We start from the raw sequence: 40,420 nt of genomic DNA on the forward strand, positions 1-40,420 counted from the left end.
TCGGGTCGTGCTCCCAGCCCTTGCACTTGAGAATCCAGCCCGGCTGGCCGCCGCCCGATGCATTGCCCGCGCGCGGCACCGCCTCGCCGAACGTGCCGTTCGGATATTGCGGGTACTCCTTCATCACGCCCGTACGCTCCAGACGCTGCTGGTCGCGCAGCTTCACGCGGCACAGGTTCAGCACGCCGTCCTGCATCGCCGCGAGCACCTTCTGGCCGCGGCCCGTCATCGTGCGCTGGTAGAGCGCCGTGACGATGCCCAGCGCCAGATGCAAACCGGTGCCGCTGTCGCCGATCTGTGCGCCCGTCACCACGGGCGGGCCATCGTCGAAGCCGGTGGTCGACGCCGCGCCGCCCACGCACTGCGCGACGTTCTCGTACACCTTGCAGTCCTCGTACGGCCCCGGGCCGAAGCCCTTCACCGACGCGACGATCATCCGCGGATTGAGCTCCTGGATGCGCTCCCACGTGAAGCCCATGCGGTCCAGCGCGCCCGGCGCGAAGTTCTCCACCAGCACGTCGCATTTCTGGATCAGCGCTTCGAGCACGAGCTTGCCTTCGGGGTTCTTCGTGTCGATCGTCACCGAGCGCTTGTTGTGGTTGAGCATCGTGAAGTACAGGCTGTCGGCGCCGGGCACGTCGCGCAACTGCTCGCGCGTGATGTCACCTGCGCCCGCGCGCTCCACCTTGATCACGTCCGCGCCGAACCACGCCAGCAGCTGCGTGCAGGTCGGCCCCGACTGCACATGCGTGAAATCGAGAATGCGCACACCGTCGAGTGCTTTGCCCATGTTGTCCCCTCCGAGCAATTCGCCTGACTATCTTTTGCAAGTCTGGTTTTGTTCGTCCGTGTTCAATACGGTATGTGATATATCAAAACGCCGCAAGCGCTTTCAGCCTCGTAAGGATAATCCCGAGAAACGCCATAAGCCTTTAAAAATAAGGCTTCCGGCGCGAACAACAAAACCGGCGCGCGTCTCGTAAAGGGAAAACCCCGATCAAATTGCCCGCTTGAGAATATATGATATATCACATACCATATTTCCACCCTGAACCGACCGCCCACTTTTTGCGCCATCAGGCGTCGATTCAACCAGCGAGGAGACAGGTGAACATTCACGAATATCAGGCGAAAGAGCTGCTGAAGGGCTACGGCGTCGCCGTGCCCAACGGGCGCGTCGCGTTCACGCCGCAGGAAGCGGAAGACGCGGCGCTCGCGCTCGGCGGCGCGGTGTGGGTCGTCAAGTCGCAGATTCACGCCGGCGGGCGCGGTGCGGGCCGCTTCGCGAACGATCAGGGCGACAAGGGCGGCGTGCGCGTCGTCAAGACGGTCAGCGATGTCGGCCTGCACGCTTCGCAGATGCTGTCGCATGTGCTCGTCACGAAACAGACGGGGCCGGGGGGCCGCGAAGTGAAGCGCGTCTATGTCGAAGAAGGCTGTGCGATCGAACGTGAGCTGTATCTGGGCATGCTGATCGATCGCAGCACGTCGCGCATCACGGTGATGGCGTCGACGGAAGGCGGCATGGAGATCGAAGAAGTGGCCGCGCGCACGCCGGAGAAAATCCTCAAGGTTGCAATCGATCCCGCGACGGGCCTGCAACCCTTTCACGCGCGCCAGATCGCGTTCGGCCTCGGGCTGACGGGCAAGCAGATCAAGTCGGCGACGCAGTTCATCGCCAACGCGTATCGTGCGTTCGTCGAGCTGGATGCGTCGATCGTCGAGATCAATCCGCTCGTCGTCACGCAGCAAGGGGACGTGATCGCCCTCGATGCAAAGATCAATTTCGACGACAACGCGCTCTTCCGCCACCCCGTCATCGAGGCGCTGCGCGACGAGGCGGAAGAAGACGCGGCCGAGCTGGAAGCCGCGAAGCACGGCCTGAACTACGTGACGCTCGACGGCAGCATCGGCTGCATGGTGAACGGCGCGGGTCTCGCGATGGCGACGATGGACATCATCAAGCTCTATGGCGGCGAGCCGGCGAACTTTCTGGACGTGGGGGGCGGCGCGACCAAAGAGCGCGTCGCGACCGCATTCCGGCTGATCCTGCGTGATCCGAAAGTCGAAGGGATTCTGGTCAACATCTTCGGCGGCATCATGCGCTGCGATGTGATTGCGGACGGCGTCGTGAGCGCGGCGCGCGAAGTGGATCTGCGCGTGCCGCTCGTCGTGCGGCTCGAGGGCACGAACGTCGAACTCGGCAAGCAGATTCTGCGCGATTCGGGACTGCCCATCGTCTCCGCCGATCATCTCGCCGATGCGGCCAGCAAGGTCGTCGCGGCAGTCAACAACAAGGCCAAGGCGGCTGCAACGTCGGAGGCGAACTGACATGGCCGTTCTGATCGATCGCAATACCAAAGTGATCTGCCAGGGCTTCACGGGATCGCAAGGCACGTTTCACTCCGAGCAGGCGCTCGCCTACGGCACGCAGATGGTAGGCGGCGTGACGCCCGGCAAGGGCGGCGCGACGCATCTGGGACTGCCCGTCTTCGATACCGTCGCCAATGCCGTCGATGCGACGGGCGCGAACGCCTCGGTGATCTACGTGCCGCCGCCGATGGCTGCCGACGCGATTCTCGAAGCCGTCGATGCGGAAATTCCCCTCGTCGTCTGCATCACCGAGGGCATTCCCGTCATCGACATGGTTCGCGTCAAGCGCGCGCTGGCCAGCTCGGCGACGCGCCTGATCGGGCCGAACTGTCCCGGCGTCATCACGCCGGGGCAATGCAAGATCGGCATCATGCCGGGACACATTCACCGTCCGGGCAAGATCGGCGTCGTGTCGCGCTCGGGCACGCTGACGTATGAAGCCGTCGCGCAAACCACGGCGGCGGGCCTCGGCCAGACGACGTGCATCGGCATCGGCGGCGATCCCGTCAACGGAACGAACTTCATCGATTGCCTGGAAATGTTCCTCGCCGACGACGACACGGAAGGCATCATCATGATCGGCGAAATCGGCGGCTCGGCTGAGGAAGACGCGGCGCAGTTCCTCAAAGATTCACGCACGAACAAGCCGGTGGTCGGATTCATCGCCGGCACGAGCGCGCCGCCCGGACGGCGGATGGGTCACGCGGGCGCGATCATTTCGGGCGGCAAGGGAACGGCGGACGCGAAGATCGACGCGATGCGCTCGGCGGGGATTCATGTCGCGCAATCGCCGGCGGCGCTCGGCGAGACGATGCTCCACGCGATGCGCTGACGGTACGCGCCGGGCCATGAAAAAGGCCAGCGGACATTCAGGTCCGCTGGCCTTCCGGCTCAACGCATTTCGCCAGCGCTCAGCTCAGTCGAGAAAATCGCAATTCGCTTCGACAAACGCCGCAAGCCCCAGCGAGTGATCACGCACCAGGCGCTCGGCGAGTTCGGTGTCGCGCTTTTCCAGCGCCTCGATGATCCGCAAGTGGTCGACGATCGAGCGCGACGCGCGGTCGCTCTGCGAAATCGTCATCCGGCGGATCGCGCGCACGTGAATGAAGATGTTCTTGATCGTATCGAGAATGATCTTCGACTTCGACAGCTCGACGATCGCCTGATGGAACGCGATGTTCGCGTTCGAATACTCGGCGATATGCTCGGCGGGCGTCGAATCGCGGAACTGATCGAACATGTGACGCAGCCGCGCGATCTCTTCGTCCGTCGCGTGCAGCGTCGCGAGACGCGCGGCCATGCTTTCGAGCGCGGCCCACATCTGGATCATTTCGACGATCTCGCGCTTGCTCTTGCGCACGATATAGATGCCGCGGCGCGGCACCATGCGCAGAAAACCTTCCTGCTCCAGCAGCGTCATCGCCTCGCGCACGGGCGTGCGGCTCACGCCGAGCGTCTCGCTCAGCGCGCGCTCGTCGAGACGGATCTCTTCGCGCGACGCGTAAATGTCCGCATCCGCGATGGCCTGACGCAACATCGCGTAGGCCTGGTCGCGGAGGCTGGCGTTGTTGCCGATGGGCTGCAACGCCAGGGGCAGGTTCAACGCAGGTCTAGCCACAGCTTAGTTCGACGAGCCGACCGCGTTCATCGCCGCTTCGACACGCGCACGGTACGGCGTGGCTTCACGAACGGTAGCGGCTGCGAGACCGACATAACGGCCGTGCTTCGATGCGAGCTCGGCGACATGCTGCGGCACCCAGCGAGTCATCAGCACGGTTGCGGCCGAACCCAGGCCCACGACAGCGACGGCAAAGAAAGCAAGCGACACGAAATCCATTTGTTGCTCCGGTCATTGAGTGATTGGATGACTCAATCATATGCTGCGTCGCGACAAAAATCAAGTATATTGTATGTGATATACCAAATACTGTTGTTCAGAAGCAGCAATAGTGCAAACGTAGCACGGCGACTGCAAACCCACAGCGGATAAAGCTTCGGACGAATACTGTGCTTCGCGCGGCGTCGGCAAACTGAACTGGTGGAAGCGTTCTTCAAACAAAAAACGGCTACGCGACGACGGTTTGAAAAACCACGCGATCCTCCTTTCATGTGCATTCGCAGCAAGAATCATGTCGCTGGCTCATCTTCCGCATGGCCGATGCACGCAACCGGTGCGTCACGCCATCGCCTGCGGCCTCATGTCGCTTGGCGCCGCTGCATCCCGCTTCGCACAACGCTGCCAGCGATTTCTATATGCATTCAATTCTCATATTGCCAAGCCGCATCGGGCCGCCTATCGTCTCGCCAATTGCCGAATTCGCCTGACAAGCGGCACATTGTCAAATATGTTGCGGGCCAGAATATCCGTTTGAACAGGTGCCGCTCCAGTTTCGGCAATTGCAACCGATAACTACGTACGTTCAGCCTGATCGGAGACCGACCATGAGCAGCATTACTGAGCCGGGCGGCAACGCCTGCTCGCCGTCCTTCTTTTCAAAGCAGGCAACGATCGCCCAACCCGGCTTTTCCCGCTGGATGGTGCCGCCTGCCGCCCTCGCCGTGCATCTGTGCATCGGCCAGGCCTATGCGTTCTCCGTGTTCAACGGACCGCTGACCAAGGTGATCGGCATCAGCCAGTCCGCGCCCGACGACTGGTCGCTGACCACGCTCGGCTGGATCTTCTCGCTCGCCATTGTGTTTCTCGGCCTGTCGGCGGCGTTCGCCGGCAAGTGGCTCGAAAAAGTCGGCCCGCGCCGCACCATGTTCACGGCCGCGTGCTGCTTCGGCGGCGGCTTCATCGTGTCGGCGATCGGCGTGTGGACGCACCAGATCGTGTTGCTCTATCTCGGCTATGGCGTGATCGGCGGGATCGGCCTGGGGCTCGGCTACGTGTCGCCCGTGTCGACGCTGATCCGCTGGTTCCCCGACCGCCGCGGCATGGCGACGGGCATGGCGATCATGGGCTTCGGCGGCGGCGCGATGATCGCAGCGCCGCTGTCCGTCGCGCTGATGAACCACTTCAAGAGCTCAACGAGCGTCGGCGTGGCCGAGACGTTCGTCGTGCTCGGCATCGCGTATTTCATTTCGATGTCGATCGGCGCGCTCGCGATCCGCATTCCGCCCGCCGACTGGAAGCCGGCCGGCTGGACCCCGCCCGTCGAGACGAAGCAGAAGATGATCACGCGCAATCACGTGCACATCGATCAGGCGCTGAAGACGCCCCAGTTCTATCTGATCTGGCTGGTGCTGTTCCTGAACGTGACGGCGGGCATCGGCATTCTGGGCCAGGCGTCGGTGATGATCCAGGAGAGCTTCAAGAACACGGTGAGCGCCGCTGCTGCCGCGGGCTTCGTCGGCCTGCTGTCGCTCTTCAACATGGGCGGCCGCTTCGTGTGGGCATCGGCATCGGATTACGTGGGCCGCAAGAACACCTACTACATCTTCTTCGCGCTGGGTGCCGTGCTGTACTGGCTCGTGCCGACGTTCGCATCGGCGGGCAACATCGCTCTCTTCGTACTGTGCTACTGCGTGATCCTGTCGATGTACGGCGGCGGCTTCTCGACCGTGCCCGCGTATCTCGCGGACATGTTCGGTACCGCATACGTCGGCGGCATTCACGGACGGCTGCTGACTGCATGGGCTGCGGCGGGCGTCGCGGGCCCCGTGCTCGTCAACTACATCCGCGCGTATCAGGTGGCGAACGGCGTCGCGAAAGCGGATGCGTACACGATGACGGTTCACATCATGACCGTGCTGCTCGTGATCGGCTTCATCTGCAATCTGCTGGTCAAGCACGTGCACGAGAAGCATCACATGACGGAAGCGCAGCTCGCGGCCGGCAACTGAAACCAGACAACGGAGAAACGCAATGTCGACCCAAACCGCTCATCCGACGAACAAGGGGCTGCTCGCCGTGTTTTGGCTGTATGTGCTGATTCCGCTGACGTGGGGCGTGGTGAACACGCTGCTGCAGGCGATCAAGCTGTTCAGCTAGACTCTTTAGCTGTTCGAGCCAGCACGGAAGGCCGAAACGAAAAGCCGGGCATTGCACATGCAATGCCCGGCTTTTTAACGCCCGCGCATCGCGCGTCAGCCAGGCTGGCCCCGGACGCAGTTGCAATGGAAACGTGATCTCGAAGGTCGTCCCGACGCAGGTCATGCAAGACGCCGCGCGTGATCTGGATGCGCGGCTCGTACAGTTGGCTGACGAGCCGTTGCCTGAGCACCAGTTCGTGATTTGCGCGCTTGCGAGCCGCCCGCGTATTCGTCGATCTCGCGACGAGCCGGTCACGACTTCGCAGATCGACGCGAGCGTTGCGAGGCTCATCGCCTGGCGCCTCGAAAGTACCGTGATGCGATATCGAACGGCCGGCCCGGCACACGCTGCATGCCAGGGCACGCCCATGTCGGCTTCCCGCCGACGGCATTCATCGCACTACGACTTCAGCCGATAGCCCGTTTTGAAGATCCACGCGATCACGGCAAGAAAGACGCACAGAAAGATCGCCGTCATGCCGAGGCTGATGCCGACGCTCACGTCCGCGAGCCCGTAGAAGCTCCAGCGAAAGCCGCTCACCAGATAGACGATCGGGTTCAGCAGCGTCACCACTTTCCATCCGGGCGGCAGCATCGCGACCGAATAGAAGCTGCCGCCAAGGAACGTCAGCGGCGTGATGATGAGCAGCGGCACAAGTTGCAGCTTCTCGAAGTTGTCGGCCCAGATGCCGATGATGAACCCGAGCAGACTGAACGTAACGGCCGTCAGCACGAGAAAGAGAACCATCCACAACGGATGCTGGACCTGCAACGGCACGAAGAGGCCCGCCGTCGCGAGAATGATGAGGCCGAGCACGATCGACTTGGTCGCGGCCGCGCCCACGTAGCTGATGACGATTTCCACATACGACACGGGCGCCGACAACAGTTCGTAAATCGTGCCCGTAAAGCGCGGGAAATAGATGCCGAACGACGCATTCGAAATGCTCTGCGACAGCAGCGACAACATGATGAGCCCCGGCACGATGAACGAGCCGTAGCTGATACCCTCCACTTCGCGGATGCGCGAACCGATCGCCGAGCCGAACACGATGAAATAGAGCGAAGTGGAAATGACGGGCGCGATCACGCTCTGCATCAGAGTGCGACCCGTGCGGGCCATTTCGAAGCGATAGATCGCGCGGATAGCATGGACGTTCATCACGCGTTCTCCTCCTGTTTGCGGTGCACGAGACTCACGAAGATGTCTTCGAGCGAGCTTTGCGTCGTGTGCAGGTCCTTGAAGCGGATGCCTGCTCCGCTCAGATCGTTGAGCAGCGCAACGAGGCTGTTGCTCTTTTCGCGCTCGGCGTCGTACGTATAGATGAGCTCGCTATTGTCGTTCGCGAGTTCCAGCCGGTACTGCGCGAGCACGGCCGGTACGCTCGCGAGCGGCGCTTCGAGTTGCAGCGCCAGTTGCTTCTTGCCGAGCTTGCGCATCAGCTCCGCTTTCTCTTCGACGAGCATGATCTGTCCGCCGTTGATCACGCCGATGCGGTCGGCCATCTCTTCGGCTTCGTCGATATAGTGCGTGGTCAGGATGATCGTCACGCCGCTCGCGCTCAGCGATCTGACGAGCTTCCACATGTCGCGGCGCAATTCGACGTCGACGCCCGCCGTCGGTTCGTCGAGAAACAGCACGCGCGGCTCGTGCGACAGCGCCTTCGCGATCAGCACGCGCCGCTTCATGCCGCCCGACAGTTGAATGATGCGGCTGTTGCGCTTTTCCCAGAGCGAGAGATCGCGCAAGACCTTTTCGATGTGCGCCGGGTTCTTCGGCTTGCCGAACAGGCCCCGGCTGAACGAGACCGTGGCCCAGACGGTTTCGAATGCATCCGTAGTCAACTCTTGCGGCACGAGGCCGATCAGCGAACGCGCGGCGCGATAGTCGCTGCGGATATCGTGACCGTCGACCGTCACGCTGCCTTCGCTCGCATTGACGATCCCGCAGATGATGCTGATGAGCGTGGTCTTGCCCGCGCCATTCGGCCCGAGCAACGCAAAGATTTCGCCCTTGCGAATGGAGAGATCGATACGCTTGAGGGCCTGAAAACCCGATGCGTATGTCTTGGACAGATTCGAAACGGAGATGATGGGTTGCATAGACGCGACGATAGCAGATGCCGCTGCGAAACGCCGTTACTCTGCTCAATCTGCCGCTCTTGCGCGGTAAATCGACGTTGAATTGTCAAACGACGTCGCTGTCGTGCGCATCTTCCTCGACGACCATGCGCGCTTCGATGCGCACGGCCACGCGCGTCAACGCGGCGCCGAGACATGGCCCGTCGACGCACATGCCGTCTTCGAAGCGGAACATCGCGCTGTGATGCGCGCACATCAGATGCTCGGCTTCGTATGTCCAGAACGTGTCGGCTTCGTAGTTGAGCGGTATCGAGAAATGCGGGCACACGTTGCGGTATGCCCATACGTCGTCGCCGCGCCGCAGCACGACGATCGCGGGCTTGCCCGCGCGTTCGTCGGCGCCGCTGCATGCGATTTCCTTGCCGCCGCCATCGGGAATTTCATCGAGCGGACACAACACCGTGGCCGTCATCATCGAGCCGTTCCCTGCGAGCGCACCAGCACGAAATCGCGCTGCACGTCGAAGAACGGGCGAGGCAAGTCCCACTCTTTCGCGTCGGCTGCGCTGTCGTTCTTCACGTAGTCGACGACCAACGAAGCCTTCACGCCGAACACCGCATCCGATTCGACGTAAGGATCGTCGGAGCTGAAGAGCGCCGTTGTGACGGTCTCGTAGCCCGGCGCCTGAATCAGGAAGTGCACGTGCGCGGGGCGCATCGGATGACGGCCGACGGCAAGCAGCATCTGCCCGACGGGACCATCCGTCGGAATCGGATACGGCGTCGGCTTGATCGAGCGGAATGCGTATTCGCCGTTCGGTCCCGAGCGGAAACGGCCGCGCAGATTGCTCTCCGGCTGGTCCGGGTCCTGGCCTTCGTACATGCCGTTGTTGGCCGTCTCCCATACTTCGATCAGCGCGTCCGGCACCGGCTTGCCCGTCTCGTCGATCAGCCGGCCGCGAAACAGCGCCGGCTCGCCTTCCGTGCGCGCGATGTTCGCGCCATACGCTTCGTCGTGCGCGCCTTCGCGGTAGAACGGACCGAGCAGGCTGTTCTCCGTCGCCGCCGACTCCGTCACATCCTGCTTGCGATGTATCGCATCGAGCATGATCGACAGGCCCAGCGTGTCCGACAACAGAATGAACTCCTGGCGAATGCCGTCGCACTTCTTGCCTGTGCGCGTGAGAAAGTCGATGCCGCGCCGCCATTCGTCGCCCGTCAGCTGCACTTCTTCGGCGAACGCGTGAACATGCCGGATCAGCGCTGCCATGATTTCCTTCAGGCGCGCATCGCCGCAACCGGAAAGCGTTGCCAGCACCGTTTCGGTGACGGGATGAACCGCGCGATCAGCCGCGCGCTGAATGGGTGTCTCGCTCATGATGTCCTCACGCTCTATGGGCGTTGGTCGAATGCGGATCGAGAGCCTGCGCGATCTCGTCCGGCAGTGGTTGCTGACGCGGCACGGCGGCATCGCGGAACACGACGCGCCGCCCGACGGGAAAGAGCTGCAGATGCAGGCGTTGCGACACGTAGCCCCACAGCCCTTGCGGAAAACATATCGTCACGACGATGGCCAGCGCGCCGAGACCGATCAGATACCAGGTGCCATAGTCCGACAAAAACTTGTTCAGCACAAAGAAAATCAGCGCGCCGACAATCGGCCCTTCGAGCGTGCCGAGCCCGCCGATCAGCACGATGAAGATGCCGAACGCCGTCCAGTTGACGGAGAACGCCGCATCCGGCGAGATGCGCAGATTGCCGACGAAGTACAGGCCGCCCGCGAGCGCCGCGCCGCACGCGGACACCAGATAGACGATGAGCCGCGCGCGCTTCACGTCGACGCCCTGGCTGCTCGCCGCCACCGCGTTGTCGCGCATCGCCGTCAGCGCGAGGCCCGCTCGCGAACGCAGAAACAGATACAGCAGGCCGATCGCCGCCACGACGATCGCAAGCGCGAGCCATAGCGTCAGCGATTCGCGCAGCGCGCGCGGAATGCCGCGCAGCGCAATGAGGCTCGTGCCCGAGCCGCCGCCGAGCGCGCTGATATTCGCAAACGTGAGCCTGAATACCTCCGCGATTACCCATGTGCCGATCGCGAAGTAGCCGCCTTCAAGACGAAACGCGATCATCGAAACGGGCACGGCGATCACCGTCGCGATCAGCGCGCCGAGCGGCACCGCGAGAAACGGCGACACGCCGCAGTAGTTTGCGAGCACGAGCATTGCATAGCCGCCCAGGCCGAAGAACGCCTGCTGCCCGATCGACACCATGCCGCCATAGCCCGCGAGCAGATTCCACATCATCGCGAACACGAGATACGCGGCGAGCTGCACGAAATCGTGCAACGCTTCGCGCCCCGCCCACCAAGGCGCGCTCGCGGCCGCAACGGCGAATGCCAGCAACGCGAACAGCGTCACCTTGCTCGCGCGCGTCGCGCGATGGACTTCGAATGCGCGCGCCTGATTCAGATGCATCGTCATGACAACCCTCTCATGCCGTTTTCGGCAACAGGCCTTGCGGCCGCACGACCAGCACGCACAGGAACACGATATGGCCGAACCAGATGCCCCAGCCCGGATCGAAGTAAAAGCCGATTTGCTGCGCGATGCCCAGCGCCATGCCGCCCGCGAACGTGCCCCAGAACGACCCCATGCCGCCGATGATCACGGCCTCGAATGCGAACAGCAGCAACGCGGGACCATCGGTCGGCGAGACGGCCGTGCGCATCGAATACAACGCCGCCGCCACCGCGATCAGCACGAACGCAATGCCCATCGCGAGCGCGTAAGTGCGCCGGTACGACACGCCCATCAGTTGAACGATCTCGCGGTCGTCGGAGGTCGCGCGAAATGCGCGGCCAAGCGGCGTGCGTCCGAAGAGCCACTGCATCGCGAACGCGAGCGCCACCGTCGCGCCAAGCGTCACGAGCGGCAGATAGCCGGCCGTGATGCCCGCGAACGTCACGCTCTGCGCTTCGAAACTGCCCGTCGCGATCGAGCGCGGATCGGCGGAGAACAGTTGCTGCAACACGTTCTGAATGACGATCGACAGCCCGAACGTGACGATCAGCGAAGGCAGCGGATCGCGGCTGCTCACGCGGTTGAGCACCGTGTATTGCACTGCGTATCCCGCGCCGAACGCGATCACGAGCAACAGCACGAGCGACAGCGCGAGCGGCACATGCAGCAGGCTCGTCAGCGCGAACAGCACGAACACGAGCAGCACGATGAAGTCGCCGTGCGCGGTATTCGTGAGACGCATCACGCCGAACACGAGCGACTGCCCCATCGCGAACAGACCATACAGCGCGCCGAGCAGCACGCCTTGCATGACGATATTGGCGAGCGTATTCATGCGGCCACTCCGAAATAGGCTTGCGTGATCGCTTCGTCGGAGACATCGGCGGACACGCCCGAGAGCAACACGCGCCCTTCCTGGAAGCAATAGAAACGCGATGACACGCGCCGCGCGAGCTGCACGTCCTGCTCGACGACGATCGCGCTCATGCCGTCCGACACGATGTCCGGCAACGCCGCATAAATCTCGCGGACGATCACGGGCGCGAGCCCCAGCGACAGCTCATCGCACATCAGCAGATCGGGATTGCTCATCAGCGCGCGGCCGATCGCGACCATCTGCTGCTGCCCGCCCGACAGCGCCGTGGCCGCATGATGCCGCCGCTCGCGCAGCGCCGGAAAGAGCGTGTAGACGGCTTCGAGATTCCAGCGTCCGGGCCGGCCGCTATACGCGCCGAGCAGCAGGTTCTCCTCGACGGAAAGACTCGCGAACAGCCTGCGCCCTTCCGGCACGAGCGCAATGCCCTTGCCGACGATGCTCGCCGCCGGCGTGCCGCCGATCGCTTCGCCGCGATAGACGATCTGCTCGCGCTTCGCTTTCGTCAGCCCCGCGAGCGCTTTCAGAAACGTCGATTTACCCGCGCCGTTCGAGCCGATCAGCGCAACGATTTCGCCAGGCTGCACGTCGATGTCGACGCCGAACAGCGCCTGAAAATCGCCGTAGAACGCAGTGAGCCCGTGCGTCTGCAGTAGTGCCGCCATGTCACGCCTCCAGTCCGAGATACACGCGCCGCACGTCGGGGTCGTCCATCACGGCAGCGGGCTGGCCCTCGGCCAGCTTGCGGCCGAAGTTGATGACGAGCAGCCGGTCCGCCACCGCGAGCAGCGCATGCACGACATGCTCGATCCACACGATCGTCACGCCGTGCTCCTTCACGCGGCGGATTTCGTCGACGAGTTCATGCGTCTCGCCCTGCGTGAGTCCACCCGCAATCTCGTCGAGCAGCAGCAATTGCGGCTGCGTCGCGAGCGCGCGAGCGAGTTCGAGCCGCTTGCGATCGAGCAGCGCGAGCGTGCCCGCAAGCTGGTTGGCGCGGCGCTTCAGGCCCGTGCGCTCCAGCACGTCGACGCACACGTCGCAGGCGGCGCGCTCGTCGAGCGCGCCGCCGAAACGCGCGCCGACCAGCAGGTTCTCGAAAACCGTCATGCCGCCGAACGGACGCGGCACCTGATACGAGCGTCCGATGCCCGCCACGCAGCGACGATGCGGCGCGAGATGCCCGACGTCGGCGCCGTCGAATTCGACCGTGCCCTCATCGGGCTTCGCGTCGCCGCTGACGAGATTGAACAGCGTCGTCTTGCCCGCGCCGTTCGGCCCGAGAATGCCGTACGTCTCGCCGCGCCCGACTTCGAAGCTGATCGCGTCCGTCACCGTGAGCGCGCCATAGCGCTTCGATACGTTCGTGAGTCTGAGCAATGCGCTCATCGCAACTCTCCTCGTGATGCCGCTGATGCGCTGTCACGCGATCAGCCTGAGCGGCCCGCTGACGGGCACGGCAGGCGCAAGCTGGTTGTTGACGATGGCGAGATCGAAGCGATGCTTCTGCCCCTTCACCCACTGCCCGCCGACGAGCGGCGTCTTCGCGACGTTCTTCACCGGCCCGTTGCCCCATGCCACGTGACCGACGAGCGTATCGAGCTTCGTCGACGCCACCGCATCGCGGATCGCTTCGTTCGAGTCGATGTCCTTCGCGCGCTTGAACGAATCGACGGCGATTTCAAAGAGCGCGTGCGCGAAGCCGATCGGCTGCGTCCATTGCTTCGACGTGACGCGTTCGTATTCGTCGGCGACCTGGCGCGCGTTCTGCCCCGTCAGCGACGATTTGAACGGATGCGACGGCGACCACCACACTTCCGTCGACAGCCCTTCGCCGAGATCGCCGAGCGCTTCGATCGACGTCGGAAAGAGCAGCGCCTTGCCGATCGAAATGACCTTGGGTTTCAGGCCCTGCTGACGCGCCTGCACGAGAAAGTTCTTCGCGTCGGGCGGAATCACGACGCCCGTCACGATCTGCGCATTCGACTGCCTGAACGCGGAGATCTGCGCGGAGAAGTCCTGTGTCATGCTCTGAAAGCGGCCCGGGTCTTTCAATGCGAAGCCCTTTTGCGCGAGCACGGGCGGAAAGCCGAGCTTCGCATCGCCCCACGCGTTGCCGTCGCCGTCGTTCGGAAAGAGGCCGCCGACGCTTTTGTTCGTCTGCACCGACTGCCACATGCCCGTGTACACGGCGATCACGTCTTCGAGGCCCCAGAAGAAGTGATACGTGTAGCTGAAGCCCTTCTTCGGATCGCCCTTGCGTCCGAAGAACCACGGCTGCCACGGCACCACCGTCGACACGCACGGCATCTCGTTCAGCTCGCACGCGTCGCTGACGGGGTTCGCCGTTTCGGGCGTGCCCGAGACGAGCATGATGTCGACCTTGTCCTTCAGGATCAGATCGTTCGCCACTTCGCTCGCGCGATTCGGATTCGACTGACTGTCCTTCACGACGATCGACACGGGGTACGTCTTGCCGCCTATCGTCACGCCGTTCTTCAGCGCGCCCTGCATCTGCTGGATCGTGAAGCGGTCCGCTTCGCCGAACGGCGCGAGCGGCCCCGTCTGCGGCGACACGTAGCCGATCTTCAGCGTGCGCGCGCCCGCCGCGAACACGAGCGGCGAGAACATCGGCGCCGCAGCGGCCAGCGCACCGCCCGCGGCGAGGCGCACGAAGCGGCGTCTTCCTCCGTCGATGAGATCTCCATCCATTGCTGTCTCCTGCTTTTGTACATGTGCTTATCGCTGTATGTATCGCCGCGCTATCCGGGCCTGCGCCCTTCGAATGCATCGCGCAGCAACGCGCGAAGCGGCTCGCGTTCCACCGGGCGCGGATTCCAGTAGGGACTCGTCAAGGCGAGATCCAGCGCGACGTCGATATCCGCCTCCTTGAGGCCGATGTCCTTCAGCGCGGTCGGCGCTCCGTGATCGCGCGCGAGATCGAATACGGCTTGCGCGGCATCGTCCGCATGCAGAGCGCGCGCGATCCGCTGCATCGCGTGAGGGGCCGCGTCGCGGTTGTACGCGAGCGCGTGCGGCAAGACGATCGTGTGCGTCTCCGCGTGCGGCAGGTTGAACGTGCCGCCGAGCGTATGGCAGAGCTTGTGATGCAGCGACATGCCGACGCTGCCCAGCACCGCGCCGCACAGCCACGCGCCATAGAGACACGCGGCGCGCGCATCGAGATCGTCCGGCTTGCGGATCACGCCCGGCAGCCCATCGCCCAACGCGCGGATGCCCTCTTCCGCCATCAGGCTCGTGATGGGATTCGCGTCTTGCGCATAGAGACCCTCGGCGGCGTGCGCGATCGCGTTGATGCCGCTCGTCAGCGAAAGCGCGGGAGGCAGCGATACGGTCAGCGACGGATCGTAGATCACCGTCTTCGGCAGCACGCGCATGTCGCGGCCCGTCTTCTTCACGCCGCCGTCCGTGAGGCCGTAGATCGGCGTCATTTCCGAACCGGCGTAGGTGGTGGGGATCGCGATGATGGGCAGCGCCGTTTCGAGCGCGATCGCCTTGCCGAGACCCGTCGTCGAGCCGCCGCCGATCGCGATCGCGCAATCGGCGCCGAGTCGCGCCGCGACATTGCGTGCCGCACGCGCGGTTTCGACGGGCACGTGCATCACGGCTTCCGCGTACACGCCCGCTGCGCGCGGCCCGATGCGCCCGGCAAGCCGCTCGGCCTGTGCGCGCTGTTGCGGCGTCGCGAGCACGAGCGCGCGTTTCGCGCCGAGCAGTTCGATCTCGCGATCCAGTTGATCCAGGCTGCCCACGCCGAACACGACGCGCGAAGGCAAGCCCTGATAGACGAACGGTTTCATGGCGTGTGCGTGCAAATGCGCTTTAGCGCGGAAAATAAGGGGGAATCTGCGCATCCACGTTGACCCACACCGACTTGGCCTGCGTGTATTCGCGCATCGCTTCGAAGCCCATCTCGCGTCCATAGCCGCTCGCGCCGACGCCGCCGAACGGCGAGCCCGGGCTCACGCGCTTGTAGCAGTTGACCCACACCATGCCGCTGTGAATTTCGCGCGCGACCCGATGCGCGCGTTGCAGGTCGCGCGTCCACAGGCCCGCGCCGAGGCCGTATTCGGTGCCGTTCGCAATCGCGAGCGCTTCTTCGTCGGTGCGGAACGTCGTCACCGTCATGAACGGGCCGAAGACTTCTTCCTGCGACACGCGGTCGGTCGGCTTCGCTTCGACGATGGTCGGCTCGACATAGCAGCCGTCCGCGAGCGCCGCGCTATCCGGCGACTTGCCGCCCGACAGAACGCGTCCGCCCTGCTCGCGCGCGACGTCCACATACGACAGCACGCGGTCGCGATGCTGGCGCGACGTGAGCGGGCCCATTTCCGTCGACGGATCGAGCGGATCGCCGATGCGGATCGTGCGAGCAAGGGCGACGAACTTTTCGAGCACTTCGTCCGCGATCGATTCGTGCACGATCATCCGCGACGCGGCGATGCACGCCTGGCCCTGGTTGTGGAAGATGCCGAACGCGGACCCCTGCACGACGGCATCGACATTTGCGTCGCCGAACACGATGTTGGCGCCCTTGCCGCCCAGTTCGAGCTGCACTTTCTTCAGGTTGCCGCTCGACGCCTGCACGATCTTGCGCCCCACGGCCGTCGAGCCCGTGAACGCGACCTTGCCGATCTCCGGATGCTCGGCGATGTACTGGCCCGCCACGTGCCCGAGCCCCGGCAGAATGTTGACGACGCCTGCGGGAAAGCCCACTTCGGCCATCAGTTCCGCAATCGCGAGACTCGACAGCGGCGTGAGTTCAGCGGGCTTCATGATCACGCAGTTGCCGGCGGCGAGCGCGGGCGCCATCTTCCAGCTCGTGAACATCAGCGGGAAATTCCACGGCACCACTTGTCCGACGATGCCGACGGGCTCGCGCGTCAGGTAGTTCAGAAAGCCCTGCTCGACGGGAATCACGGAGCCCTCGAACTTGTCGGCCATGCCGCCGAAATAGCGGAACGTGGCGGCCGTGCGCGGCACGTCGAGATAGCGCGTGTCGCGAATCGGATGACCCGTGTCGATCGATTCCAGATGCGCGAGCCTGTCGGCGTTCGCTTCGATCGCGTCGGCAAGCCTCAGCAGCAGACGGCCGCGCTCGGCAGCCGCGAGGTTGCTCCATTTCGGAAACGCCGCTTTCGCCGCGGCCACTGCGCGATCGATGTCGGCGTGATTCGCCATCGACACGTCGGCGATCACGGAGTTGTCGTGAGGGTTGAGCGTCGCGAGGGTTTCGCCGCTGAGCGATGGCACGAAGCGGCCGTCGATGAAGAGTTGCGTTTGCATGTCAGTCCTGCTCGATGAGACGTTTGGGCGTGAGCGTCCCCGCGGCGCCGGTTGTCTGGCGCCGTTCGCAGCACGATCGGGAACAGTCGGAAGTGTTTAGAACTGGATCGGGTAAGGCGGCAGTTCGCCGCTCTCATAGCGCTTCGGCAGATCGGGCGTTGCGTTCTCCCACACGAGCAGCATCGAACGCTTCTGCGAATAGCCCTTGTGACGGATGTCGGCGGGCATCGCGGCGATATCGCCGGCGTTCATCGTGATACGCGCGCGCGGCTCGCCCGTGTCCTTGTCGGCCACGTCCCAGACGATCTGATCCGACAGTTGCAGGAACCACTCGACGCGATCGTTGCCATGAAAAACGGGCAGCACGAATTCTTCCGTGGTCGGGCAGAAGAGGCTCTGCTTGCACACCGACGTGACGGACGGATTCCACGTGACATCCGAACGCGACAGGTACTTGAAGAGATTGAACGCGTGTAGTTCGTTTTCAAAGCCGGGCGCCGCGTGAATCTCGGGCTCGTCCTGCACGACGTCGGCGAACTGGCGGTTGACGGGGAAGTCGTCGCGCAGCGGCGAATCGCCTTCGAGTCCGGGCATGCGCTTCGTCGCGATGCGGGTGCGCTCGATCGCGGCCACATTGTCGCCATGCTTGGTACCGAATGCGGAGCCCGTTTCTTCGGGGGCCGCGAACGGATCGAAGCCTTCGTTGACCCAGTCCTTCAGGATCGCCTTGAAGGTCGCCATGATGACGGGCGTGTCGAACTGCTGCACATGATCGACGCCTGCCTCGCGGAAGCTCGCGTTATAGGCGCCCGCATACATGTCGACCTTGCCGTAGTGATTGCGCGTGCCGATCACTTCGTCGAAGTTGACCCAGCCGTAGAAGAAGCCCCATGCGACGTCGCGCATCATCGCGCGCAGAAAGTCGTCGGCATGCATCTGATGCGAGCGCTGCTGGCCTTTCGCGGGCCACTTGAGGGTAACGAAATACGCATCGCGCGAGAACTCGAAATCGCCGAGCTTGAACGTGCGATAACCCGTGACGGCATCCGGCTCGCTCGCGCAGATGTTTTGCAGTGTGTTGACGGTGCTCATGACCTGCTCCAGAAAAGAGAATGTGCGCGACGGGTTATCGAATGCAGATGTCTTGCCACTTCTCGACCGAGTAGCGGCCCAGAATGGTCTGCACGAGCAGCACGCCCTTTCCTGCCGTTTCGAAACGATACGCGGCGCCTGCGGGCAGCAGCGCCTGATGACCGCGGCGCAGCCTCACGAAGCCCATGCTCTTGCCGGGCGGCGTGCCTTCGAGGCGCACGCTGCCTTCCGTCTCTCCATCGACGAGGGGACCATCCGAAGGCTTGATGAAGTGCACGTCGATCTCGCCGTCCATCGCGACGCAGAATTCGTCGTGCGAAGCCGTGAACCACGGCGACGTGCCTTCGGCGCGCAGCGTCTCGATCACGTACTTGAGGTTCTTGCCGACGACGATCTTCTCGTACGGCGCGGCATGGCTCGCGACTTCGAACACGTTCGACATCGCATAGTGTTCGGGCTTGCCCTTGATGATTTCGATCGAGCCTTTACGGTAGCTGTCGAGACTCGCCAACCAGGTCTGCTGCATGATTGCCTCCTTGGATCTCCGTTGATCTTCGACACGTCGTGCGTGTTTCCATGGACGCAAGAGTAAGTGCCGGAAAGCTCAACAGCAATGATCCGAGGTTCGGCAAATCAGAACGCCGGGTGCGGACAAAGGACCCCAGGGGAAGTACCTGGGGCATCGGGCTACTGGTCGGCCAGCTCTTCGCCGACGCTCTTCATGTCGTCGTCATCGGGGACGATGCCGAGCGCCCTGTCCCATTGCGGCTCGCGCAGATAGCGGGCGCGCAGGAAGTCGACGAACGCCTTCACCTTCGCGGTCGAGCGATGCGACGCCGGGTACACGGCCGACAGCCACAGCGGCGGCGCCGCATAGTCGGGCAACACGCGTTCGAGCCGGCGCTCGAGCAGATCGGCGGCGGCGACCATCGTCGGCAGATAGACGACGCCCGCGCCCGCACGCGCGAACTCCAGCAGCAGATGCACGCTATTGGTCTTCAGCACCGGGTTTAGCGCGATCTCGAAGCATTCGTTGCCCTTCATCAGCGGCCACTTGTCGCCCCACGGATAGTACGAGTAGCGCGCGAAGTCGTGCCGCAGCAGATCGAGCGGCGTCTCGATCACGGGCTCTTCCTTCAGGTAGCCGGGCGCCGCGCACAGCACGCCACGCACGGGAAAAAGCCTTCTTTCGACGAGCAGGTTCGAGGCAGGCGGATAGATCTGCAACGCGAGATCGAAGCCTTCCTGCACGGGGTCGATCACACGGTCGTTGACAGTCACGACGAATTCGATGCGCGGATGCGCCTCGCGAAACTCGATCAACGCCTGCGAGAAATGCCCGAGCGCGAAGCCGGGCAGCACGTGGACATTGAGCGTGCCCGCGAGCGACTCGTGCTGCTGGATCGAGCGGCCCGACAGGTCGTGGACCTTGTTGACGAGCTCGGCGCACTCGCGATAGTACGTCTCGCCGATCTCCGACAGGCGCACGGCGCGCGTCGAGCGATGAAAGAGCGGCACGCCGAAGTGCTCTTCGAGCTGCTTCACGCGCGAAGTGACGACGGATTTCGCCACGCCGAGCTGGCGTGCGGCGCTGGCGAAACTTTGGGCCTCGGCGGCCCGCACGAACGCCTCCATCGACATGAAAAGATCCATGCTGTCTCCTGTGTCGATCGGAGTTGGCGCTTTAGTTGTCGGCTGGAGTTAGTGCTTTAGCACTTACTCCAGCCCCATGCAGAGCACTTACTCCGATCCCATGCAAAGCTGTCGATCGGAGTTGGCGCTTTAGCTGTCGGCTGGAGTTAGTGCTTTTGCACCTACTCCAGCCCCATGCAGAGCACTTGCTCCGATCCCATGCAGAACTGACCTTATAGGCAGACCGTCCCTTCATTGCTGCAATGCACGACGGACCGCCCCTTCTGATAGTCCAAGTGTACGTTTTTTTGCGCAATGGATCGCCTGAGGTGCCCGGTTAAAGGTGCCGCGTAAAAACGAGCACAGCGCTTGCACTTTGTACAGGCGCAGTGGCGCGCGCCATTCGGCACGCCGTGCCGCGCTGCCTTGCTGCAACGCAATCGCATGCGTCGCGCGCTTGTTGGAACAGGCGTTGCTACAAACGGCGAAAGCCATTGGCCTGTCGGGAGGCTGCATGCGTCTGTCGATCCTGATCAATACGTCCGACCCCACTGTCAACCACGACTACGCGGTGTTGTGGCTCGACACGCTCAGCCACGCGTGGACATCGCACGACCGGCGCGGCGTCGAATTGCCGTTGTCGGGCGAGATGCGCGAGGAAGGGCACATCGTCTCGCTGTGCGCGCGCGGCGCCGACGAGCCGCTCGTGACGCTGTACGGCGTGCGCTTCGACCGGCACGGCAACATGACGTCGGCGCAAGGCCAGGCGACGTGGATCTCACACTCGCGCGCCGATCCCGTCGCGGGCTTCTGGCGTTTGCAGGCCGTCGAGCGCGAAGGTTCGCGCACGACGCGACGATAGCACTCGCGCGCGCGTACGTTTGCCCGATACGCATACTGTTGGTTGAAAATCGAAGCGCCGTTGCTGCAACAGTCACAGCAACAGCGCTTTACTTCGAACGCGCGCTCAATCCGCACTGATGTCCCTCAAGCCGGCACCGACTCCGCCAACTTTCTGCGCGACCACACGCGATGCTGACCGACGGCATCGATGAACGGCTTGAGCACCGCATCGACGTCATCGCCCGTCGACAAGCCATCGGCCTTGTCGGGCAGATGCGCTGCGTTCAGCAGTTCCTTGCCCGCGCCGAGCGCCGCAATCGCCTTCAGATGCCGGAACGCTTCGAACACGAAGTGGCGCGCATCGCCCGATTGCACGAGAGTCTTCGCTCCCTGCTCGCCGCCGCAAATCACAACGCCATCGAACATGATCGACGGCATGCCGGCGATCGTCGCATCGGGGTTCATGCCGTCGATCGCGGCGAGCGTCGGCGCGATCAGCAGCGGCGTCGCGCCTTGCGCCTTCAACGCGGACTGCACGCTCTTGATGGCCGCGCCGTCGCTGCCCGGCGCGCCGACCACGGCAATCTTGCGCGTCTTGACGCCGGGCTTCACGCGATTGAGCAGGCTCAACGCGGGCGAAGGCGTCTGCTTGCCGGCCGCACACGCGCCCTTGCCCGGCTTCGGCAGGCCGAGACCTTCGGCCACCGTCGCCGCTTTTTGTGCATTCTAGCCATTGGTGTCAAAATAACGTCTCGGGCCATTTCACGACTGAGACTGAGGGAAAACATGGCAGGAGTTCGTCAATTCAACGAGGACGACGCGTTCGTGCACGCACTGGACGTCTTCTGGCGCAAGGGCTATCGCGCGACATCGATGCTCGATCTCGCCGAGGCCACGGGCGTGCAGCGCGGCTCGCTGTACAACGCATACGGCGACAAGGAAGAGATCTTCATGCGCGTATTCGAGCGCTACGCGGAGCGTTTCGTCGCCGATGCACGCAAGGCGCTCGACAAGCCCGATCTGCACGACGCGCTGACGTCGTTCTTCACGTTCGCGATCCGTTCGATCACGCAAGGCTCGCCGACGCGCGGCTGTCTGTCGACGAAGACGGCCGTCGAGATCGAGCCGGAGTCGCCGCGTCTGCGCGAGGCCTTGCAGACCATGCTCGACGCGCTGGAAGCGGCGCTGCTGGCCGTGCTCGACACAAAGGAAGCGCGCGCGCAACTGACGCTGCCGCCGCAGCAGGCGGCCAGCCTGATCGTCACGACGACGCGCGGCATCGCGGTGATGGAGCGCGTCTACGGCGATCCGAAGAAGCTCAGGCAGACGGCGGTCGCGCTCGTCGATGCGCTCGTGCGCAAGCACTAGGCAGCGCATTTCATCGCGTTTCGTTTCATCAGGCATCGCGTTTCGCGCCGCCCGCGTGCGCCTTTTCCGTCGATCGCGTCGTGGTCTACGCCTTCAGCCGAGCCCTTCAGTTAATCCGCGTCGCGCGACACGCATGGGTGACGTACGGCACCGTCACGACATCGCGCGACGCAAGCGAAGGCTCCGATGCGATCAGCGCGCGCACCTCGCGTTCCACTTCGGCCCATTCGCCGGGCGGCAACGCGAGAATGAAGCTCGTCGAGTGCACGCGCTTCACGACCACATCCTCGATGGAGCCCGTGTGCCCATGCGGCATGTGCCGCTCTTCGAGTTCCGTGAAGCCTTCGAACGGGAACGCGTTGCGCCACTTGCCCGTGTGATAGCGCGGCACATCGCCTTCGCGCACGCCGACGATCGCATCGAGCCGCGCAACCCAGTCGACGCGCGCATCGCGCACGTTCCATACGAGCCCGAGATGACCGCCGGGTTTCAGCACACGGCGAATCTCGGCGAGCGCCTCGCGCGTCGCGAACCAGTGGAACGACTGCGCACAAGGCACTGCATCGACGCAGGCATCGCTGAACGGCAACGATTGCGCCGTGCCTTCGCGCACGTCGGCTTGCGGCAACGCAGCGGCGAGCTGCGCGCGCATCTGCGCGACGGGTTCGACGGCCACCACCTGCGCGCCCGTCTCGATCAGGCGCGGCGTGAACTTGCCCGTGCCAGCGCCCAGATCGACAGCGATCTTGCCGGGCCCGAGCCCGAGATCGCCCGTCAGCCAGCCCGCCAGTTCGAACGGATAGTCGGGGCGGCCTTTCGCGTAGGTGTCCGCGCCCTTCGTATAGCCTTTCGCGGCGGCGTAGTGAACGTCATCCGTCTTGCTGTTGGTCATGTCGGCAACCCGGAATATCGAAGAGATTGATTGTGAACGATCCGCTCGCGCACGTGCAAATGCGCGTGCCGGCGGACACGGCGATGGATGACGCGCTGCGGCATCCGCTTGCGTGCATTGCGCGCATCAACTGCTGCACTGGGCATCGCTCTTGCCAGACTGTCGCGCCGGCGCACGCAGCGCGATAATGGTTGGCATCCGTCAGCGCAACGCGCAGGGAGTCGGCGATGCAAGGCAGCCAGCTAACCGTCTACGCGGCAACCACCGGCCCGTGCAAGCACTACAAGAATACCGTCGACTGGATACTCGACGAGGCGCAGCAAGCGGGCCTTCACGGCGCAACGGTCATCGAAATCAGCGAATGCATCGACATACACGGCAAATATCACGCCGCGCGTTTTCTCGAACTCGCCGACCAGCCGCGCGCCGTCACGCTCGCGGGCGACGACGGGCGCGTCGATGCGCTGCTCGATCGCTTGCGGCACGGCGGCGTGCCGCTCTTCTACACGCGCTGTCCAGTCGAATTCGAGGTGCTAGGCGGCGACGTTCCGTGAAAGCGCGTAATCTGCTTCACGCGGACGCACGGGCCCGGACGACGGCGTGCAAACAGGCGCGGTCACACAGAACAGAACACGCAAACGCTTTTCGACACGCGATGCAGCGCGACAGCAGTTTCGCGCAGCATGCCGATATCAGGAGAATCGCGATGAAAACAGTGCCAAGACTCTTGCACGATGTCGGACTGTTCGAAGCGGTGTTCGCATGCGTCCACGACAAGGACTCTTCCGTGCGCAAGGGCGCGATGTTCGGCTGCCCGGCCGTGTTCGTCGGCTCGCATCTGGCGTGTTGTGTGTACGGCAGCGGGATCGGCATCAAGCTGCCCGCCGAACGCGCCGCAATGCTCGTCGACGCCGGACGTGCATTCGCCTTCCAGCCGTATGGGCGCTCGGCGATGCGCGAATGGATCGAGATACGGATTCCGCGCGAACGGGTCGGCGAAATCGCACCTGTGCTGATCGAAGCGATCGAATACGCGCGGCATCACATCGGTCACGCGGACGGCAAGGCCTCGTCCGCATCGGCGTCGCGCGCATAGCGGACCATTGAGGCTTCATTCGCCGGAAATGCGCTGCACGAGACGCACGGCGCGGGCCATCAGACGATTCGAGAGTCGATCATCGACTTCATCGAAGCGGAATACCGTGCGGATTTCATCGCGCTAATGAACGGGACGGCTGCCTTCGCGCAGACTTTCCGGCAGACTTTCCGTCTGGCACGGATTTTTACTGCGACGCGCCCTTGGCTCTATTCGCCCCCTGATTCGCTGCCGCGTTCGCCGCCGCAGCCGCTGCAGCCACAGCCGATGCCGCAGACGCCGTCACAGCCGCGGAATTGTCGAGCTTGTACTCACGCTTTTCGGTGATCGAGTTGTACAGGATCGTCGCAATCAGCAACCACACGGCGACGACGATAAACACGGTGATTCCAAGCGTCTCGATTCGCTTCTCGCGCAGATCGTTCATGATGCACTCCGCCGGGCTCACGCCCTCATCGACGGGCGCGCCGCGGTGGGCGATGCCGCGCTGCCGGACCCAGCGCCCTTTCTCGACCACGGCAGCCCGCGGCGGCAACGCCGTCTAATGTTTGATCCATTACATCCGCGCAAAATCCTCAATGATGGGATGCCAGCATTCCATTCAAGCCGGTGCGCGCCGCGAGGCCGATGCCGCGAGCACAGCATCGCTGCGGGCGATCGCGTTATCCTGCGGGATCGCCACATCACCACATCACCCTATGCAGGAAGGAACCCGCATGCCGTCACTTTTCGACCTCGATGGACGCACTGCTCTCGTGACAGGCTCGACCCGCGGCATCGGCCTTGCACTCGCCGAAGGACTCGCGCAGGCGGGCGCGCGTGTGATCATCAACGGCACGCGCGAGCAGGCCGTCGCGGATGCCGTCGCCGCGCTCAATGCGAAACTGCACGATACGCAGCGCGCTAGCGGCCGTGCAAATAGCCGCACGGTCGAGCGTGTAATTGGCCGCGCATTCGATGTCACCGATGAAGCCGCCGTCAGCGCCGCATTCGGGCACTGGGACAGCGAGGGCATCCACGTCGACATTCTCGTCAACAACGCGGGCATCCAGTTCCGGCAGCCGCTCGTCGAATTGAAGCTCGCCGACTGGCAGCGCGTGATCGACACGAATCTCACGGCGGCGTTCATCGTCGCAAGAGAGGCGGCGCGCCGGATGATCGCGCGCGGCGCGGGCGGCAAAATCATCAACATCGGCTCGCTGACGAGCGAAGCGGCGCGCGCGACGGTGGGCGCATACACGGCGGCCAAGGGCGGCATCAAGATGCTCACGCGCGCGATGAGCGCCGAATGGGCCGCGCACGACATTCAGGCGAATGCGATCGGCCCCGGCTACATCCTCACCGATATGAACGCGCCCCTCGTCGCCAATGCATCGTTCGATGCGTGGGTGAAGAGCAGCAACCCCGCGCAGCGCTGGGGCAAGCCGGAAGAGCTGGTAGGCACAGCCGTCTATCTGGCGTCGGCGGCATCGAGCTATGTGAACGGGCAGATCATCTACGTCGACGGCGGCTGGCTTGCCGTGTTGTAAGCCGCACCGTTGCAGCCACAACGTCGTGGCGCTCGCGGGACGCGCTATGCAATAATCAGCGGTCACTTACATCGCTCGCTGCCCGTGCCGCTTGCCCTCAAGGCTTTTACCGCTCCCATCATCGTCGCCTGCGCGATGTTCATGGAGAGCGTCGATGCGAACGTCATCGTCACTGCGCTGCCGGAAATGGCGCGCGCGTTCGGCCGGGACCCCGTCACGCTGAAAATCGCCGTCACCAGCTACGTGCTCGGGCTCGGCGTGTTCATCCCCGTATGCGGATGGCTCGCCGACCGCTTCGGCGCACGCTCGGTGTTTCGCACGGCGATCGGCATCTTCGTGGTCGGCTCGCTGCTGTGCGCGGCGTCGACGTCGCTCGCGCCCTTCACGGTGGCGCGCTTCATTCAGGGCGTGGGCGGCGCGATGATGGTGCCCGTCGGGCGGATCATCATCTTCCGCGTCGTGGACCGCTCCGAGTACGTGCGCGCGATGAACTACCTGAGCGTGCCCGCGATGCTCGGGCCCGCGGCGGGGCCGCTGCTCGGCGGCTTCATCACGACGTATCTGCACTGGCGGCTGATTTTCTTCATCAATATTCCTGTCGGCATTCTCGGCATCTGGCTCACGAACAAATACATCAAGAACACGCGCGAGCCGCATCCCGGGCCGCTGGACTGGACGGGCTTCATTCTGTCGGCGGGCGGCGCGTCGCTGTTTTTGCTGGGGCTGTCGCTCACCGATGGCGAACTCGTGACGGGCACGACCGCCGTCATCATGACGCTCGTCGGCGCCGCGATGCTCGGCATCTATGTGTTGTATGCGCGGCGTGCCGAGCGTCCGCTGCTCGATCTGCGTTTTTTCCGCGTGCCGACGTTTCAGGCGAGCGTGCTGGGCGGATCGCTGTTTCGCATCGGTCTTGGCGCCGTGCCGTTTCTGCTGCCGCTCGTGTTGCAGGAGGGGCTCGGCATGAGCGCGTTCGAATCGGGGCTGATCACTTGCGCGTCGGCGTTCGGCGGCATATTCATGCGCACGCTCGCGGCCACCGTATTGCGCCGCTACGGCTTCCGCACGGTGCTGATGTACAACGCCGCCTGCTCGGGCATTGCGATTGCCGCGTGCGGCGTGTTCTTTCCGGGCACGCCGACGTGGCTCATCTGGCTTATCGTGCTGCTCGGCGGCTTCTTCCCGGCGCTGCAGTTTACGAGCCTCAATTCGATGACTTACGCCGAGATCGAAAGCCGCGACGTGGGCCGCGCGACGAGCCTCGGCAGTGTCGTGCAGCAGATTTCGCTGGGCCTCGGCGTGACGGTCGCGGGCATCGTGCTGCAGATCACGCGGGCGTTGCATGGTCATTCGGCGCTGCAATGGTCGGATTTCTGGCCTGCGTTTCTGGTGGTCGGGTTGTGTTCGTTCGCGTCGATTCCCGTTACCAGGCGGTTGTCGCCGAATGCCGGCGATGAGATCGTGCGGGGCAAGCGGGAAGTGACGACGAAGGCTTGAGTTGTTTGTTTGGTGCGCGACGGCTTTTTGCTTTTGCTTTTGCTTTTGCTTTTGCTTTTGCTTTTGCTTTTGCTTGCCGATGGCATCCGCGATGCGGTTTTTTTGCCTGCGATGGCGTTTGCTTGCTCCGCTCGTTGCGGGCATCCGCGAGGCGCATCGCGGCGGCGCGGGCGTTGTCCCTGTGCGGGGCGGCACTCACTTTCTTTGTCCCCCAAGGGGCCTTCCTTCGGGGCGCCGGCGCAAAGCAGGTAAGCAAAGAAAGCGGGCTCACACCGCCAGTGCTTGACCTTTACCCACGGGCTCTCAACGTCCCCATCCTTCATGCGGCAGCGTGATATCTCATGCGCGTTGCCAGCGCGTTTATTCGAGGCCTCACCTGCTTCATGCACCGCATTGCGGCCCGCGACAGCGAACATTCCCGCGCCCCTTTGCGGCAAACTGTGTGTAGACATTCGCACCACACAGGACACCCTGCATAGTGCGGGCGTTACCCTGTACGACACAACAACCCACATTCACTACCGACATTCGGCACTGAAACGTTCGATACGCTTGGCCGTGCCACACGTGCATGAAGTAGGTGAGGCGTTTAGCCAGCAAGTTGGCATCTAACATAAGCCGGCACACTGGTGTGCGAAGCGTGGGGACGTTGAGAGCCCGTGGGTAAAGGTCAAGCACTGGCGGTGTGAGCGGCTTTCTTCTGCCTACTCTTCTTTGCCGCGGCAAAGAAGAGTAGGTGCCGCCCCGCACAGGGGCAACGCCCGCGCCGCGAGGCGCATCGCGGATGCCAGCGGCAGCTGAAACAACGACGCAATCGCGGATGCCAACGGCAAGCAAAAGCAAAAAGCCGTCGCAGACACAAACCGCACACGCGAATGCCAGCGGCAAGCCAAAAAACACCGACAATAGAGCGTCGCAGACAGCAAAGAGCAAAGAGCAAACACCAGCGTCGCAGACAGAACAGAAAGGAGACACGCCATGACAACCCCACCCCCCATCAGCCGCTACCCGGTCCCCGCACCGGGCGAATGGCCCGACGACATCCGCGCGCGGATTCTCGAAGTCCAGGACAAGGCTGGCTTCGTGCCGAACGTGTTCCTGACGCTCGCGCACCGGCCCGACGAATTCCGCGCGTTCTTCGCCTATCACGATGCGTTGATGCTGAAGGAAGGCGGCCTCACGAAAGCCGAGCGCGAAATGATCGTCGTCGCGACGAGCGCCGTGAACGAGTGCCTGTATTGCGTCGTCGCGCACGGCGCCATTCTGCGCATCTACGAAAAAGCGCCGCTGCTTGCGGATCAGGTCGCAGTCAATTACCGCAAGGCCGACATCACGCCGCGCCAGAAAGCGATGCTCGATTTCGCAGTCAAGGTGTGCCGCGATTCGGCGTCGGTGAACGACGACGATTTCGCCACGCTGCGCGGCCACGGCTTCAGCGATGCCGACATCTGGGACATCGCCGCGATCACCGCATTCTTCGGCTTGTCGAACCGGATGGCGAACGTGATTTCGATGCGGCCCAACGACGAGTTCTATCTGATGGGCCGCGTCCCGCGCACATAAAACAGCGCTACGCTTCGAGCGCCTTCGAGCGCGGTGCAAGCGGCGACGACATCAGGTCTTCCAGCGACATCGGCCGCGCGAGGTGATAGCCCTGCCCATGCGCCGCGCCGATCGTGCGCAGCAGTTCGAGCGTCGGCTCGTCTTCGATGCCTTCGGCGACCACCGTCAGTTCGAGCGATTCCGCCATCCGCACGATCGCGCGCACGATCGCGCGGCTGCGCGTGCTCTGCGTCAGTTCGAGCACGAACGACTTGTCGATTTTCAGGCCGCTGAAGCGGTACTGGTGCACATAGCTCAACGACGAAAAGCCCGTGCCGAAGTCGTCGAGCACGACGCACATGCCGTTGTCCGCGAGACTTTGCATCGTGTTGCGCGCAAGGTCCGGTTCGGCGATCAGCGCGCCTTCCGTCAGTTCGAGCGAGATGCGCGACGGGTGCACGTCGTAGTGCTTGAGCAATTCGAGCAGTTCGTTCGCGAACTCGGGGCGCGTGATGCTATAGCTCGACAGATTGACCTGCACGAGCGGCCAGTCAATATGCTCGCGCTGCGCCAGAATCTCGGCCACGCGCGTGAGCATGTACATGTCGAGCCGGCCGATCAGCTTGAGCCCTTCCACGGCGGGCAAAAAGCGGCCCGGCGTCCAGACTTCGCCATTCGGCTGCCGCCAGCGGATCAGCGCCTCCAGCGCGACGAGTTCGCCCGTCGCGATATCGACGATCGGCTGGAAATACGGCACCAGTTCGTCGTCGCGCTTGAGCGCGTTGCGCAGCGCGCCTTCCGTTTCGATCTGATCCGACAGTTCGCGGCGCATCTGCTGGTTGAACACCGTGAAGCTGTCGCGGCCGCGATTCTTCACGCGATACATCGCGGCATCGGCGTCGCGCAACAGATCGGCGGGCTTCAGATGGAACGCGCTGTCGGCGCTCACGACGCCGACGCTGCACGATGTGAACACCGTCTGCTCGTCGATGTTGAACGGCACATCGAAAGCCACGAGGATCCGCTCCGCAAGCGACGTCACCGTTTGCAGGCTCGCGCCCGGCACGATGACGGCGAACTCGTCGCCGCCCAGCCGCGCCAGCAGATCGTCGCGCCGCAGGCATTTGCGCAGGCGCGCCGCCACTTCGACGAGCAATGCATCGCCGAACAGATGGCCGAGACTGTCGTTGATGACCTTGAAGCGGTCGAGATCGATGAACAGCACCGACAGCGGCTCGCCGCGCCGGCTGTAGCCATGCCACGCCGCTTCGAGCCGCTCGTACAGATGCGTGCGGTTCGGCAGACCCGTCAACGCGTCGTGATAGTTCTCGTGCATCAGCCGCGCGTTGGCCTCGTCGAGTTCCTGCGTGCGCGCGAGCACGCGCGCTTCGAGTTCGAGATTCGCCGCATGCTGCGCTTCCGCGACGCGCCGCCGCGACAGCGCGGTGTCGATGTGGCGCGAGACGAACGTCAGCAGCTCCTGATCGCGCCGGTCGTAGCGCACGCTCGACGAATAGCTCTGTACGACGAGCACGCCGCGCACGACATCGCCGTCGAACATCGGCACGCCGAGCCACGAGCGCAAGCGGATATTCTCGCTGTCGAGGCTGATCTCACCCGCTTCGACGAGGCGCACGGCGTCGTCGGTATCGAACAGGCACGGCACGCGCTCGCGGATCACGTATTCGGTGAGGCCGCGCTCGCCACGGCGCGGCGCGGGCACGTCGCGCAGCGTTTCGTCGATGTAATACGGAAACGACACTTCGGCCGTGGCGGGATCGAACAGCGCGATATAGAAGTTCTTCGCATACAGCAGCCCGCCGACGATCTCATGCAGGCTGCGAAAGAACTTGCCGATCTCGACGGATTGACTCGACAGTTCCGCGATTTCGAAGAGCGCCGCCTGCAAGTGCTGCGCGCGCTCTCGCTCGGCGATTTCGGCGCGCAGCGTATCGTTCAGACGCGAAAGCTCGGCCGTGCGTCGCGCCACTTCGGCTTCGAGTCCGACGCGATGCAGAATGCGGTCGAGCGCCATCGCCACATGCCGCGCGACGACGAGAAAGAGCGCACGGTCCTCCGCGCTGTAGATGCGCGACGCGTCGTAGACCTGCATCGTCAACATGCCGAACACTTCGTCCGATGCATTCTTCAGCGGCGCGCCCATCCAGAACTTCGGCCGATGCCCGACACAGTGAAAGCGCCCCGCCGCAGCCGCCTCGACGATGCCCTTCTCGTCGATCAGAAGCGGCTGGCCTGTGGTCAGCACGTAGCCCGTCAGCGACAGCCGCTCGGGGTCGACCATGTCCATATGGTTCGCGTCGACGGTCTCGGTGTCGATCAGGTCGACGTAGTACGGGTACGTGACGGCGCCCGTCTCGCGGTCGTATAGCGCGAGATAGAAGTTCTCCGCGTCGATCAGCGTGCCGAGTCGCTCGTGAATCGCCTGCAGGAATTCGGTGCGCTCGCTGATCGAGCTGGCGAGGTATGCGATGTCGTACAGCACGCGCTGCACGTTCTGCGCGCGCAGCAACGCATCCGTCTGCATCTGTTCGCCGATCGCGCGCGCGAGCGCGGCAAGCCGCGCATCGGATGCGAACGCGGCAGGCGCAAGCAGCCAGCCGAGCGCAAGCTCGCTGCGCCCCGTGGGCCACGCGACCCAGCCATACCCGGCGCACACATCGTGCAGCATCCCGGGCACGATCGTGCGCGGCCAGTCGAAACGCGTCGCGCCCTCGCGCACCAGTTCGAGCTGCTGGCCCGCGCGATACCACGCCCATGATGCGCTGAGCGCGTCGACGGCGCGCGCCGCGTCGTCGATCGATTGCGCCTGGGTTCCGCTTGCCGACAGACCGGCATTCCACATAAATCAGCCCTCGCGCCGTCCTGGATTATTTTTTGTTCGTTGGTATCGACGGGAGTTTGCTCTTCAGTGCTTTGTCCCCGTCCCATGCAAGCCTGTTATATCGACGAAAGCGAAAGCAAACTTGATGTATCTGACCCGCAAATAACATCGGTCTCATAGCCCGGAAACGTTTGCACGCAGGCTTTCGCGATTCGGTTTTGCCCTGATTGCTGCGGAACGGCACTTGCTGTTTAGCTAACGTCCGTGCCGCTCGGGCGACTCATCCTTTCCGTTCGCTTGCGCGGCGCACCGTTTCGAGGAGCAGACATGCAAGCACATTCGAGGGGCGCGGTGCACGCCGACGCATTCCGGCTCGGCCCGCGCGACTGGGTGCCGAACAACGGGCATCTACCCGTCATCCTGTATCGCGACGTGCGGGACGATCCGGGCGACGGCGACGAACTCGCCTCCGCGTTCGAAGCGATGTTCATGCGCAACGGCTGGCCGCCGAAATGGCGCAACGGCATCTTCGACTATCACCACTTTCATTCTTCGGCCCATGAGGTGCTCGGTATCGCAGGGGGCACCGCGGATGTGATCGTCGGCGGGCCGGGCGGGCGCGTCGTGCATCTGGAAACAGGCGACGTGATCCTGCTGCCTGCAGGCACGGGCCATTGCCTCGAATCGTCGAGCGGGCCGCTACTGGTCGTCGGCGCCTATCCGCCGGGACAGCAATGGGACATACGGCGCGAAGCGCTGACCGAAAAGGAACGCATCGCGATGGAAGCGCTGCCGTTTCCGCACAGCGATCCCGTGCTCGGCGCACAAGGGCCGCTGATGGAGAACTGGCTGAAGGCCGCGTGAATCCCGCGGCTATCGCTGCCGCCGAAAATGCTCGCAAGCGCATCAACGCGCTGCTATCGCGCTGAATGTTCGTTGCAGGCTGGCGGCGCTAGCATCGACGTCGATCAAGGCCGGCCCGTCTCGCGCGCTGCATTGCGCGCGCACGGCTGGCCGAAAAGCCCAGGCGCGGCCCGGCGCCCGCCTCGCGCGTGGCCGACGCGTGTCCGATGCGTGTCCGATGCGTGTCTGATGCGTGGCCGATGCACGGCCGATGCGTGGCCGATGCGTGGCCAACCCATCGCCGATACGCGAACGTGCGCAACGCCGCGCAACGATCGCTACCGTACAGACGTCGGCTGATGTTCGCTGACGTGCGCGACGGGTTCGGGCTAACATCCCGTAACGGCGTTCGCCGGTCAGGGTCTCGCGCCAGTGCCATGACAAAGGACTTCATCCATTCGCTTGCCGTACTGACCGCAGTGGGAACGGGGCTCTGCGCACTACCCGCGCACGCGCTCGAGCTCGATGAGCAACTCGTCTGCAAGACCGACGCGCACACTTTCATCCAGGCCCTGCTCGACGATCAATACATCGATCCCAATCCGATGCGCGTCGAAGCGAATTCCGTCAATGCATTTCGTCCGTTGCGCGGCCGCGATCTCACGGCATTCGGCTTTCACGTCTACGCAATACTCGGCTATCAGCGCGACGACGCGATCTTCCGCAAAGGCAACGGAAAAGCGGAAGCGGATTCGATTTATGGCGTCGTCGTGTCGGGTCCTTCCGAGTCGGTGCGCGTGCGCGTGCAGCAGGCGGGCAGCGGCGCGACCGTCAAGCAGGTGCTGCCTTTCGTCCTCACGGCAATCGTGTGCAGCGACGGCTGAGAGCCGACAGTCGAGACCGTTGTAATTCCCCACATGGTGCACGCTGCCATCAAACGGCCATCCCCCCGCCGCTAATCTTGCTCACGCAATTTCATGCGCTGCGGGTCAATCGCGTGCGGCTCTTCATCGCGATTGTTTCGATTTGATGACGCATTACCGCGTTGCCGTGCAAGGGTCTCCTACAGTCACACGGCGTTAAATCAAGTCCCGCATTTTCCTATACTCGCCAGGCTGTTTTTTCAATCACTGTCTGGACTAGCTGGAGCTCAACCATGAAAAGAATTCCCGCCGCAGTCGCGGTGCTCGGCCTGTTTGCCGCATCGGCTGCACACGCGCAAAGCTCGGTCACGCTGTATGGCCTCATCGACGCGGGTCTCATGTACACCAACAACGTGCAGAAGAGCGGCACGAGCGGCGCGCTGTGGCAGGCGACGAGCGGCACCATCAACGGCAGCCGCTTCGGCGTGCGCGGCGCAGAAGATCTGGGCGGCGGCTACAAGGCGCTCTTCGTGCTCGAAAACGGCTTCAACGTGCAGAACGGCGCGCTCGGCCAGCACAGCCGTCTGTTCGGCCGCCAGGCGTATGTCGGTCTCGGCAGCAGCACGTACGGCACGCTCACGCTCGGCCGCCAGTACGATTCGCTCGTCGACTACGTCGCGCCGCTGTCGGGCACGGCCGGCACGTTCGGCGACACGGGCTTCGCGCACCCGTTCGACAACGACAACCTGAACCACTCGGTGCGCATGAGCAACTCGGTGAAGTACGCGAGCAACAACTACGCGGGCTTCAAGTTCGGCGCGCTGTATGCGTTCTCGAACAGCACCGACTTCGCGATGAACCGCGCGTACAGCGCGGGCGCGAGCTACCAGTGGGGTCCGTTGAACATCGCGGCCGGCTATCTGCAGATCAACGGCTCGAACAGCACGACGAACACGGGCGGCGCGATCGATACGGCCGAATCGGCTGCGAACGGCACGGGCGGCTTCCAGGTCGGCGCGGGTGTCGAGCGCGTGTTCGGCGCGGGCATCAACTACGCGTTCGGTCCCGCCGTGGTCGGCTTCGTCTACACGAACAGCCACTATCAGCAGTCGTCCGCATTCGGCATGACGAACGGCTCGATGCACTTCGACAACTACGAACTGAACGCCAAGTACGCTTTCACGCCCGCCATCTCGTTCGGCTTGACGGACACGTACACCGACGGCCATACCAGTGGCTCGCGCACGTTCGGCTCCGATCCGAAGTTCAACCAGGTCAACGCGCAAGCCGTCTATTCGTTCTCGAAGCGCACGGACGTGTACGCGGAAGCGATGTATCAGCACGCGATCGGCCACGGCTATGTCGCGTTCATCAATACGTCGGGCGGCGCTTCGTCGACGGCGAATCAGGTTGTCGCCACCATCGGCATGCGCCATCGCTTCTGATCGCTCCGCTTTAGTCTGCTGCAAATCATCCGGACTTTGCTCTTCAAGGCCTGCCGCATTTTTGTGCGGCGGGCTTTTTTTCATGCTTCGTCGTGCATTGTTCGAATGATCCGCTGCATCGCCGCATTTCACGCGTAGCAGCGCGCTTTCCTTAACCGTTGTCTAACGTTTGACGCCGCGACGCCACCTGCCGTTGACGCCAAAACAACGATTAAACCGCCAGCTCGGCGCGCCTTTGTGCATCGCACCATGATTTTGACTATAGTGAGGGGTGTACATGTCTTTCGCGTTCGCGAAAGCTCTAACTATTGACGGAGAGTCCGCCGCGACGCGGACGCCAGCCCGCTGCAAGTCATCGTGCTTGCGGTGCTCAGGCGAGGAGAGATCACGATGTTCGATGCCGAAATCGCCGCGAAACTGTTGAACCGGTGGACGATCAAACCGCCCGCCGCGCAACACGATACTTCGCAGCACGACAGCTATCTGGATATGCTGCGCGAAGGGAATCTCGACTTCACTCATCAAATGGGACGCGTGACGCTGGGAGACGTCAGCGCAGATGGTCTGTTCGATCTCGAATCGCTCGTATTCGTCGATGGGTCGCGCGCGCTGCGCCTGAGAACGCCGGGCGCCGTGCCCGACTGGACGCAGTGGGCCGCATTCGAGCCGCCCGTCGCGCGCGGCGCGGAGAACGCGTCGCTCGACGCGTCCGACGAATCGTCATCATGCACGCTGGAGGCGCCCGAGCGCTGAGTCACTCGCCCGCGTTCTGCCTGATCCGCTCGATCAGTGCCATCGCGGCCGCGGGGTTGTGCGCCTTGTGGCCACTGATCACGTACAGATACACGTCGCGCGCTTTCTTTGCGGCGGGACGGCCGTAGCTGTCCAGATCGCCGGGCGCGCCGCCCGAGGCCCAGGCTTGCGCACGCTCGACCCATCGATCGAGCGCATCGTCCGCATAACCGAGTGGGTTCGCCTCTTCCGTGCCCATGATGCGTGCGTAGACAAACGAGGCCGTGGGATCGGCGATCTGCGGATACTTCGAGTCGCCCGCGACAATGATCGCGACATCACGCTTGCGCGCGAGCGCGACGAAGGCCTCGTCGCAAAAGCTCGCGTGCCGCACTTCGACGGCGTGCCGCAACGCGTGTCCGTTCACTTCCGCCGGCAGCAGCTCGAGAAAGTCGCCGAAGTCGTCGGCATCGAACTGCTTGGTGGGCGCGAATTGCCAGTTGATCGGGCCGAGCTTGTTCTTCAGCTCGAGCACGCCGCTCGCGAGAAAGCGTTCGACGGAATCACGCGCTTCCGCAAGCACGCGCCGATGCGTCGCGAAGCGTGGCGCCTTCAGCGAAAAGACGAAGTCATCAGGTGTTTCGTCGTGCCACTTCGCAAACGTCTCGGGCTTTTGCGAGCCGTAAAACGTGCCGTTGATTTCGATCGTCGTCAGTTGCCGGCTCGCGTATTCCAGTTCGCGTTTCTGCGTGAGCCCTTCCGGATAGAACACGCCGCGCCACGGCTCGAACGTCCAGCCGCCAATACCGACGCGAATGCGCGTTGCCGTCTTTTTTCGAGTGGCCATTGGTGACGCCTCTATGAATCAGAAAGCCGAGCGCACGACGCCGCCGTCCACGCGCAACGCCGCGCCGTTGGTCGCCGACGACAGTTCCGAGCACACGTACACGACCATGTTCGCCACTTCCTCGGGCGTCGTGAAGCGCTTGAGGATCGAGCTGGGCCGCGCTTCTTCGAAGAACTGCTTCTCGAAGGCCTCGAAGCTTTGTCCGCCCGAGAGCTTCGCGACGAATTCCTCGACGCCGTCCGAACTGGTCGGCCCCGGCAATACCGCGTTGACCGTCACGGCCGTGCCCGTGCATGTTTCGGCAAGGCCACGCGACAGCGCGAGCTGCGCGGTCTTGGTCAAGCCATAGTGAATCATCTCAGTCGGAATCTGGATACCGCTTTCGCTGCTGATGAACACCACGCGCCCCCAGTTCTTTTTCTTCATGCCCGGCAGATACGCGCGCGACAACTGCACGCCCGACAGCACGTTGACGTTGAAAAAGCGCTGCCACTCTTCATTCGAGATTTCTTCGAAAGGCTTTGGGTCGAAGATGCCCATGTTGTTGACGAGAATGTCGACGTGCGGAAAGCGCTCGACGAGACGCGCGACCTGCGCCGGATCGGACACGTCGCCTGCGAAGCCATGCACATTCGCGCCCGGCACTTTCGCGCGGAGCGCTTCGATCGCCTGATCGACTGACTGCTGCGAGCGCCCGTTGACGATGACCTGCGCGCCTTCGCGCGCGAGTCCGGCTGCGATCGCATGGCCGATGCCCTTCGTCGAGCCGGACACGAATGCGAGTTTGTCCTTGATCTTGAGATCCATTTGACGATGTCCTTTGAAGTCGAACGGGAGATGCATCGCGTGCAAGGGGTGCGGCATGGCGCATGCGCTTGCACCGCGTAGCTGCATTCGCGAGTGTAGAACTGCGGCGAAAATCGTGCAGAAGGACGGACATGAATCGCGCAGGCCACGTGCGCGGCATCTACGACGAACTGCGCAACGCGGATGGCCGCATGACGAACATCTTCACGAGCTCGCGCGAGTACTTCGTCGGCGCGAATGTGCGCGTGTCGAAAGTGAAGATCCAGGGCGCCTATACGCACTTCTCCGCGCCCGGCACGCCCGCCGGTCTGTCCGACAGCGCCGACTACTACTGGCTCGGCGCAACGTGGGACGCGACCCATCAGTTCGCGGTCACGGCTGCGGCCTTGTATGTGCACGTGAACGAAGGCTCGGGCGATGCGACGCACGACCCCGCCGGACACGCGACGATGTTCACGCTCGGGTCCACCTACCACCTGAGCCAGCGCACGTTTCTATACGGCACCGTCGCGTACGTGCGCAACAGCAGCGAGTCGAACTTCTCGCTGCTCGCGACTTCACGCGATGCGACGGGCAGTGCAAACACGAACCCGTTGCCGGGCGAATCGCAGACGGGCGCCTACGTCGGCTTGATGCATATCTTCTGAGCACGCGGGCTGCCTCATCCGCTTATGTGGATGAGGCAGCCCGCGTGTGCGAGTGCTATACGCCGTTACGCGGCTTTCGCCTGTTCCGGCTTCGCAGCGTGCGTCGCGCCCGTGTCCTTTTGCTGCGCGATCTGCTCGCGCAGCTTGATGAGTGCGAGCACCGTATCGATGGTCGGCGTGTCGTGACTGACGAGGCGTCCCATCTCCTGCACGACGGTCAGCAGCGGGTCGATCTCCATCGGACGTCCGGCTTCGAGATCCTGCAGCATCGACGTCTTGTGCGCGCCGACGGCACCCGCTCCGTCGATACGCCTTTCGACATCCACACGGAAATGCACGCCGAAGCGGTCAGCCACCGACTTCGCTTCGAGCATCATCGTCTTGGCGACGGCGCGCGTGCCGACGTTGCTCGTGATGACATCGAGCGTCGCGTGCGTCAGCGCGCTGATCGGGTTGAAGCACAGATTGCCCCACAATTTCAGCCAGATTTCGTCGCGGATGTTGTCGCGGATGGGCGCTTCGAGGCCCGCGGCCACCATGATCTCGTGCAGTGCCTCGACACGCGGCGAACGCGTGCCGTCGGGTTCGCCGATCGGAAACTTCTTGCCGTACACGTGCTTGATCACGCCCGGCTCGACGATCTCCGCTGCGGGATAGACGACGCAGCCGATCGCGCGCTCCGGTCCGAACTTCTTCCATTGCGTGCCGCCCGGGTCGATGCTTTCGAGCGTCGTGCCCGCGAACTCGCCGCCATGCTTGTAGAAGTACCAGTACGGAATGCCGTTGACGGCCGTGACGATCGCCGTGTCCGGTCCGAGCAGCGGCTGGATTGCATCGACGACACCCGGCACCGAATGCGCCTTCAGCGCAATGATCACATAGTCCTGCGGACCCAGCTCGCGCGGGTCCGACGAACAGCGCACATTGACGAGACGCTCGGTATCGTCGATCAGCAGACGCACTCCGTTGCGCTGCATCGCGGCCAGATGCGGGCCGCGTGCGACGAAACTGACATCCGCGCCCGCAAGCGCCAACTGTGCGCCGACATATGCGCCAATCGCGCCGGCTCCATAAACACAGATCTTCATCTATCTGCTCCCATTCCAAGAAGTGATCAGTGAGATCGAGCCGGAGCGTCCAAAGACGCGGCGCGCGATCGTCATCGTCGGTTCATCGTTGCCGACTCATGCACCGGCTCATTGACCGGAATATTGACGATCGCGCGGCCGACTCATCCGCGTACCCATTGCGCGTTTATTGCGCGGCCGCCTCGACGGGGCGAGCAGCCGCAAGCTGGTTCGGCAAGACGCCGATGCCTTCAATCGACACCACGACAGTCGAGCCATCCTTGATCGAGCCGACGCCGATCGACGTGCCGCACGCGATCACGTCGCCGGGCATCAGCGTCATGTCGTGCGAGATCATGCTGACCTGTTCGGCGGGCGTGAAGATCATGTCCGAGAGCGGATAGTTCTGGCGCTCGACATCGTCGAGACGCGTGACGACGCTCGCGTTGCGCCAGTCGAATTCGCGTTCGATGACGGGACCGATGCAGCTGAACGTATCGAAGCCTTTCGAGCGGCACCATTGCGCGAAATTCGGATCTTCGTTCAGCAAGTCGACGGCCGTGACGTCGTTGATGCACGTGTAGCCGAAGATATAGTCGTCGGCGACCTCGGGTGAGACGTTCGTGCAGCGCTTGCCGATCACGATGCCGAGCTCGCCTTCGTACGCGATCTTGCCGCTATAGCCTTTCGGACGGCGAATCGGCGCGCCGGGGCCGATCACCGACATCGGCGGCTTGATCAGAAAGAGGGGATGCGACGGCGCCGCCTTGCCGAGCTTCTGCGACAGCGCATGAAAGTTGTTCCAGAGCGCGACGACTTTGGTCGGCATGCACGGACTCAGCAATTCGACTTCATTCAGCGGCCAATGCTTGCCGTTGGGTGTCGCGTCACCGAACATGTCGCCGTCGTATTCGGCAATGCTCGCGTTATCGAGCACGCCGAAACCGATATGACCGTGCGGCTGCCGAAAGCGTATCCACGATGTCATCGAACCGTCTCCACAATGTTTTTTATCGACCGACACGGTGAATACGCCCGCGTCACGAGTTGAAGCGTGTTTGTGTCTTCGTTCAAGCCTGGCTCAAATGGCGCCGGCCGTTCTGAGCACGTCGATCTGCTCGCGTGAATAGCCGAGTTCGGCCATCACTTCGTCCGTGTGCTCGCCGAGCAGCGGCGAGCGCGTCACTTCCGTCGGGCTGTCCGACAGCTTGATCGGATTGCCCACCGTCAGGTATTTGCCGCGCACCGGATGATCGACTTCGACGATCGTGCCTGTCTTGCGCAGCGATTCGTCTTCGGCGATCTCCTTCATCGACAGGATCGGGCCGCACGGAATGTCGTACTTGTTCAGGATTTCCATCGCCTCGAACTTGGTCTTCGTCATCGTCCAGCGTTCGACTTCCGCGAAGATTTCCTTCAGGCGCGGCAGGCGCGCGTCCGGCGTCGCGTAGTCCGGATGCGTCGCCCACTCTTCCCTGCCGATCACGTTGCAGATCTTCACCCACACCGGGGCCTGCGTGATGAAGTAGATGTACGCGTTCGGGTCGTGCTCCCAGCCCTTGCACTTGAGAATCCAGCCCGGCTGGCCGCCGCCCGATGCATTGCCCGCGCGCGGCACCGCCTCGCCGAACGTGCCGTTCGGATATT

Annotated in this window: 42 protein-coding genes and 2 pseudogenes; 16 read left to right on the plus strand and 28 right to left on the minus strand. The window is 63.4% G+C overall.

Going from position 1 to position 40,420, the window contains the following annotated elements; all coding sequences use genetic code 11:
* Window positions 1-790: formyl-CoA transferase (locus GCT13_RS37350; RefSeq protein ID WP_152764235.1), on the minus strand; the 790-nt coding region annotated here is incomplete at its 3' end.
* A gap of 317 nt (window positions 791-1,107) precedes the next feature.
* On the opposite strand from GCT13_RS37350, the gene sucC reads away from it, so the two are divergent.
* On the plus strand, window positions 1,108-2,331 hold the full coding sequence (gene sucC, locus GCT13_RS37355; protein ID WP_321574874.1) for an ADP-forming succinate--CoA ligase subunit beta: 1,224 nt from the start codon (window positions 1,108-1,110) through the stop codon (window positions 2,329-2,331).
* A gap of 1 nt (window position 2,332) precedes the next feature.
* The gene (gene sucD / locus GCT13_RS37360; protein ID WP_152766997.1) at window positions 2,333-3,205 is read left to right on the plus strand and encodes a succinate--CoA ligase subunit alpha; all 873 of its coding nucleotides are present in this window, start codon (window positions 2,333-2,335) and stop codon (window positions 3,203-3,205) included.
* Between the two features lie 84 nt (window positions 3,206-3,289).
* Here the strand turns inward: sucD and GCT13_RS37365 are convergent, their stop codons facing one another.
* Window positions 3,290-3,970 (minus strand): GntR family transcriptional regulator, encoded by a 681-nt coding sequence (locus GCT13_RS37365; RefSeq protein ID WP_152767032.1) that lies wholly within the window; start codon window positions 3,968-3,970, stop codon window positions 3,290-3,292.
* Window positions 3,971-3,994: 24 nt separating this feature from the next.
* Window positions 3,995-4,210 carry a hypothetical protein gene (locus GCT13_RS37370; RefSeq protein ID WP_087739909.1) on the minus strand — a complete coding sequence of 72 codons (216 nt, stop codon included), beginning with the start codon at window positions 4,208-4,210 and terminating at the stop codon, window positions 3,995-3,997.
* Between the two features lie 605 nt (window positions 4,211-4,815).
* On the opposite strand from GCT13_RS37370, the gene GCT13_RS37375 reads away from it, so the two are divergent.
* Both GCT13_RS37375 and GCT13_RS37380 read left to right on the plus strand, forming a co-directional pair.
* Window positions 4,816-6,219, plus strand: coding sequence for an L-lactate MFS transporter (locus GCT13_RS37375; RefSeq protein WP_152766998.1), 1,404 nt, complete (start codon window positions 4,816-4,818; stop codon window positions 6,217-6,219).
* Window positions 6,220-6,241: 22 nt separating this feature from the next.
* Window positions 6,242-6,367: an MFS transporter small subunit gene (locus tag GCT13_RS37380; RefSeq protein WP_087739906.1), complete on the plus strand. Its 126-nt coding sequence runs from the start codon at window positions 6,242-6,244 to the stop codon at window positions 6,365-6,367.
* Window positions 6,368-6,521: 154 nt separating this feature from the next.
* Here GCT13_RS37380 and GCT13_RS49875 read toward each other — a convergent pair.
* The 16 genes and pseudogenes from GCT13_RS49875 to GCT13_RS37460 all read right to left on the minus strand — a co-directional run.
* Window positions 6,522-6,697, minus strand: a pseudogene (locus tag GCT13_RS49875) (sensor histidine kinase); the annotation flags it as partial.
* 111 nt (window positions 6,698-6,808) lie between these two features.
* Window positions 6,809-7,570 (minus strand): ABC transporter permease, encoded by a 762-nt coding sequence (locus GCT13_RS37390; protein WP_152766999.1) that lies wholly within the window; start codon window positions 7,568-7,570, stop codon window positions 6,809-6,811.
* On the minus strand, window positions 7,570-8,511 hold the full coding sequence (locus tag GCT13_RS37395; protein ID WP_152767000.1) for an ABC transporter ATP-binding protein: 942 nt from the start codon (window positions 8,509-8,511) through the stop codon (window positions 7,570-7,572). The genes GCT13_RS37390 and GCT13_RS37395 overlap by 1 nt, the downstream gene beginning before the upstream one ends.
* A gap of 85 nt (window positions 8,512-8,596) precedes the next feature.
* Complete coding sequence (locus GCT13_RS37400) at window positions 8,597-8,962, minus strand: Rieske (2Fe-2S) protein (protein WP_227747216.1); 366 nt, start codon at window positions 8,960-8,962, stop codon at window positions 8,597-8,599.
* Window positions 8,962-9,867, minus strand: coding sequence for an intradiol ring-cleavage dioxygenase (locus GCT13_RS37405; protein WP_152767002.1), 906 nt, complete (start codon window positions 9,865-9,867; stop codon window positions 8,962-8,964). Before GCT13_RS37405 ends, GCT13_RS37400 begins: the two co-directional genes overlap by 1 nt.
* Window positions 9,868-9,874: 7 nt before the next feature.
* Window positions 9,875-10,969 (minus strand): branched-chain amino acid ABC transporter permease, encoded by a 1,095-nt coding sequence (locus tag GCT13_RS37410; RefSeq protein WP_152767003.1) that lies wholly within the window; start codon window positions 10,967-10,969, stop codon window positions 9,875-9,877.
* Window positions 10,970-10,979: 10 nt separating this feature from the next.
* Window positions 10,980-11,843, minus strand: a complete 864-nt coding sequence (locus tag GCT13_RS37415) for a branched-chain amino acid ABC transporter permease (protein ID WP_152767004.1) — start codon at window positions 11,841-11,843, stop codon at window positions 10,980-10,982.
* Window positions 11,840-12,547: an ABC transporter ATP-binding protein gene (locus GCT13_RS37420; RefSeq protein ID WP_152767005.1), complete on the minus strand. Its 708-nt coding sequence runs from the start codon at window positions 12,545-12,547 to the stop codon at window positions 11,840-11,842. The genes GCT13_RS37415 and GCT13_RS37420 overlap by 4 nt, the downstream gene beginning before the upstream one ends.
* Window position 12,548: 1 nt before the next feature.
* Window positions 12,549-13,271, minus strand: a complete 723-nt coding sequence (locus tag GCT13_RS37425; protein WP_152767006.1) for an ABC transporter ATP-binding protein — start codon at window positions 13,269-13,271, stop codon at window positions 12,549-12,551.
* A gap of 33 nt (window positions 13,272-13,304) precedes the next feature.
* Window positions 13,305-14,594, minus strand: coding sequence for an ABC transporter substrate-binding protein (locus GCT13_RS37430; protein ID WP_152767007.1), 1,290 nt, complete (start codon window positions 14,592-14,594; stop codon window positions 13,305-13,307).
* A gap of 50 nt (window positions 14,595-14,644) precedes the next feature.
* Entirely contained in the window at window positions 14,645-15,703 is a 1,059-nt protein-coding gene (locus GCT13_RS37435) for a maleylacetate reductase (RefSeq protein ID WP_152767008.1), read from the minus strand.
* A gap of 22 nt (window positions 15,704-15,725) precedes the next feature.
* Entirely contained in the window at window positions 15,726-17,189 is a 1,464-nt protein-coding gene (locus GCT13_RS37440; RefSeq protein WP_152767009.1) for an aldehyde dehydrogenase family protein, read from the minus strand.
* Between the two features lie 96 nt (window positions 17,190-17,285).
* Window positions 17,286-18,281 carry a hydroxyquinol 1,2-dioxygenase gene (locus GCT13_RS37445; protein ID WP_152767010.1) on the minus strand — a complete coding sequence of 332 codons (996 nt, stop codon included), beginning with the start codon at window positions 18,279-18,281 and terminating at the stop codon, window positions 17,286-17,288.
* Between the two features lie 34 nt (window positions 18,282-18,315).
* A complete protein-coding gene (locus GCT13_RS37450; RefSeq protein WP_152767011.1) occupies window positions 18,316-18,807 on the minus strand; it encodes a cupin domain-containing protein in 492 nt (163 codons plus the stop codon).
* 161 nt (window positions 18,808-18,968) lie between these two features.
* Window positions 18,969-19,934 carry a LysR family transcriptional regulator gene (locus GCT13_RS37455; protein ID WP_152767012.1) on the minus strand — a complete coding sequence of 322 codons (966 nt, stop codon included), beginning with the start codon at window positions 19,932-19,934 and terminating at the stop codon, window positions 18,969-18,971.
* Window positions 19,935-20,165: 231 nt separating this feature from the next.
* Complete coding sequence (locus GCT13_RS37460) at window positions 20,166-20,408, minus strand: hypothetical protein (protein WP_152767013.1); 243 nt, start codon at window positions 20,406-20,408, stop codon at window positions 20,166-20,168.
* Between the two features lie 19 nt (window positions 20,409-20,427).
* Here GCT13_RS37460 and GCT13_RS37465 point away from each other — a divergent pair, with 19 nt between their 5' ends.
* On the plus strand, window positions 20,428-20,775 hold the full coding sequence (locus GCT13_RS37465; RefSeq protein ID WP_152767014.1) for a DUF3564 family protein: 348 nt from the start codon (window positions 20,428-20,430) through the stop codon (window positions 20,773-20,775).
* Window positions 20,776-20,900: 125 nt separating this feature from the next.
* Here GCT13_RS37465 and GCT13_RS37470 read toward each other — a convergent pair whose 3' ends face one another.
* Window positions 20,901-21,461, minus strand: a complete 561-nt coding sequence (locus tag GCT13_RS37470) for a DJ-1/PfpI family protein (protein WP_321574876.1) — start codon at window positions 21,459-21,461, stop codon at window positions 20,901-20,903.
* Window positions 21,462-21,542: 81 nt separating this feature from the next.
* Here GCT13_RS37470 and GCT13_RS37475 point away from each other — a divergent pair, with 81 nt between their 5' ends.
* The gene (locus GCT13_RS37475) at window positions 21,543-22,124 is read left to right on the plus strand and encodes a TetR/AcrR family transcriptional regulator (protein WP_152767015.1); all 582 of its coding nucleotides are present in this window, start codon (window positions 21,543-21,545) and stop codon (window positions 22,122-22,124) included.
* A 106-nt stretch (window positions 22,125-22,230) separates the two neighbouring features.
* Here the strand turns inward: GCT13_RS37475 and GCT13_RS37480 are convergent, their stop codons facing one another.
* Complete coding sequence (locus GCT13_RS37480) at window positions 22,231-23,016, minus strand: class I SAM-dependent methyltransferase (RefSeq protein ID WP_152767016.1); 786 nt, start codon at window positions 23,014-23,016, stop codon at window positions 22,231-22,233.
* A gap of 227 nt (window positions 23,017-23,243) precedes the next feature.
* Between GCT13_RS37480 and GCT13_RS37485 the strand changes: the two genes are divergently transcribed.
* Complete coding sequence (locus tag GCT13_RS37485; RefSeq protein WP_152767017.1) at window positions 23,244-23,570, plus strand: DUF190 domain-containing protein; 327 nt, start codon at window positions 23,244-23,246, stop codon at window positions 23,568-23,570.
* Between the two features lie 152 nt (window positions 23,571-23,722).
* On the plus strand, window positions 23,723-24,112 hold the full coding sequence (locus GCT13_RS37490; RefSeq protein ID WP_152767018.1) for a hypothetical protein: 390 nt from the start codon (window positions 23,723-23,725) through the stop codon (window positions 24,110-24,112).
* A 187-nt stretch (window positions 24,113-24,299) separates the two neighbouring features.
* Here GCT13_RS37490 and GCT13_RS37495 read toward each other — a convergent pair whose 3' ends face one another.
* A complete protein-coding gene (locus GCT13_RS37495) occupies window positions 24,300-24,539 on the minus strand; it encodes a hypothetical protein (RefSeq protein WP_152767019.1) in 240 nt (79 codons plus the stop codon).
* 289 nt (window positions 24,540-24,828) lie between these two features.
* Here GCT13_RS37495 and GCT13_RS37500 point away from each other — a divergent pair, with 289 nt between their 5' ends.
* The 3 genes from GCT13_RS37500 to GCT13_RS37510 all read left to right on the plus strand — a co-directional run bounded on the left by GCT13_RS37500 (window position 24,829) and on the right by GCT13_RS37510 (window position 28,701).
* Window positions 24,829-25,641 (plus strand): SDR family oxidoreductase, encoded by an 813-nt coding sequence (locus tag GCT13_RS37500; RefSeq protein ID WP_152767020.1) that lies wholly within the window; start codon window positions 24,829-24,831, stop codon window positions 25,639-25,641.
* An 84-nt stretch (window positions 25,642-25,725) separates the two neighbouring features.
* Window positions 25,726-27,138, plus strand: coding sequence for an MFS transporter (locus GCT13_RS37505; RefSeq protein WP_321574877.1), 1,413 nt, complete (start codon window positions 25,726-25,728; stop codon window positions 27,136-27,138).
* Window positions 27,139-28,116: 978 nt separating this feature from the next.
* Complete coding sequence (locus tag GCT13_RS37510) at window positions 28,117-28,701, plus strand: peroxidase-related enzyme (RefSeq protein WP_152767021.1); 585 nt, start codon at window positions 28,117-28,119, stop codon at window positions 28,699-28,701.
* A 7-nt stretch (window positions 28,702-28,708) separates the two neighbouring features.
* Here GCT13_RS37510 and GCT13_RS37515 read toward each other — a convergent pair whose 3' ends face one another.
* Window positions 28,709-31,543: a sensor domain-containing phosphodiesterase gene (locus GCT13_RS37515; RefSeq protein WP_152767022.1), complete on the minus strand. Its 2,835-nt coding sequence runs from the start codon at window positions 31,541-31,543 to the stop codon at window positions 28,709-28,711.
* Window positions 31,544-31,849: 306 nt separating this feature from the next.
* Here GCT13_RS37515 and GCT13_RS37520 point away from each other — a divergent pair, with 306 nt between their 5' ends.
* From GCT13_RS37520 to GCT13_RS37535, 4 genes are all read left to right on the plus strand, one after another.
* Window positions 31,850-32,386 carry a cupin domain-containing protein gene (locus tag GCT13_RS37520; protein WP_152767023.1) on the plus strand — a complete coding sequence of 179 codons (537 nt, stop codon included), beginning with the start codon at window positions 31,850-31,852 and terminating at the stop codon, window positions 32,384-32,386.
* A 416-nt stretch (window positions 32,387-32,802) separates the two neighbouring features.
* Window positions 32,803-33,249: a hypothetical protein gene (locus GCT13_RS37525; RefSeq protein ID WP_152767024.1), complete on the plus strand. Its 447-nt coding sequence runs from the start codon at window positions 32,803-32,805 to the stop codon at window positions 33,247-33,249.
* A 272-nt stretch (window positions 33,250-33,521) separates the two neighbouring features.
* Entirely contained in the window at window positions 33,522-34,673 is a 1,152-nt protein-coding gene (locus GCT13_RS37530) for a porin (RefSeq protein ID WP_152767025.1), read from the plus strand.
* Window positions 34,674-35,063: 390 nt separating this feature from the next.
* Window positions 35,064-35,426, plus strand: a complete 363-nt coding sequence (locus tag GCT13_RS37535; protein ID WP_152767026.1) for a hypothetical protein — start codon at window positions 35,064-35,066, stop codon at window positions 35,424-35,426.
* A gap of 1 nt (window position 35,427) precedes the next feature.
* Here the strand turns inward: GCT13_RS37535 and GCT13_RS37540 are convergent, their stop codons facing one another.
* Window positions 35,428-36,252 carry a DUF72 domain-containing protein gene (locus tag GCT13_RS37540; protein ID WP_152767027.1) on the minus strand — a complete coding sequence of 275 codons (825 nt, stop codon included), beginning with the start codon at window positions 36,250-36,252 and terminating at the stop codon, window positions 35,428-35,430.
* 18 nt (window positions 36,253-36,270) lie between these two features.
* A complete protein-coding gene (locus GCT13_RS37545; protein ID WP_152767028.1) occupies window positions 36,271-37,059 on the minus strand; it encodes an SDR family NAD(P)-dependent oxidoreductase in 789 nt (262 codons plus the stop codon).
* 149 nt (window positions 37,060-37,208) lie between these two features.
* Between GCT13_RS37545 and GCT13_RS37550 the strand changes: the two are divergent.
* Window positions 37,209-37,706, plus strand: a pseudogene (locus GCT13_RS37550) (porin); the annotation flags it as partial.
* 65 nt (window positions 37,707-37,771) lie between these two features.
* Here the strand turns inward: GCT13_RS37550 and GCT13_RS37555 are convergent.
* The 3 genes from GCT13_RS37555 to GCT13_RS37565 form a co-directional block, all read right to left on the minus strand.
* Window positions 37,772-38,794: a 2-dehydropantoate 2-reductase gene (locus GCT13_RS37555; RefSeq protein ID WP_152767029.1), complete on the minus strand. Its 1,023-nt coding sequence runs from the start codon at window positions 38,792-38,794 to the stop codon at window positions 37,772-37,774.
* A 166-nt stretch (window positions 38,795-38,960) separates the two neighbouring features.
* Window positions 38,961-39,761, minus strand: coding sequence for a fumarylacetoacetate hydrolase family protein (locus tag GCT13_RS37560; RefSeq protein ID WP_152767030.1), 801 nt, complete (start codon window positions 39,759-39,761; stop codon window positions 38,961-38,963).
* Between the two features lie 93 nt (window positions 39,762-39,854).
* Window positions 39,855-40,420 (minus strand): CoA transferase (locus GCT13_RS37565; RefSeq protein ID WP_193727857.1); only part of this gene is annotated, 566 nt, incomplete at its 5' end.

Source organism: Paraburkholderia franconis (assembly GCF_009362735.1).
Taxonomy (GTDB): Bacteria; Pseudomonadota; Gammaproteobacteria; order Burkholderiales; family Burkholderiaceae; genus Paraburkholderia; species Paraburkholderia franconis.

Bases quoted from the DNA above. Each gene is read 5' to 3' on its own strand.
- sucD (WP_152766997.1), top strand. From the start codon at position 2,333: ATGGCCGTTCTGATCGATCGCAATACCAAAGTGATCTGCCAGGGCTTC.
- GCT13_RS37370 (WP_087739909.1), bottom strand. From the start codon at position 4,210: ATGGATTTCGTGTCGCTTGCTTTCTTTGCCGTCGCTGTCGTGGGCCTG.
- GCT13_RS37375 (WP_152766998.1), top strand. From the start codon at position 4,816: ATGAGCAGCATTACTGAGCCGGGCGGCAACGCCTGCTCGCCGTCCTTC.
- GCT13_RS37380 (WP_087739906.1), top strand. From the start codon at position 6,242: ATGTCGACCCAAACCGCTCATCCGACGAACAAGGGGCTGCTCGCCGTG.
- GCT13_RS37390 (WP_152766999.1), bottom strand. From the start codon at position 7,570: ATGAACGTCCATGCTATCCGCGCGATCTATCGCTTCGAAATGGCCCGC.
- GCT13_RS37395 (WP_152767000.1), bottom strand. From the start codon at position 8,511: ATGCAACCCATCATCTCCGTTTCGAATCTGTCCAAGACATACGCATCG.
- GCT13_RS37400 (WP_227747216.1), bottom strand. From the start codon at position 8,962: ATGACGGCCACGGTGTTGTGTCCGCTCGATGAAATTCCCGATGGCGGC.
- GCT13_RS37405 (WP_152767002.1), bottom strand. From the start codon at position 9,867: ATGAGCGAGACACCCATTCAGCGCGCGGCTGATCGCGCGGTTCATCCC.
- GCT13_RS37410 (WP_152767003.1), bottom strand. From the start codon at position 10,969: ATGACGATGCATCTGAATCAGGCGCGCGCATTCGAAGTCCATCGCGCG.
- GCT13_RS37415 (WP_152767004.1), bottom strand. From the start codon at position 11,843: ATGAATACGCTCGCCAATATCGTCATGCAAGGCGTGCTGCTCGGCGCG.
- GCT13_RS37420 (WP_152767005.1), bottom strand. From the start codon at position 12,547: ATGGCGGCACTACTGCAGACGCACGGGCTCACTGCGTTCTACGGCGAT.
- GCT13_RS37425 (WP_152767006.1), bottom strand. From the start codon at position 13,271: ATGAGCGCATTGCTCAGACTCACGAACGTATCGAAGCGCTATGGCGCG.
- GCT13_RS37430 (WP_152767007.1), bottom strand. From the start codon at position 14,594: ATGGATGGAGATCTCATCGACGGAGGAAGACGCCGCTTCGTGCGCCTC.
- GCT13_RS37435 (WP_152767008.1), bottom strand. From the start codon at position 15,703: ATGAAACCGTTCGTCTATCAGGGCTTGCCTTCGCGCGTCGTGTTCGGC.
- GCT13_RS37440 (WP_152767009.1), bottom strand. From the start codon at position 17,189: ATGCAAACGCAACTCTTCATCGACGGCCGCTTCGTGCCATCGCTCAGC.
- GCT13_RS37445 (WP_152767010.1), bottom strand. From the start codon at position 18,281: ATGAGCACCGTCAACACACTGCAAAACATCTGCGCGAGCGAGCCGGAT.
- GCT13_RS37450 (WP_152767011.1), bottom strand. From the start codon at position 18,807: ATGCAGCAGACCTGGTTGGCGAGTCTCGACAGCTACCGTAAAGGCTCG.
- GCT13_RS37455 (WP_152767012.1), bottom strand. From the start codon at position 19,934: ATGGATCTTTTCATGTCGATGGAGGCGTTCGTGCGGGCCGCCGAGGCC.
- GCT13_RS37460 (WP_152767013.1), bottom strand. From the start codon at position 20,408: ATGGCTTTCGCCGTTTGTAGCAACGCCTGTTCCAACAAGCGCGCGACG.
- GCT13_RS37465 (WP_152767014.1), top strand. From the start codon at position 20,428: ATGCGTCTGTCGATCCTGATCAATACGTCCGACCCCACTGTCAACCAC.
- GCT13_RS37475 (WP_152767015.1), top strand. From the start codon at position 21,543: ATGGCAGGAGTTCGTCAATTCAACGAGGACGACGCGTTCGTGCACGCA.
- GCT13_RS37480 (WP_152767016.1), bottom strand. From the start codon at position 23,016: ATGACCAACAGCAAGACGGATGACGTTCACTACGCCGCCGCGAAAGGC.
- GCT13_RS37485 (WP_152767017.1), top strand. From the start codon at position 23,244: ATGCAAGGCAGCCAGCTAACCGTCTACGCGGCAACCACCGGCCCGTGC.
- GCT13_RS37490 (WP_152767018.1), top strand. From the start codon at position 23,723: ATGAAAACAGTGCCAAGACTCTTGCACGATGTCGGACTGTTCGAAGCG.
- GCT13_RS37495 (WP_152767019.1), bottom strand. From the start codon at position 24,539: ATGAACGATCTGCGCGAGAAGCGAATCGAGACGCTTGGAATCACCGTG.
- GCT13_RS37500 (WP_152767020.1), top strand. From the start codon at position 24,829: ATGCCGTCACTTTTCGACCTCGATGGACGCACTGCTCTCGTGACAGGC.
- GCT13_RS37510 (WP_152767021.1), top strand. From the start codon at position 28,117: ATGACAACCCCACCCCCCATCAGCCGCTACCCGGTCCCCGCACCGGGC.
- GCT13_RS37515 (WP_152767022.1), bottom strand. From the start codon at position 31,543: ATGTGGAATGCCGGTCTGTCGGCAAGCGGAACCCAGGCGCAATCGATC.
- GCT13_RS37520 (WP_152767023.1), top strand. From the start codon at position 31,850: ATGCAAGCACATTCGAGGGGCGCGGTGCACGCCGACGCATTCCGGCTC.
- GCT13_RS37525 (WP_152767024.1), top strand. From the start codon at position 32,803: ATGACAAAGGACTTCATCCATTCGCTTGCCGTACTGACCGCAGTGGGA.
- GCT13_RS37530 (WP_152767025.1), top strand. From the start codon at position 33,522: ATGAAAAGAATTCCCGCCGCAGTCGCGGTGCTCGGCCTGTTTGCCGCA.
- GCT13_RS37535 (WP_152767026.1), top strand. From the start codon at position 35,064: ATGTTCGATGCCGAAATCGCCGCGAAACTGTTGAACCGGTGGACGATC.
- GCT13_RS37540 (WP_152767027.1), bottom strand. From the start codon at position 36,252: ATGGCCACTCGAAAAAAGACGGCAACGCGCATTCGCGTCGGTATTGGC.
- GCT13_RS37545 (WP_152767028.1), bottom strand. From the start codon at position 37,059: ATGGATCTCAAGATCAAGGACAAACTCGCATTCGTGTCCGGCTCGACG.
- GCT13_RS37555 (WP_152767029.1), bottom strand. From the start codon at position 38,794: ATGAAGATCTGTGTTTATGGAGCCGGCGCGATTGGCGCATATGTCGGC.
- GCT13_RS37560 (WP_152767030.1), bottom strand. From the start codon at position 39,761: ATGACATCGTGGATACGCTTTCGGCAGCCGCACGGTCATATCGGTTTC.